Origin of the sequence: Megasphaera stantonii (genome assembly GCF_025567065.1) — a bacterium.
GTDB classification, from domain to species: Bacteria; Bacillota; Negativicutes; order Veillonellales; family Megasphaeraceae; genus Megasphaera; species Megasphaera stantonii.
This window is the reverse complement of sequence record NZ_JAOQKD010000003.1, coordinates 1-57,671: the sequence shown is the minus strand read 5'-3', so window position 1 is coordinate 57,671 and position 57,671 is coordinate 1. Positions and strand designations below refer to the sequence as shown.

The window sequence follows — 57,671 nt, the reverse complement described above, 5'->3', positions numbered from 1 at the left end:
TGACATCCTTCCCAATGTACGTATAATGAAACGTAAGACTGCGCCGACGCAACAACCATTGCATTGGCGGGAACTGCACGCTGTTGGCAGGAAGGAGCGGAACGTATGATAGAATCAATTGACCGGGCGCTGGCAATCCTTCAACTCTTTTTACAGGAAGAAGCGCCTCTGAGCCTTACGCAGATCAGCAAGAAGATGGGAATGCACAAGAGCACCGTGAGCCGGACCCTGGATACGCTGGAGGGGCGGGACTTCGTGCGCCGCGACGGCGAAACGGGTCTGTATTGGCTGGGCCTTCAGGTGTACTCCCTGGGCATGCTGTTCCGCGAAAAGGAATCCTTTCAAAAGGTCGCCTACCCCTATGCGAAGGCCCTGGCGCTTCAATGCAAGGAAAGCGTCCACATGACGACCTTCGTCCAGTCCGACGCGCCGTATCCGCAGCACGTCATCCTGGAAAAGATCAAATCGCCGCAGACCGTCGACATGGCTCCGCCTATCGGCGCGATCCGGCCCAGTTACTGCGCGGCGTCGGGAAAATGCCTGCTGGCCTTTTCCGAATCATACTGCCGCCGGTACGCAGGATGCAAGCTGAAGAAGTTTACGGAGTATACGATTACCGACTGGGACGAGCTGCTGAAGGAGCTGGAAGCCATTCGGCGCAACGGCTACGCCATTGAGCGGGAAGAAGTCGAACTGGGCATGACCTGCATTGCCGCGCCTATTTTTTCAAATCACGAAATCATAGCCGCCATCAGCGTGTCTGGCCCGGTATCCCGCGTGACGGAAGACATGCAGGAGCAGATTATTCAGGCCGTCAAGAAGACGGCCGCTGAGATTACCCAGGCCCTGCACTAATATGTGTTATGTGAATTATTTGCTATACGATGTATGCCATAAAAGAATACGCAATATGTATTGGACGAAATGAAATTTTATGGTAGAATGGGGTGTGGATAAGGGGGCAGCCGCGCCAGTGTGTCTGTTTTGAGCCGTATGAAAATCTTTTTATTCTTACGGCGGCAAAGCGGTGTGGGAGCATATTGACGGCGACTGCTCAAGAGTTGAGGCGAAAGAGACATGAACAGCATGATACATGAAGCAGCGGAGCCGGCAGTTCGCGTCAGGCATCCGTATAAGACAAGAGAAGGCGGGGCGACGGTGACGGTATTTGTGCCGTATAACTGCCGCAATCACTGCCCGTTCTGCATTAATAAAGAAGAATATTCCGATATGACGGGGTTTTCGGCGGAAAAAATCTGTGAAAGCATTGCCCGCATGGACGCTATCACGCCGTACTGCGATTTTGTGTTTACCGGGGGCGAGCCCTTCGCAGACCTGGATTCGCTGCAGCATATGCTCGACTGCATTCCCCGTACGCACAAGGTGTATATCAATACGACGCTGCCCGTGTCGGACTTTCAGACCGAAGACGATATCATCGCCTTTACGCAGCGCAATAAGGACAAGATTACCTGCATCAACGTGTCGCGCCACATGCAGCACTATGTCGTAGAATCGAACGACGAATTGCTGGGGCGCCTGGCCGTGCCGTTCCGAATCAACTGCGTGCTGTATAAAAACTATCCGGCCCGCGATTTAATCCCCTATTTGGAACGATTCCATGCCATTCCCGGCGCGTCAATCCAATTCCGTTTCGACTATACGGAAACGACGCCGGAAAACCTGTACGACGAAAAGAACGATAAGATCCTTCACGATTTGAAGTACATCGCCCGCTATACGGGGCTGGACGGCTGCCGTATGCGCTGCGGCTTCCATTTCGATTACAAGGGGATGGAGCTGACCTATCACAAGACCCTTCCGTACAGCACCATTGTGGAACGGGATGAAAAAGACGGCGTGACCTACGATATCCTGTACGATATCCTGATCAAGCAGAACGGCGACATCCACTCCGATTGGGACGGCACGATGATGGACGTAGACGCGTACCGCCGCGTCGTGTTCGAGCCGTACGATTTGAAGTGGCTCTATCGGGAAGAACGGCGGCGCGCGCCGTTTCTGAAATCAGCCTGCGCGGCTATATAATTTCATAAAAAACTGGGAGATCCGGCAGAGGCGAATCGCTTTGCCGGACTTTTTTTGCATGGGCATTTTGGTTTTATGCGTGCAGAAAATATGATACAATAATTGAAAATGTAACTTCAGGGTGCACAGTAGAAGGGAGGAGTCGCCGTGGCGCTGACTGTCTTGTTTGGCAAGGGCCGAAGCGGAAAAACGGAATATTGCTTTTCGCAGATGAAGGCCGAAGCGGCCCAGGGCCGCCGCACGCTGCTCATCGTGCCCGATCAGGCGTCGTATAACGCGGAGCGGCGGTTTGCCGAGTCGCTGCCGGAAAAGGGCTTTATGGGGACGCAGATCGTCGGGTTTTCGCGGCTGGCCTACCGCGTGTTTCAGGAAAAGGGCAAGGACTGCGCCTTCGTATCGGAATTGGCGCAGAAGCTCATCTTGCAGCGGCTGCTGCGGCGGCACGCAGACGAGTTTACGGTGCTGCAGACGGCGGCGCGGCAGGATAATTTCGTAGAAACGGCCGGCCGGTTTATCGGCGAGTGCCGTTCCTTCTGCATTGGCCCTGACATGCTGCGCCATGCCGCGTCCCTGCTGGGCAGCCAGACCTTGAGCCGCAAGCTCATGGATATTGCGCTGCTGTATCATGGATATACGGCCTATTTAGAGGAACGGTTCGGCAGCGCCGACGATACGATGACCGTACTGGCAAGGGAAATTCCTTCGTATTCCTTTTTGCAGGGCGCTCACGTATGGGTTGACGGATTCCAGTGGTTTACGCCGCGGCAGCTGGAAGTGCTGCAGGCCATCGAACAGACGGCGGCGCAGGTGACGATTACCCTGACGATGGACCCGGACCGCGTCGAGGCGCAGCGTCGGGAAACAGCCCTGTTCCATCGGCCCTATGCCGTGTATCGGGAGCTGCGCCGCATATTCCCGCACCTGGAGGTACGGCGCGTCGCCGGGACTGACGAAGGGGGCCTGGCTGTATTTTTGAATGAATTTTTCCGTCCCGTGCCGCCGGCCCAGGCTGAGGCCGTAAAGGGATTGACCCTGACGGAATGCGGAAACAGGATACTGGAGCTCGACGCGGCGGCCCGCCGCATTCAGGCCTTGTGCCGCCGGGGATACCGCTACCGCGACTTTCTTATTTTAGCGCGGACCGGCGAGGCGTATTATCATATTGCCGAAGAGATATTCGCCAAATACGGCATTCCTTTTTTCAGCGATTACCGGCGCCCTATGACGTCCCATCCTGCGGCGGAGGCTATTTCCTCCCTGCTGGACGTGTTTACGTCCCGATGGGCTCACGAGCCGTTGTTTCAGCTGCTGAAGACGGACTTGTTCCCTATCAGCCGGCGCGATGCCGACGATTTGGAAAACTATTGCCTGGCTTACGGCATCCGGGGCTATCACTGGCTGGCCGGCGAAGACTGGCAGTACGGAAGAAGCCGCTATATCGAGGAAGGCCATGGTGTAGACGAAGGCGAAGAAGAAACGATACGGCATGTCAATGGCATCCGCCGCACCGTATGGGACGCCCTGCGGCCGTGCTGGGAAGAGGCGCAGGAAGATCATTCCCTGGCAGATTGGTGCACGCTGCTGTACCGATGGCTGTACGACCTGGGCGTTCCCCAGTCGCTGCAGCAGTGGAAACGCGATGACGAAGGGGCCGGACGGGCTGCCGAAGGAAAGGAACACGAGCAGGTCTGGAAGCGCATCGTCGCCTTCCTTCATGAAATCGTCCGCGTGTGCGGCGACGACGTCGTGCCGCTGCAGGAGTTTTCCCAGATCGTAAAGGACGGGCTGGAGCAGCTGAAATTCAGCTTGATTCCGCCGACGCTGGACCACGTTACGTTTACGTCGGTCGAACGGGGATACACCATGCAGGCCCGCGTCGTCTTCCTCTGCGGCCTGAACGACGGCGTGTTCCCCCAGCGCACGAGCGAAGAAGGCATGCTGAACGACGCCGAACGGCGGAAGCTGGAGGCCCTGGGCGTCCGGCTCGGCCCGGACAGCCGGTTCCGTTCGTTCCAGGAAAAATTCCTCTTTTATCTGGCTGCCGGCCGGGCCGGAGAGCAGCTGCACTTGTCGTATATTCTGGCCGGCGACGACGGCGGGGCGATGGAGCCTTCGTCGTGGATTCGGCAGATAGAAGAAAAGGGCTACGTCGATGCTGTCGGCCATGAAACGGGGATGATCGAAGGGGGACGTGAGGCCGAGTTCATTACGTCCCTGCCGGCGTCCCTGTCGTGGCTGCCTGTCATGCTGCGTCCTGCGGCAGAGGGCAAAGAGACGGACGACGTTTGGTGGGCCTTGTACGACTGGGCCTGCAGCCACGGCTGGAAAGAGCGGGCGGCGCAGGCCGTGCAGGGATTGTTTCACCGCAATCAGCCTCTGCGGCTGCCGGCGACGCTCGTCAAGCGGCTGTACGCGCCCGACGGCGTCCTGCGGGGCTCCGTCACGAAATTCGAACAGTACCGCAGCTGTCCCTTCGCCTATTTTGCCCGCTACGGCCTGCTGCTGGAAGAACGGCAAATGTATCACTTTTCCGCCCCCGATCTGGGCATGCTCGTCCACGGTGCGCTGCGCATCTTAGGCGAGGACCTGCTTCGCGAACACAAGCAGTGGCGCGACCTCCGAGCGGAAGATATTCCGGCTGCATGCCGCCAGGCTACGGAACGGCTCGCCCCGTATATACAGCACGACATCCTCATGTCCAACGCCTATTTCGCGCAGATCAAGGAACGACTCATCCAAACCCTGGCTCGGACAGTGCGGCGTCTTTGCCAGTTCAGCGAGTCGTCCCAGTTTCATATGGAAGGGCTGGAAAAGGCCTTCGGCCGCAAGGGCAGCCCGTGGGAGGCCCTGCGCTTTACCTTGCCCGACGGCTTGGAAGTCATCGTCACCGGGCAGATCGACCGCGTCGATTCCATGCGGGACGGCGACGCCAAGTACGTCGTCGTCATCGACTACAAATCGGGGCGGAAGCAGCTCGATTTGAGCCAGGTATTTGTCGGCCTGGAGCTGCAGCTCCTGACGTACATGTACGTAGCGCTTCTGAACATGGGCGAAGACGCCGTGCCGGCGGCTATCTTGTACTGCTACGTCCGTAACGACAAGACGTCCCTGGACCACGTAGCCGACGAAGAGGAGAAGAAGACCTTATACGATAAAAAAAGCCGCCTCAGCGGATATTATCTCGACGACAGCCAGGTCATGACTGCCTTGGATACGTCGATGGAAGGCTATTCGGAATTTTTAAATTTGCGGTTAAAAAAGGACGGCACCCTGAGCAACGTATCCCATACGATGTACGATGAAGCGGGATGGCAGAAGCTGCTGACGCTGGCCGTTATGCGGATTCGCGAAATCGCCGTCCGTATAGACAGCGGCGACATCGCCGTGCGGCCTATTTTATTGGGGCAGGCCAGCCCGTGCCGCTATTGCCCCTATCACGCCGTCTGCCGGTTTGACGCGCAGCTGCCCGACAACGGCTACGACGTCGTGACGATACGGAAAGAGGATTTGCTGGAAAAACTGGACGAAGGAGGGAGCGAACATGGCGTGGACATCGGAACAACAGGCGGCCATTGACAGCCGGGGGCAGACGCTGCTGCTGTCTGCCGCGGCCGGATCAGGCAAGACGGCCGTTCTCGTAGAGCGCATTATCCGCCGTCTTCTCGACAAGGACAATCCTGTCGACATTACGGAGCTGCTGGTCGTGACGTTTACGAAGGCGGCGGCGGCGGAAATGCGGGAACGCGTAGGCGCGGCCCTGGCCCAGGTATTGGCCGATACGGGCGACGCGGCTGTAGAGCGGCAGCTGGCGCTGCTGCCGTCGGCCCACATATCGACGCTTCATTCCTTCTGCCAAGACGTCATACGCAAGTATTTCTATACCATCGATATAGACCCGCGCGTGACGATTGCCGGCGAGGAAGAGCTGCGCCTGCTGCGCAAGGGCGTGCTGGAAGCCGTGTTTTTATCGTATTATGAAGACGAAGAGAAAGCGCCCTTTCTCTATCCGCTGGCAGATATGTTCGGCAATGACCGGGGAGACGACGCGCTCATGGATACGGTCAGCCGCATGTACGACTATTCGCGCAGCATGCCCTGGCCCCGGAAATGGCTGGACGATGCGGCCGAAGCCTATGACGTGCCTGACGGCGCGTCTATCGACGAAATGGCTTGGTGCGAGCCCGTCAAAAAGCTGGTGCGGAGCAGCGTAGAGGAACAGATCGGACGGTACGAAGGCCTCTTGGACGAGATGAAGGCCCGTCCGGCCTTTGCCGGCCCGTACGCCGATTTCGCCGCCGAAGCCGATTCACTGCGGCGCGTGCTGGAGCGCACCGCCTGGGACGATATGCGGAAAGCCGTCATGGCCGTAGAATTTCCCCGCTTAAAGGGGCTGCGCAAGCTGTCTGACGAAGATAAGGTTTTCTGGGAACAGTGCAAGGCCGTGCGCAGCGACGTGAAAAAGGAAATTGCCGAAGGCCTTCAGACGCCTTATTTTTCCGTTGCATCCGACGTCTGGCTGGACGGCGTGAGAGCGATGGCGCCGGTCATGAAAGGGCTGGTGCGGCTGACGGCTGATTTCGCCGAGGCCTATGGGGCGGCGAAAAGGGAAAAGGGCTGGATCGATTTCAGCGATTTGGAACATTTCTGCCTGCAGATTCTCCTGTCGCCGCAGTCGGAGCCGGATCATCCCGTGCCTTCGGCGGCAGCGGAAGAACTGCGCCAGACCTATAAGGAAGTGCTCATCGACGAATATCAGGATACGAACGGCGTGCAGGAGCTGATTACGACCCTGATTTCCCGCGGCGACAACCGCTTCATGGTCGGCGATATCAAGCAGAGCATCTATCGCTTTCGCCTGGCAGACCCGACGCTGTTTCTGGAAAAATACAGATCCTTCAGCCGAGATGGCGACGCTGTGCAGCGCTGTATCGACTTGGGAAAAAACTTCCGCAGCGCCCCGAATATTCTCGACGCCGTCAACGAGGTGTTTGCCAGGACGATGACTGAGGAAGCCGCCGGCATGGACTATGGCGAACGGGAACGGCTCTATGCCGGACGGACCGCCCCGGAAGACGAACGCTGGGTCGGCGGCTCTGTCGAGGTGCATATCGTCGATACGGCGCGGGACGACGCGCCGGCAGACGAAGAGACGCCGGAACGGGACATGACGGCCTTTGAGCAGGAATGCCAGGTTATCGCCGAGTCGATTCTCCAGCTGAAAGAACAGGGAAAGATGGCCGCCCGTAAGGACGGCACGCTGGAGCCCCTGGCCTATCGCCATATCGTCGTGCTCCTGCGGTCCATGGCCGGGAAGGCGGACGTACTGCTCCGCGTCCTGCAGGCCCATGGCATCCCGGCCTATGCGGAGCAGAACGGCGGCTATTTTGCGGCCATAGAGGTGCAGACCGTCTTGTCGCTTCTGCGCTGCATCGACAATCCTGAACAGGATTTGCCCATGGCGGCGGTCCTGCGCTCTCCTATCGCGGCGATGGACGAGCCGTCGCTGGCTGAGCTGCGCTTGGCCGGAGCGCAGTCCTTGTGGCAGAACCTGCCGGCATACGCCGCGTCCTTGGATGATGGAGAGAAAAAAGAACGATTGCTGGGCTTCTGCGCCAAACTGCAGGCCTGGCGGACGTACAGCCGCCGGCACGGCGTGGCGGAAACGCTGCAGGAATTGTATCGGGATACGGGCTATTATGATTACGTCGGAGGAATGCCCGGCGGCGCTGTCCGTCAGGCTAATCTGCAGGCCCTGTACGACAGGGCGCGGCAGTATGAGGCTTCGGGCTTCCGCGGGATATTCCGCTACCTGCGCCTCATCGACAAGATGAAGGAAGACGGGCTGGACCTGGCTCCGGCCAAGGTGCTGAGCGAGCGGGAAGACGTAGTGCGCGTCATGAGCATCCACAAGAGCAAGGGACTGGAATTTCCCGTCGTCATTGCCGCCGATATGGGCAAGGCCTTCAACCGCCAGGACATGCATTCCCTCATCTTGTTTCACAATACCCTGGGAATCGGCCTGAAGCAGTACGACGCCCAGTGGCGCATGGCCTATCCGACGCTTTTATGGAACGGCATCTGCGCGCAGATCGGCTGGGAAAGCACGGCGGAGGAAGAACGGGTTCTCTACGTAGCCATGACGAGGGCCAGGGATAAATTAATCCTTACGGGCCATACGTCTCACTTGGAGCGGGACTGGCAGCGCTGGCGCGGCCAGGTCAATCCGGCCCGGGCCCGTTCGTATTTTGACTGGGTGCTTCCCGGCGTCGCGTCGCGGCCGGAAAGCGAGGCCTGGCTCCTGGGCGGTGCGCCGTCGTGGCAGAGCGGGCTGTGGCAGGTAACGATTCATAGCCGTATCGGCGCGGCTGCGGCCGATGCAGGGGAACCGGCGGAAGAACCGCGCCTGGCCCGGCTGAAGGAGGGGCTGCCGACGGGAACGGCGGCGCCCCTGTGGATGGAACAAGCCCTGACGTGGACTTACGGCTACCCGGCGGCGACGGAGACGGCGGCTAAATTTTCCGTATCAGAAATCAAGCGGCAGTACAATCTCCGTTACGCCGAAGCGGTGGAGGAAGAACAGCCGCCGGCTTCCCCATTGGCCGGCATCGCCGAGGACGAAGATGCCTTCGGCCCGACGCCGCCCTGGCTTGTGGAACAAGACGGCAGCGCCGGCGGCGCATGGCGAGGAACGGTTATGCATAAGGTCATGCAGTATATTCAGCTGACGCCGGATATGACCGACGGGGATATACGGCGGCAGATGGCGTCGTGGCAGGCTGACGGGCTGTTTTCCGAAGAAGAGCTGCGGCTCGTCTTCGTGCCGTCTGTGCAGCGCTTCTGCAGTTCCCCTCTGGGGCGGCGCATGGCCTTGTCTTCCGACGTGCGGCGCGAATATCCTTTCAGCGTGCTCCTGCCCGGCGGCGGGTATTTGCCGGCCCTGGAAGAGGGGGAACGAATCCTCGTGCAGGGGGTCGTCGACTGCCTGTTTTGGCAGGACGGCCAATGGGTCCTCGTCGACTATAAGACGGACCGCCTGCCCGATGAAGAGGCCTTTCGGCGGCGCTACGCCGTGCAGCTGGCATTGTACCGCCAGGCTGCCTTGCAGGTCCTCGGCGCTCCCGTCGGCAGCGCGTACATATACAGCTTTTATTTAGATAGAGAAATTGCCTTTCCATTTTAAATTTTATCCATATAGGTAAGAGTACAAGGAGGTATAGTATGGGAGTTTTTGATGTAGTCGGCCCGGTCATGATCGGTCCGTCCAGTTCTCACACCGCCGGCGCGGCCCGTATCGGCCTCATGGCCCGGGAAATCCTGAAAGATGAGCCTGTAGAAGCTGTGATTACCTTATACGGCTCTTTTGCCAAGACATATAAGGGCCACGGCACGGATAAGGCTCTGGTCGCCGGATTACTAGGCTTTTCAGCCGACGACGTCCGCCTGCGCACGTCCTTTGACCTGGCAGCCCAGCAGGGGATGAACGTCGTATTTCAGCGCTCGGAAGCGGAGGTAGACCATCCCAACACGGTGCGCATCGCCATGACGGGCAAGACGGGAAAGAAGATGGAAGTGCTGGGCGTGTCCCTCGGCGGCGGCAAAATGGAAATCCGCGAGATCAACGGCGCCGGCGTCCTGCTCAGCGGCGAAGAGCATACGCTGATTACGGTGCATCGCGATAAGCCCGGCGTCATCGCCCAGGCCACGACGATTTTGGCTATCGGTCACATCAACGTATCGAACATGCGCGTATTCCGCAGCGCTAAAAATGCGTCGGCCGTTATGATTGTCTGCACGGACAGCCCGGTTCCGCAGGAAATGGTCAGCATGATTCAGAATATTTCCGGAATTGAAAGCGTCGTCACGCTGCTGCCGTTATAGGAGGATAGGATATGTACCAGTACGAATATAAAACCCTTCACGAACTGATGGATGCGGCGACAACACACAACCTGTCTTTGTCGGAAGTCGTCGTGCGCCACGAAATGGAAACGTCGGAACAGACGGAAGAAGCCGTACGCAGCCGCATGGAAGGCCGGCTGGCCGTATTTAAGGAATCTATCGACGCCGGCTTGAGCGATACGGAAAAATCCGTAAGCGGCCTCGTCGGCGGCGATGCCGACAAGCTCCTGAAAGCGGCGCCGAAGCTGCTGGGGCCGCTGGCGAAGAAAGCAGCCGTCTACGCCCTGGCAGTCAGCGAAGCCAACGCCAAGATGTTTAAAATCGTCGCCTGCCCGACGGCAGGGTCCTGCGGCATCGTGCCGGCCGTCATGACAGCCGTAGCCGAAGAGCTGGACGTCGATACGGAAACGAGCGTCAACGCCCTGTTTACGGCTGCCGGCGTCGGCGCCGTCGTATCGCGCAACGCCTCCGTGGCCGGCGCTGTCGGCGGCTGTCAGGCCGAATGCGGTACGGCTGCCGCTATGGCTGCCGCCGCAGCCGCTGAAATGGCCGGCGGGACGAACGACCAGATACTGCAGGCCTTCGCCCTCTGCATGAAAAATACGCTGGGGCTGGCCTGCGATCCCGTAGCCGGGCTGGTCGAAGTTCCCTGCGTCAAGCGCAACGCCTGCTACGCTATCCTGGCGATTACGGCGGCCGAAATGGCCTTGGCCGGCGTGCGCAGCGTCATTCCGCCTGACGAAGTCATCGAAGCGATGAACGAAATCGGCCGGATGATGCCCGTCGCGCTGAAGGAAACGTCCGACGGCGGCTTGGCTAAGACGGCGACAGGCAAGGCCATTGCCGAACGCTTGGAACGGTCCATGGCCGAATAACGGCATAGAGATATAAAAAAAATCGTCCTCGCGGCGATAGGTTCATTCCTCACCGGGTATTCCGGCAAGGAGAATGCCATCGCGCAGGGACGATTTTTTTTATTCTTGCCCGTTCAGGATGCGGCGCAGCCTGGGACGGAGGACGGGAAAGGGGATGACCGGTTCGGGAACGGCCGGATGGTCGCTGAGAAACTTTTCCATCCAGGCGACGTGGTACCAGCGGCTGAATTTGTAGCCGCAGCTGTGAAAGATCCCGACCATGGCGTATCCCATATGAGCGTGGAACTGGACGCTGTTTCGCGTTACGTATTCGTCGTCGGCGTCGGGACAGGTGATGCAGGCGTTCAAATTGACGATGTGCTGCGCCTTCGAGACGGCTTCGAGCGCTTCATACAGCTTTCGGCCGATTCCTTGGCGGCGACAGTCCCGGCGTATGTACAGCGACGTTTCGGCGGACCAGTCGTAGGCGGCGCGGCCGGAAAAGGGCCCGGTGTAGGCGTAGCCTGCAGGGCATCCCTGATGCTCGGCGACGAGATAGGGATATTTAGTCAGCGTCGCGGCGATTCTGCCCGTAAATTCTTCCAGGCTGGGAACGGCGTATTCGAAGGTAATGGCGGTATGCTGCACATAAGGAGCGTAAATCGCCAGAAGGGCTGCGCCGTCTTCAGGCGAAGCCGCGCGGATGATGATGTCGTCTTGGTTCATGAAGGCCTCCCGTGTTGTTGAAGGGGTATCTAAATATAAGACGAGCTGCCGCAGCAGCCAAAGGCGTACGTGCAGCAGCTCGTCAGAGGGGGAATGAGCGTGGGTATACTTATTTTTGAGCCATTGCGGCGCGAACGGCGCCGCCGCTTTTTTCATATACGTTTACGCGGCTTTGGGCGAAGGCCGGATGGCCTTCCAGGCGGCGGTAAATCGTACGGCACAAGCCTGCTGAAATCGGCGTATCTTTAGGCTGGTTCATAAAAGCGATAAGCAATTCAGATTCGAATTGACTCAGCTCCACACATCGTGTTTTCATAGCGTCATCCCTTTGCGTAAATAAATTTTGTTAGCCTGCGGCGTATGTATTCATTGTCATTTTACTATATTTCCTGCCCTTTTACAAGGGATTTATGGGCTGGGCACAGCGTATTGTTATGCCCTTTCCTATTTTATGGAGCAGTAAAACGTGGTACAATAGGGACGTCATACGCTAAACTAAGGAAGTGGTTTTTATGATGCAGCATATACTGGCCGTGGCTGTCGGCGGCGGCATCGGAGCCGCTCTGCGGTATGCCGTCACGCTCCTTGCCAACGCGCACGGCGGCGTCGCCTTCCCTTATGGGACTGTTTTGGTCAATATCATAGGCTCTTTTCTCATCGGCCTGCTCATGATGTATTTTCAGGCCCAGGCCGACTTGCCGCCGTCGGTGAAGCTCTTTGCCGTCACAGGCGTCCTCGGCGGCTTTACGACCTTTTCTACCTTTAATATGGAATTGCTGACCTTTATCCGGGCCGGCGAGATGGGTTTTGCCCTGCTGTACGGCGGCCTGAATGTTGTCGGCGCGTTTTTATTCTGCTGGCTGGGTCTGGCGGCGGGGACGGCGCTGTGGTAAGGGCGCCGGATTTATTTCCCGTTGCGGACGGTAAGCTCTAAAATATCGGGCCGCGCATAGTGGCCGACGCCGTCGAACTCCATGTGGCTCATCGGCACGGCGTCCATGTCGAGGTCGGCGTAGATGATGGCCTCCTGATTCCATACGGGCTCGGTGACGCAGTGGCCGTAGGGGTCGATAATACAGCTGCCGCCGATGCACGTTTCGTCTTTCAGCCTGGCGATTTCGTCTTTCGCCAACAGCGTGTCAGGATACATGGCCTTCGTAAAGTACTGGTCGGCGTTGATGACGTAGCAGTGGCCTTCGATGGCGATGTGCCGGATCGTGTCCTGCCATTCGGGATTGTCGTTGGTATTAGGAGCAAGATACAGGGAGACTCCCTGCTGATACAAGGCGACGCGGGCCAGGGGCATGTAATTTTCCCAGCAGATAAGGGCGCCCATGGGGCCCCACGGCGTGTCCGTGATGGGAAAATACGTGTCAGGGTCGTGCGAATCGGCCCAAATATACCGTTCTGCTCCTGTCGGCTTTATCTTGCGGTGCTTTGCGGCAAGCTTGCCGTCGGGAGAAAAGACGAGGTTTGTGCAGTACAGGGAATAGTTTGTGCTGTCCCGCTCCGTAATGCCGATGCTGACATAGGCGCCGGCTTCTTTGGCGGCCTTGCCGATGCGGTCGGTGTCGGCGCTGGGGACGACGACGGAATTATCGTAGTATATCTTCCAGTCCTTGCGGCCGTCTTCGGACCGGCTGCCGACGGTGAAGCCGAAGGTCAGCCCGTAGGGATAGCAGGGGACGAGGGATTCGGGAAAGACGATGAGTTCGGCGCCGTGCGTTCCTGCTTCGGCGATTTGGCTTACGACCTTATCGAGGGTCGCGTCCTTGTCAAACATGACCGGCGACGCCTGCACGACGGCGACGCGCAGATTTTTTTTCAGTATTTTCATAGGTGTGGCCTCCTTTGCATGAATATAATCTGATTGTATCAATAAAACGGCGGTTTGCGAAGAGGGGCCTTCGAGTTTGACGCGATTGCCTCGTTCCTATGTGGATATTATACATAGGATATAGCCGCCATTTATGCTATAATATGACTGAACTGGTGAGGAGGGATACAGTGCGCATAGATATACAACAACGACCTTCGCGATTTTTCGCCATGAACGACGCCGGCCCCATGCCGCTTCGTCACGGCGAGTACGGCGAACAGGTGCAGGACTACTTTCATAAGCTGTTTCCCCACCGCGAATGGAAGGTTTTTTCCGACACGACGGCCAGCCCGATTCCCATCAGCGTGGAAATGCTGTACCCGACCGTAGAGGAGCCCTTTTATCTCCTGCATACGATAGGGATGAGCGCCGTTCCCATGCATTACCCCGCCGGCAGGCTGGAAATGGGCCACGAGGTGTACGGCGAGCTGTGCATGATTTTGCCGGCAGACTGGCCCTTCGGCAAGGGGAAGGACGTCGCCCTGACCGACGCCGCGGCCTGGCCGATTTGGATGCTCATGGAGCTGGGGCGCTTTCCCCACGTGCATCAAATCTGGATATCCTATGGGTTTATCCTGCCCAATACGGAGACGTGCGAGCCCTTTTCGCCGATGACGGACTTGTCCGGCGTCATCATCGTCCAGTTTGAAGGCGAGCTGGGGGCCCTGACTATGGCCGACGGCACGACGGTCGAGCTGCTCATGCCGATCCTGGCCTATAAGGAAGAGCTGGATCTGTGCGATGAAATCGGCGTCGACGCCGTCATAGATGAAATTCTGGAAAGCAACAGGGGTTCCTTTGCCCTGGATGTCCGCCGCGCCAATGTGGCTGCCGGCGGCACATATGAATAAAAAGACAAGATAAAGCGAATATATATAAACAAGAAAGGAGATGCACCCAGTTTGGTTACAAGTGATACGATTGCAGTACCGCAGAGCCCGGAAGAGGCGTACCAGGTATACCGCGACGCCGCTTCCGCCGTATTTTTGGCTGGAGCCCAGGGCTTAAAATACAAGAAAGACCATTACGGCCTCATCGTCGACTTATCGAAGGCCGGGCTGCGGTATATCCGCGACGCCGGCGACGAAGTGGCCATCGGAGCCATGACGACACTGGCCGACTTGGAGAAATCGCCGGTCGTGCAGGCCATCGCCGGCGGCGCCATATGCCGGTGTATTCGGGATATCAAGAATTCCGACGAGAAGAAAGCGACGATTGGCGGAGTCGTCGCCGTGAAGGCGCCCTTTTCCGTCGTGCTGCCCGTGCTGTTGTCGCTGCGCGTCGACGTCGTCCTGGAAGGAAAGGGGCGCATGAACCTCGCCGACTACATTCCCTGCCCGCCGATGCGGGAGATGGTTTCGCAGGTCGTCATTGCAAAGGAAGAGGTATACACGGCCTTTGCGGCCTATCGCAAGCTGCCGACGGACGAACCGTACCTGACGGGAGCCGTAGCGGCCCTGGATGACGAATGGCGCGTCGTCGTAGGCGGCCGGCCCGGCGTCGCCGCCATTGCCGAAACAGCCAGCGCGGAGCTGACGGAAAAGGGAATGGCCGTACGGGAAAACGTGGCCCATCTGGCCAGCGAGGAATTGGACTTTGCCAATTACGGCACCTGCTCCGAGCAGGAACGGCGGAGCCTGACTGTCGACATGGTCCGCAAGCTGATTAAGGAAGCGTGGAAAGGCCGCAGCGCCCAGCTGCAGAAGGCCGGAAAAAGATAAAGAGCATCATCAAAAGGAGGAGATTCGTCTATGTATCAAGATAATCGGTGGCTGCGCATGCTGAAGCCGGGCATTACGGCAATCGTCGGGGCCGGCGGCAAGACGACTGTATTGGAACGGCTGGGGAAATACGGGCACAACAGCAAGCTGCCCATTATGATCAGCAGCACCGTCCCCATGGACAGCGCTTACATCGATAACGTAGAGCCCTTCGACGTCATCTGCACGTCCGACGTCGAAAAAGGAGAAGCATTCTGCGCAGCCCGCATTGCCGACGGCCGCGTGCCGGCCTGGTTTTGGGGCCTCGATGGCAACGACTGCTACACAGGCCTGCCGACAAAGGTCATCGAGCAGCTCAAGGTACGGCATCCGGCTTGGTATATCCTCATTGAAGGAGACGGAGCCAAGGGCAAATGGCTGAAAGCGCCTCTCCCCGACGACGTGCCCGTTCCGGTAAACTGCGATACGATTATCGGCGTGCTGAACCTGCAAATGCTGGGAAACTCGCTTCTGCCGGAAAAGGTAGAAGGCATTGAAACGGCGACGATGATCATGGGCCGGTCTCAGGGCGCCGTCATTACGCCGGCCATGCTGGCAAAGCTCATCAAGCATCCCCGCGGCATGTTCCGCGGCATGCCCTGCGCCCGCATTTTATTCTGCACGGGGTATAATGCCGTGCAGCACCGCATGACGGAAGCCTTGCTGGACGAAATGGAAGATTTCGGACTGGTCGCCAGCGTATTGGCCGACGGCTACAGGGAAGCCTGCACTATTCGCCAGTACGTTTCCTATGAACCTAGATAGAAAGAAAGCGTTTACGGTATATGATAGCAAAATTGAAATTAGCCTTGGGCTGCGTGCTCATCGTCGTCCTGGCTTCGGCCGGCCTTACGATGCACGTCATGAGTCATTCCTTCGACCGGGTACGGTCCGTCGTCATGCCCTTTGAACGACAGGCCAAGGAGGTATATGTGGGCGACGAATTTTCCCTGCCGCCGGCGGACAACGACCTGCCCGTATACGACCGGTATACGACGCGGGAGCGCCGGGCCAAAGGGCTGCCGCAGACGTACGGCGCGAAGCGTTCTTACTTTTACGGCGACCACGTCGCCTACCTGACCTTTGACGACGGGCCGAGCCAGGCAAATACGGAGAAAATACTGGATATCTTAGAGCGTGAAAACATACGGGCGACGTTCTTCCTGACCGGGCGGAACGTAAGCCGCTATCCCGATGTAGTGCGCCGCATATATCAGTCGGGCCATGGCATAGGCGTCCATTCGTATAGCCACGACTACAAAAAATTATACAGCTCTCCCCAGGCCTATATAGACGAGCTGCTGAAGACGGAAGAGATGATTTACCATATCATCGGCGTCAGACCGGTCATTTCCCGGGCGCCGGGCGGTACGGCCGGCCACTTCACGAAGGAATACTGGCAGGCGATTCAGGATATAGGCTACGTCGACGTCGGCTGGAACGCCTTGACGGGCGATGCCGACGGCACGGGCAAAACGGCGGCGAAGGCCGTGGAAAACCTGCGGAGCCAGCTGGTGGCCAGACCGTATTTAAATACGCATCTCATCATATTAATGCACGATGCTGCCGGTCATGAAGAGACGGTCAAGGCCCTGCCGCCCATCATCGCCATGCTGAAGCAGCAGGGGTATGCGTTCCGCGTCGTTACGCCGTCGACGCCGCCAGCCTGGTAGGGTGTAAATTAAATTTTTCTTGACAAGAACCTTCGTTTAGGTATACAATGGCACCAACAAATTTTAATTATTACACAAAGGAGACCATCTAAATGAAGGTTTTGTCATCTTTGCCTATGACAATTGCATCTGTCTTTACGTACTTTAGCTGGAGCTTTTTTAGCGCCGGCTATTTCGGCTACGGAGAATACAATAGAGACAATGCAGACATGGGCATAGGGAAGACGGCGGAACCCGTTTTCAGCGGCGTATAGCATCATACAGATGGATTCGAGCAGGCTCATGGCAGCCTGCTTTTTTTGTGGAGAAGTGGAGGACTTATCATGCTGAATCAAATTTCATTGTTTGCCGAAAATAAGAAGGGCGCCCTGCGCTGCATCACGTCGGTCCTGGCTCAGGCCCACATCAATATTTATACGATGCTGGCCAACGACAGCGCCGAATTCGGCATCATCCGCCTCATCGTGACGGACCCGGACAAGGCCCTGAAGGCCCTGCAGGATGCAGGCTACCAGTGCCGCCTGGACAAGGTGCTGGCCATTGACATGTCCGATGCGCCGGGCACGCTGGACGGCATTTTGTCGAACTTGCAGGAAGCGAACGTATCGATCGACTACTTATATATTTCGTACAACCGCCAGACGTCGACGCCCGTAGCCGTATTCAAGACCAGCGAGCCCGAAACGGAAACGTTTCTGCGCGGCAAGGGCTATATCCTTCTCAATTCCATTTAACAGGCATGAAAAAACATCCCCGCAGCTCCTCTGACACGAGGAATTGCGGGGATGTTTTTGTCTGACGTTATACGAGGTCGGCCAGCTCGAGGATGAGCCGTTCCGTCTTTTCCCAGCCCAGGCAGGGATCGGTAATGGATTTTCCGTACGTCCCTTCGCTGATTTTCTGGCTGCCGTCTTCGATGTAGCTTTCGATCATGAGGCCCTTGACGAGGGTGCGGATGTCGGGGCACATATGGCGGCTGTGCATGACGTCCTTGGCAATGCGGATTTGTTCCAGATATTTTTTGCCGGAATTGGCGTGGTTGGTGTCGATGACGACGGCCGGGTTTGCCAGCTTCCGCTCGGCGTACGCTTCCAGCAGGTTGTGCAGGTCTTCATAATGGTAATTCGGCAGGCTGTTTCCGAAGTTGTCGACGTAGCCGCGCAGGATGGCGTGGGCCAGGGGGTTGCCTTTCGTGCGGACTTCCCAGCCGCGGAACAGGAATTCCTGGGAGTGCTGGGCGGCGGCGATGGAGTTGAGCATGACCGATATATCGCCGGAAGGCGGGTTTTTCATACCGACGGGAATACCGACGCCGCTGGCGATCATGCGGTGGAGCTGGTCTTCGACAGAGCGGGCTCCGACGGCGGCGTAGGACAGGAGATCAGACAAGTAGCGGTAGATTTCCGGGTAGAGGATTTCTTCCGCGCAGGTGAATCCCGTTTCGCGGACGATGCGGGCGTTCATTTCGCGGATGGCAATGATGCCGGCCAGCATGTCTTCCTTGCCTTCCGGGTCGGGCTGATGGAGCATGCCCTTGTAGCCTACGCCGATGGTGCGCGGCTTGTTGGTGTATACGCGGGGAATGATGAAGATGGTGTCGGCGACTTTTTCCTGCACGGCGGCCAGGCGATGGGCGTAGTCGACGACGGCGTCTTCGTTGTCGGCCGAGCAGGGCCCGATGATGAGCAAGAAGCGGTCGTCTTCGCCGGTCAGGATGCGGCGGATCGTCTCGTCGCGCTGCGCTTTGATGCTGCGGATGCGGTCGTCAATGGGGAACTGTTCCATAAGCTCCTGCGGCGACGGCAGTTTTCTGATGAATTCAATTTGCATTGCCATGATATTCCCTCCTGTAAGCAGTTTCGGCCGGTCGGCCTTTTTGCGATTAATACTCGAATTATAGCATATTATATCATAGACTTAGCTTTTGTAAATATTTTCAGGGCAAAAGGACAATTTTACAGCCTGCTAGGTGAAAAACATTAGGCCGCTCGTCTTGACAAGAGGCTTTTTCGGAGTATATAATAGCATTATTATACAGCATATTGCAAAAGGGAGCGGCATCGCCATGAAGAATCTATCCTTCGTGAACCATGCAATTGAATACGTCTTTACATACTTTAGCTGGGGCTATTTTTATTTTAGCGCTGGCTATTTTTGCTGCGACGAATTGAATAGGCATGACATCCGCATGAGAAGAAACTTCGGCAAATCGTATCGCTTAGCGGCAGGGGGAATATAAGCTACCTGCATATACCTTTTGACACTGCATTTGGGACAGGCTCATGTGAGCCTGTTTTTTTTATGATGAAATGGGGGTCTTTTATTTATGATTATCGTATTGAAACAACATGCTCCGCAGGAATTCGTCGATATGCTGATGAGTTCCATCAAGGCCAAAGGCGTTCAGATCGACGTCAGCAAGGGGGCGCGCAAAACCATATTGGGATTAGTCGGCAATACGTCGGTTATCGATAGAGAGCAAATTGCAGGATATGAATACGTAGACAAGGTCATCCGCGTAGAAGAGCCGTACAAGCGGGCCAGCCGTACCTTCCATCCGGCCGATACGGTCATCGACGTCGGCGGTGTACAGATTGGCGGGAAGAAGCTGGCTATCATCGCCGGCCCCTGCTCCGTAGAAACGCCGGAGCAGATCGAAGGCGTAGCCCAAGCCATCAAGGCCGCCGGCGCGACGATGCTGCGCGGTGGCGCCTTCAAGCCCCGCACGTCGCCTTACTCGTTTCAGGGCCTCCAGGACAAGGGGCTGGACATGCTCTGCCAGGCCGGGAAGAAAGCGCACCTGCCCGTCGTAACGGAAATCATGTCGGCCGATAAAATCGACCTGTTCCTGGAAGACAACGTCGACATCATCCAGATCGGCGCCCGCAACATGCAGAATTTCGAGCTGCTCAAGGCCGTCGGCAAGACGCGCAAGCCCGTCCTCCTCAAGCGCGGCCTCAGCGCGACCATCGAAGAATGGCTTATGTCGGCGGAATACATCATGGCCGGCGGCAACCGCAACGTCATCCTCTGCGAACGGGGCATCCGCACCTTTGAAACGTACACCCGCAACACGCTGGACCTCAGCGCCGTGCTGGCCGTCAAGCATAAGAGCCACCTGCCTATCGTCGTAGACCCGAGCCACGCGACGGGCAAGCGGTGGATGGTTGAAGCGCTGTCCAAGGCGGCCATTGCCGCCGGAGCGGACGGCGTCATGATCGAAGTGCATAATAATCCGGACAAGGCCTTGTGCGACGGGGCCCAGTCCATTACGCCGGATATGTTTGCCCGGCTCATGGATTCGCTGCGCCAGCTGGCGCCTATCGTTGGCCGGGAATTATAACGGCAGACCGAGGGGGATATGATGGAACAGGGAGACTGCAATTTTGCAACGGAACAGACAATCGGAATTATCGGCTTAGGCCTCATCGGCGGCTCCTACGCTAAGGGACTGCGCCGCCTGGGCGCGGCGAAAATTCTCGCCGTCGACGTCGACGAGAAGGCGCTGCAGGCGGCCCTCGCCGACGGCGTGATCGACGAAGGCCATCGGGCCGGCGGGGAGTTTCTAGTTCAGGCCGACATGCTCATCTTCTGCATGGCCGCCGACGCCATGCTGGAGTTTATCCGCAGCAACGCCGCTCATTTCAAGGACGGAGCGGTCCTGACGGACGTGACGGGCATCAAGGGCGACATGGCCCGGACCATCGAAGGGATGCTGCCGGACGGCGTCGATTTCATATCGGGACATCCCATGGCCGGCCGGGAAGGCAAGGGCTACGGCATGTCGCAGGCGGAAATCTTTGACGGCGCGAATTACATCATCGTGCCGAGCCCGGCCAATAAGGCGGAGCACATCGGCAAGGTGCGGGCCATGGCCTATGCCTTAGGCTGCGCCCACGTCATCACCGTATCGCCGGAGGAGCACGACAAGCTCATCGCCTACACGAGCAGCCTGCCTCATGTGCTGGCTACGGCCTTAGTCAACAGCGAGGCCATGAGCCCTATGACCAAGTTTTTCGTGGCCGGCAGTTTCCGCGACGGAACGCGGGTCGCCGATATCAACGCGCCGCTGTGGACAAAATTGTTTTTATCCAATAAAGAAAATCTCTTGTACGAAATCGACCGCTTCGGCGACGCCCTGCAGACCTTTGCCGACATGCTCCGCCGGGAAGACACGCCGGCTATTACGCAGTATTTGCAGCAAGCCGCCATGCGGAGAAGGGAACTAGTTCATGAAAAGCATACACATTGATTTAGGAAAAGATTCCTACGATATTCATATTGAAAACGGCCTGCTGGACCGGGCCGGGGAGTACGTCCGCAATTTGACGAAATCGCAGACCCTCGCCGTCATCAGCGACACGACGGTCGACGGCTTGTACGGCGACCGGCTGGAGCAGGCCCTGCGCAAGGAGCATTACAACGTGCGCCGCATCGTCTTTCCCGCCGGGGAAAAATATAAATGCGCCGAGACCCTCCTGCAGCTGTACCAGGAATTATCCGATGCAGGCATTACGCGCAGCGACTATATTATCGCCTTCGGCGGCGGCGTCGTCGGCGACCTGGGCGGCTTTGCCGCGGCTACATTCCTGCGGGGCGTGCCCTTTATCCAGATTCCGACGACGATTATCGCCCAGGTAGACAGCAGCGTCGGCGGCAAGGTCGGCATCGACCTGCCCAGCGGTAAAAACCAGGCCGGCAGCTTCTACCAGCCCAAAGGCGTCCTCATCGACCCGGAACTGCTCCGGACGCTGCCCCTGCGGTTTATCCACGACGGTATGGGCGAAGTGATCAAATACGGCTGTATTCACGACGAAGAGCTGTTCGCTTTGCTGGAAGCCTTAGACGACGAGACGATATCCGGTCATTGGGAAGATATCATCGGCCGCTGCTGTGAGGCCAAAGGGCGCATTGTTGAACGAGATGTGCTGGATTTGGGCGAACGGATGCTTTTGAATTTCGGTCATACGATCGGTCACGCTATCGAGCGGTGCTATGGCTACGGCTATTATACACATGGCGAAGGCGTTGCCGCTGGCATGGCTATGCTGACTGGCGTGACGGAACACATGGGCTTGACGGAAGCGGGAACGACTGAACGGCTCTGCAAGGTGCTGCGCCGCTATGGCCTGCCGACGGACGTGCAGGCCTCGGCAGATGATTTGCTCCGTTATATCGGCAACGACAAAAAGAAACGGGGCAACCGCATGACGCTGATTATCCTTAAAGCTATCGGCCAAAGTGAGCTTCTTCCGGTAATGGCCGACGAACTGCCGAAATATATACGCAAGGGAGAGTAGCCTCATGAATATACGTATTACGCCGACGCGCCTTCACGGTTCTGTCGTCGTCCCGTCGTCGAAAAGTATTGGACATCGCGATCTCATATGTGCCGCCTTGGCTCAGGGAGAGAGCGTCGTAGAAAATATTTCCGTCTCGCAGGATATTGAGGCGACGTGCCGGCTGCTGCAGGCCTTCGGCGCTTCGATTGAAGAAATCCCGTCGGCCTACGAAGGGCGGACGGCGTATCGCGTAAAAGGCGGGCTGACGAAACAAGGGGAGGCGCTGACTGTCGATTGCGGCGAATCTGGCTCCACCCTGCGCTTTTTGATTCCCATCGGCTTATACAGCGGCAATACCGTCGTCTATACGGGGCGGGGACAGCTTGTCAAACGGCCCTTGGAGCCGTACTACCGCATATTCGACGAACACGGTGTGTCTTACGAGCCGACGGAAGGCGGTCTTCCCCTGACGGTGGAAGGCTGTCTTCAACCAGGACGATACGCCCTGGCCGGCGACGTAAGTTCCCAGTTTTTTACAGGACTGCTGGTTATGCTGCCCCTTCTGGACGGAGACTCGGTGCTGGAGAGTACGACGCCCTTGGAATCGCTGAGTTATGTTACCATGACATTGGACTGCATGGCTCGTCACGGCGTTGACGTTCAATGGGATGGAGGCCGCCTGTTTCATATTCCTGGAAATCAGCAGTATATGGCCGGGACCTACGCCGTCGAAGGCGATTATTCGCAGGCGGCGTTTTGGCTTGCAGCCGGGACGCTGGGACACCCTGTGGAATGCTTGGGCCTGCGCCATTCGTCGTCTCAGGGCGACGAAGTCATCGTCTCCATTTTGCAGCGCATGGGCGCTGTCATAGGGCAGACGGATTCTATCGCGGCGCATCCGTCGCAGTTGACGGGTCAGGTCATCGACGTGGAAGATTGTCCCGATTTAGTGCCGATTTTGGCTGTGGCTGCCTCCTGCGGGCAGGGGACGACGCACATTATCCATGGAGCCCGCGTGCGGCTGAAAGAGTGTGACCGCCTTCACGCCATTGCGACGGAGCTCAATAAAATTGGCGGCTGCGTAGAAGAAGAGCCGGACGGCCTCATCATTTGCGGTGTAGGAGCCCTTACCGGCGGCCGGGTCAGCGGCTGGAACGACCACCGCATCGCCATGGCTCTGGCCATTGCGTCGCAGCGCTGCAGCGGCGAGCTGATCATCGAAGGAGCCGAATGCGTGCGCAAATCCTATCCTGATTTCTGGCAGGATTTTGCCAAGCTCGGCGGGATATACAGAGTGGAGGAATAAGGCATGAACAATACATTCGGGCGGTCCGCCGCCCTGACCATATTCGGCGAATCCCACGGCGTATCTATCGGGGCCGTCCTCGACGGCCTGCCGGCAGGAGAAGCTATCGACTGGGATGCTGTGCGGACGGAAATAGCCCGCCGCGCGCCGGGGCGAAACGCTATGTCGACGGCTCGTTCCGAAGCCGACGCCTTTGAAGTGCAGAGCGGTTTTTTCAACGGCTATACGACGGGGACGCCCCTGTGCGCCGTCATCCGCAACGGCGACCACCGCTCCAAGGACTACGACCAGCTGCGCCATATCATGCGGCCCGGTCATGCCGATTACAGCGGCAAAATCCGTTACGGCGGATATAACGACTTCCGCGGCGGAGGGCATTTTTCCGGCCGCCTGACGGCGCCGTTGGTCTTTGCCGGCGCAGTGGCCTCACAGATATTGAAGCGGCGCGGCGTCGCCGTCGGCGCCCATATCCTGCAAATCGGCTCGGTCCGCGACGCGGCCTTTAATCCCCTAGGCGAGGACGAAGCGCTCTTTGCCTCGCTGAAACAAGAAACCCTGCCCGTATTGGACAAGACGAAGCAATCTGAAATGGAAGGGGAAATCATGGCGGCTAAGGGCGACCTCGACTCGGTAGGCGGTATCATCGAATGCATGATTACGGGCCTGCCTGCCGGATTGGGAAATCCTTTCTTCGATTCCGTCGAAAGCGCCCTGAGCCATATGATATTTTCCGTGCCGGCCGTCAAGGGCGTCGAATTCGGCGACGGCTTTGCCTTGGCTTCCATGCGCGGCTCCGGGGCCAACGACGCCTTCTATTACGACGGGGCTGCCGTCAAGACGAAGACCAACCGCAACGGCGGCATCAACGGCGGCATTACCAACGGCATGCCTGTCCTGTTCCGCGCGGCCATCAAGCCTACGCCGTCCATCAGCCGCCTGCAGGAGACGATAGATACGGATACGCAGGAAAACTGCACATTGGAAATCAAAGGGCGGCACGACCCCTGCATCGTCCAGCGCGCCGTGCCCGTCGTCGAGGCGGCGGCAAGCTGGGCGATATTGGACGTATGGCTTTCTACAGAAAAAAGGATGTGAAAATATATGGCGACAGACGAGTATTCCATTCCTGTCGGATGCTTCGGAACTCCCGGTTCATACAGCTATCGGGCGATGATGGGACATTTTGACGGGAAGCCTATAACGCCGACATACTACGGGCAATTCGCTGACTTAGTGCAGGCCGTGGCCGACGGCACGGTGCGCTACGGCGTCCTGCCTATTGAAAACTCATCTACAGGAGGTATCACAGAAGTATACGATTTGATACACAAGTATGACTGCCGTATTGTAGGCGAACGATATTTGAAGGTAGAGCATCATCTCCTGGCGTATAGAGACACGAAATTAGAAGATATACGGACGGTATATTCCCATCCGCAGGGATTGGCCCAGTGCCGGAAGTATTTGACAAAGCATGCTGACTGGACGGTGTGTCCTTACTACAGCACGTCGCAGAGCGCCCAATTTGTACAGAAGGAACGGCGTCATGATATTGCCGCCATTGCCAACAGTACGGCTGCCGATATGTACGGCCTGACTATTTTAGAGCGCGATGTCAACGACAATCCGACGAATTTTACCCGATTTTTTGTGATAGCCCCCCATTCGGAAGAGTCGGGGCTGGCGGATAAGATTACCCTTGTCCTGACTGTTCATCATGCGCCGGGTACGTTGTATCACGTGTTGGGGCATTTCTTCTACAACGATATGAATATGACCCATCTGGAGTCGCGGCCTATTGAAGGTCGGCCATTTGAATATTTTTTTCACATCGATGTTATGGGCAGCATGAAAGATCCTGGCGTTGTCCGAACCTTGCAGGCTCTGGAAAGAACGTGCAAATATTTTAAAATATTGGGAAACTATCCGTCAGACAAGGAGGGAATTGGCCATGAAACTCGGGCTCATTGGTGAGAAGCTGGGACACAGCCAGTCACCGGCGATTCATAGGCTTATTTTCAAAGCCCTTGGCATAGATGGAGACTATGATTTGATTGAAGTAGAACGAGGCGAAGTGGCAAAGGCTCTGCAAGATCTGAAACGGCGCGGCTATACCGGCGTCAACGTGACGATTCCCTATAAACGGGATGTCATGCCGTGTCTGGATGATATTGCCAGGGAAGCCCATGTCATTGGCGCTGTCAATACAATATATATGACCAGCCAGGGCGATTTTGGCTATAATACGGATTATCATGGCTTTGGCCGCTCGCTGGATCATGCCGGCATCGATGTACAGGGAAAAAAATGCGTCGTTCTCGGTACAGGCGGCGCGGCCCGGGCCATCTTGAAGTGCTTGGCTGATAAGGAGGCGGCGTCTCTGACTATCGTATCGCGGAGGATACAAGACGATACGGAATTTGAAACATTTGCGGCAGGGCTGCATGCTGAACTTATTAGTTATAATGAATTGGAAGAACACCGTGGCGATATATTGGTAAACTGTACGCCTGTCGGTATGTATCCGAATGTAGAGGAGTCGCCGGTTCCGGAATCGGTTGTCGTCGGATACCAAGCCGTCGTCGATTTGATTTACAATCCGAAGACGACGAAGCTCCTGGCCTGGGGAGCAAAGCATGGCGCAGTGACGCTGAATGGCATGTATATGCTTGTCGCTCAGGCTGTAGGTGCTGAAGAAATATGGCAGGAACGGCGTATTGATTCAGCTGTCATTGAAGAGATAGCAAAGGAGATGGAAAAGCAATATGAAAAATGATAAAAACATCGTTATCATCGGCATGCCCGGCAGCGGCAAGACAACCTTCGGAAAAGCCTTGGCAAGCCGGCTGGGACGGGAATTCATCGACGCCGACGATTTTGTCGTTGCGCTGGAAGGAAAGACCATTCCGGATATGTTTGCTATCAGCGAGGACTACTTCCGCGACGCTGAGACGAGAGCCGCTGAAGCCTTGGCTGCAAAGCGCGGTCTGGTTATTGCCTGCGGCGGCGGCGTCATTAAGCGTCCTGTAAATATACAGATATTTAAGCAGTCGGGAGTCGTAGTTTTTATCGACCGCTCGCCAGACGACATCGTCACCGACGTCGATGTAGCCAGCCGTCCGCTTCTCAAAGAGGGGAAGCAGAAGGTTTATGATTTGTACGATGAACGCATTGCTTTATACCGCAATGCGGCTGACTATACTATTGCAAATGATAAAGAACTTTCTTTTGTATTGAATGAGTTAGAAGAGCTGATAAAGGCAATATAAATAGAAGAAGATGCAGTGTTTTATAGGAGTGGATTCAGATACTGTTGTTTTTTATATTGACAGATATAAATTTGTTTTCGCAGTATCGGAAATCTAGATAGGGGAGCCATAAACGGACCAGGCAGCGTCGTTTACAGACGGCGCTGCCTGGTTTTTGTTTCATATAATGCTGTGTTGGAATAAAGGGGGGATGATTACGGCGTTTTTTTCACAATGCATAGGTACATTGTCTGGTCGATTCTATTTAAAATATCTATACTGACATAGATATTTTTTAATAATTCGGCAAAAGAAATATTTGTTTTTAGTCAATTTTGCTGTGCGCTATGACAAAATCGCAAAAGTGCTGAACGACAGGAGGCAGGTAAATTTGCTTATTTGTTATCATGTAGAATTTGCGCTCATACTGCGGATGGGAAATAGGCAGGATTTTTACGTCGAGCTGCAGGAGCAGATTCATAAAGGGAACGACGGCAATTCCAAAGTTTTTAGCGACCATGCCGCCAATGACTTCATCTTCCGATATTTCATAGGCAATGCGGGGCGTGACGCCGGCTTTTTCCAGCATCGTATCGACGATGAGGCGCAGCCCTGATTTTTTATTGAAGACAATGTACGGATAGTCAGCCGTGTCTTTCAGGTCGATGGTAGAATGGCCGGCTAAAGGATGGTTTTTAGGGACGATGAGGACGAGGTCCTGCTTTTCGATAGCCGTGCAGTGAAATGCTGTGTCGGCTGCCGGCTTGGAGGCGAAGACGACATCGAGTTTATGGGCCAGCAGATCCTGCAGCAGCTGCGGAGATAAGTCGACTTCAAAGGTGAATTCGACATTATCTGACGGGTGGGCCGCACGATAGTGGGAAATGATATCGGGAATGTATTCAATGCCGAGCGTTCTCAGAAAGCCGACGCGAATCAGCCCCTCTCCTTTGGCGACACGGGACAGCATTTGGATGCCGTTATCCAGTACGTTAAGCGTATTCTCGGCAACGGTCAAAAATTGCCGGCCGCAGCAGGTCAGCTCGGTGTTGCGGCTTTTCTTTTCAAATAGCTGTACTCCCAATTCTTTTTCCAGCGTTGAAATAGCATGGCTCAGGCTGGGTTGAGTAATGCAGAGCTGCTCGGCTGCTTTTGTATAATGCTTTTCGTGGGCCAATTTTACGAAGTATCTAAGTTGCGATAAATTCATAGCGTATTCCTCCTTAGCTGTAGTATATCATAGTACATAGATGTAATCTATGGAAAAATAAAAATGATTGATTTGTTAATAGGGAACTGACATGTTACTATGTTCACAGAGTTAGTGATGCATGTGATGCATATAGCATCTGTGCAGTATATATAGTTCTAATTTTCACGAAAATCATATAAGGAGATGTATATACGATGTCAAAAAAATTCCCTATTACGATTAGTTCCTGGTCATTAGGAGACCAATGCACCTTTGAAGAACGCGTGCGCGCTGCCAAAGAAGCCGGCTTTGAAGGAATCGGCCTTCGTGCTGAAACGTATGTCGACGCGTTAGCTGAAGGGCTTCACGATGAAGATATTTTGGCAATTTTGAAAAAATATGATATGAAAGTCACGGAAGTAGAATACATTGTACAATGGGCCGAAAATCATCGTTCGTATGAGCAGAAGTATAAAGAACAAATTTGCTTCCACATGTGCGAATTGTTCGGCGTACAGCATATCAACTGCGGTCTTATGGAGAATTATTCTGTGGAGCATACAGCGCAGAAATTGAAAGAATTATGCCAGCGTGCCGGCAAATGGGTCATCGGTGTAGAACCTATGCCGTACAGCGGTCTTCCCGATGTCAAAAAAGCTTGGGATGTAGTAAAACTGTCTGGTTGTGATAATGCCAAGCTTATCCTTGATACATGGCACTGGGTACGGGCTAACCAGTCGTATGATCCGTCTATCCTTGCCGATGTACCTGCTGATAAGGTCGTGTCCATTCAGATTAATGATGTCCTGGCCCGTCCATATGCAGCGGCTATTCTTCGCGATGAGTCCATGCATGACCGCGTAGCGCCCGGCACGGGATATGGCGACACGGCAGGTTTTGTCAAGATGATCAAGGATAAGGGCATTAAACCGGCCGTCATCGGCGTTGAAGTCATCAGCGATGATATTTTAGCAAAAGGCGTTGCCGAAACGGCTGTTCATGATTATGACCATACAAAAACCGTATTGGAATCGGTTTGGCCTGAAGCTCTCCAATAATGAATAAAACAATATATTCTAAAATGAAAGGTGATATAACATGGAAACAAGAATTTCTGGACATACTCGTTTATTTGCATTGATCGGTTCTCCTGTAGGGCATTCCGGCTCGCCGGCTATGTACAATTATTCCTTCGCACGTCTGGGTATTGATGCGGCATACCTGGCCTTTGATATTCCCGTCGATAAGGTCGGCGAAGGCGTTGCTGCTCTCAAAATGCTGAACGTCGGCGGTTTTAACGTCACCATGCCCTGCAAGCGGGAAGTGCTGAATTATGTTGACGAAATCACGCCGGCTGCGAAATTGATTGGAGCCAGCAATACTGTCGTCATTACAGAAGAAGGCAAGCTCGTTGCTTATAATACGGACGGTATCGGATTTGTCAAAAATCTGCAGGAACACGGCGTCGGCGTACAGGGGAAAAAAATTGTCTTATTGGGTGCCGGCGGTGCTGCGACGGCTATTGCCGTACAGACAGCATTGGATGGAGCTGCTGATTTGAAGATTTTTAATATTAAAGATGAATTTTATGCCAATGCCGAAGATATTGCCGCTAAGTTGAGTGAAGCCGTACCGGCCTGCCATGTCGAAGTCGATGATTTGGCCAATGCTGAAGCTTTGAAGACTGCCATTGCAGATGCGGATATTCTCGTCAATGCGACGAAAATGGGCATGAAGCCCCTCGATGATGACAGCTTGATTCATCCTGAGTATCTCCGTCCCGATTTGGTTGTAGCCGATACGGTATACAATCCTCGAGAAACTATCTTAATCAAAGAAGCACAGAAGGCAGGATGTAAAGCTGCTATCGGCGGTATCGGCATGCTGCTGTGGCAGGGCGTGGCGGCGTTTAAATTGTATACGGGCCAGGATATGCCTTACAAAGAAGTAGAAGAAAAATTTTTTGCTGAATAAATGGTAAGGAGAGGGTACAACTATGAAGTATAAAGCCATATTTTCGCCGCTTACAATCGGCAGCGTGACGATTCCCAACCGCTTCGCTGTTCCGCCCATGGGCAATAATTTTGCCAATACGGACGGCTCCTTGAGCAGTAAATCCGTTGCATATTACGGTGCCCGTGCCAAAGGCGGCTACGGCCTTATTACGATAGAATCGACGGTTGTATACAAAGAAGCTAAGGGCGGACCCCGCAAGCCCTGCCTGTATTCCGACGATACCATAGATAGTTTCCGCGCTGTCGCTGACGAATGTCATAAATACGGCGCAAAAGTTTCGATCCAGCTGCAGCATGCTGGTCCGGAAGGCAATTCTAAGCTGACAGGGTATCCGCTGAAGGCTGCCAGTGCTATTGCGCCGTCGAGCGGCCGGGAAATCCCCCAGGCTATTTCCCGAGAAGAAATTTACAAACTCATCGAATGCTACGGCGACGCGGCAGCCCGCGCTCAGCGCGCCGGCATCGATATGGTCGAGGTGCATTGTGCTCACGGCTATTTAGTCAGCACTTTTATTTCCTCGCGGACGAACATTCGCCTTGACGAATTCGGCGGCTGCTTTGAAAATCGCATGCGGCTCATTTCTCTGATCATTGAAAATATTCGCAAGAAGACAAACGGCACATTGCCTATTTTGTGTCGGATTAACGGCAGCGATGATGTCGAAGGCGGCCAGACCGTGCAGGACGCAGCTGCAGTGGCAGTGTATTTAGCAGAGGAATGCGGTGTCGATGCGCTCCACGTCAGCCGCGCCGTCCATCTCCACGATGAATTTATGTGGGCTCCCGGTGCGGTACATGGCGGCTTTAGTGCCGAATTGGTTACGGAAATCAAACGGGCTGTCGAAGTACCTGTTATTACAGTGGGCAGATATACGGAGCCGCAGTATGCAGAACTCCTGGTACGGGAAGGCCGCGCGGATATCGTAGCCTTTGGCCGTCAGAGCATTGCTGATCCGGATATGCCGAATAAAGTGAAACACGGTGCTTCCGATTTTATTACTCCGTGTATTGGCTGTCTGTTGGGCTGCGTGCCGAAAATGTTTAAGGGCGAACCGATTACGTGTGCTGTCAATCCGATTGTGGGCCGGGAAGGTGAGCTGACGAAAGCTGCAGTGCCGAAGAAGGTCGTCGTTGTTGGAGGCGGTCCCGGCGGTTTATATGCCGCTAAGGTTTGCGCTCTTCGCGGTCATGACGTTACCTTGCTGGAAAAGAACGGCACGTTGGGCGGTAATTTCTACATTGCGGCATTCCCGGCCGATAAGGGCGACTTGACGAGCGCTATCCGCAGCTTTATTGTCAGCTGTGAAGACGCTGGCGTAAAAATCCGGATGAATACGGAAGCGACGGCAGAGCTTATCAAGGAGATGGCTCCCGATGCCGTCATCTTGGCTACTGGGTCTAAGCCGCTTATCCTGCCGATTTCCGGACTTGCCGACTGCGGCTATGTAACGGCTCAGGATATGCTGGAAGGCAAGGTTCATGTCGGTAAAAAAGCTCTTGTCGTAGGCGGGGGCATGGTTGGATGTGAGGCTGCTGAATTCCTTGCGGAACGCAATCATGACGTTACTGTAATTGAGATGAAGGATACCATCGCCGGTGATGTAAGCGCTGAAAACCGTTTATTTATTTTCCAGGATTTCGAACGGCATGATGTGCAGCTCCTTCCTGGTGCGAAAGTTGAACAGTTCTTTGCTGACGGCGTTTCTTATACGACTGCTGATGGTACGGAAGGTGAAATCCGCAGATTTGACACGATTGTTCTGGCCATGGGTTCACGAAGCTACAATCCCTTGGAAGAAGAACTTTCCGCTGTTATCCCGCAGGTCTTCGTCATCGGCGAAGCTGTCAAGGCCCCGGGCAATGCTATGCTGGCTACAGGCGAAGCGTTCGATGCCGCATTAGCTATTTAACGTATTTTGCTGTATATATACGCAGGTCTCAGAGGCAGCTTTTCGGTAAAAGAAAAGCTGCCCGGATAGACCGGAGGTACCTTATGGAAATTATACAAAATCATAAACGACTATATCCGACGGCTATCGTCTTATACCTTAACTATCTGGTTCTTGGTGTTGCCGCATCTATTTTGGGACAGTACAAACAGGAATTTGCCGCGCAGTGGGGCGCGGCGACTTTGGCGAATGGCGCCTTTGATGCCAGCGGCGTCGTCTGGGTGTCGGCTTCATTGGGGTTAGGATGCCTGATTGGCAGTTTCGTATCAGGCCCCTTATCAGATAAGATAGGGCGGCGCATCGTGTCGGCTGTCGGCAGTATTTGTTATGCAGTTTTCTTTTTGGGCATGGTATTTTCGACTAATTTGCAGGCTGCATACGTATTCGGTCTCATTGGCGGGATTGCTAATGCTTTTTCTAACGGCGGCGTAATGCCGGCAGTTATGGAAATCTTCGTCGGCAAGACGGCTGTCGCCAGCATTTTGACGAAGCTTTTCGTTGCCATCGGTCAGTTTATTTTACCGCTGCTGATTTTGTTCGTCGCCTCGAATCACATGCCGTATACGACGTTGTTTTATGTATTCCCTGTCTTATGTGCTGTGTTGACGATATTGACCTTTGTCATGCCTTTTCCAGCAATGACTGCAGCGGACAAAAGTTCGAAAGACCAGCCCTCATTCTGGCAGGAAATAAAGGCGATTCATTTCACGCCATCCAGCATTGCCCTCATCATCATGGGCTTTACGACGACAGCGACATTTCAGATATGGGTTAACTGCAATCAGGAATTTGGACGATGGGTAGGCATGGAGAATCCGGCGATTATCCAGTCTTATTATTCTGTTGGCATTGTCGCTGCTGTATTACTCACGGCCGCTGTCGTTGATAAGTATATCAAGTCTATTCGCCTATTGCTGCTGTATCCGGCTATTGCCTTGACGATGCTCATTGTTTTGCTTTTTGTCCATCATCCGCTTATTGCTATTATCGGCGGATTTGTACTTGGATATTCGGCAGCCGGCGGCGTACTGCAGCTGGTAACGGCTGTTGTCAGCGACTTATTTCCCCATTTGAAAGGAACGATTATCAGTGTCGTCATGGTCATGTCCAGCATAGGGACATGGGTCGGCGTATCTGCTGCCGGCTCTATTGCCTCTATGGGCGGAAATAACGGGCCGGAATACGTGATCCTCTTTAATAGTGCTGTCACGTTGATGAGTGTACTATTGGCCTTGTTTGTCAATATTTCCAGCAAACGGCACGCATAATATAATAGTAGGAGCTGCCTTCAGCTCCTACTATTATTCTTGTTTTAATTTTCTGGCAATATGGTTGTATATGTGCAAGGATGTACAGCGTAACTTTCTTTTTGCTTAAGAATGTGAAAAATATAACAAATAAAGACGGCCCCGAGATAGAGAAAGGAGCAGTATAATGAATAGATGGGAACATGTGGAAAAATCTATTCCCCGAAAGACGAATAAACGCTGGTTTATGTTGTCGCTTATTTTTGTTCTTACGGCTATTAATTATTTGGACCGGACTAATATGGCTGTTGCCGCTTCCAGTATGAGTGCTGAGCTTGGTTTCAATGCTGTAACAATGGGCATGCTGTTGTCGGCGTTTGCTTGGGCGTATGCGTTTATGCAGGTTCCTGGCGGATATATACTGGAAAGACTTGGACCGCGTATTACATATGCATTGTCCTTGTTTTTCTGGTCCTTGTTTACGATGATTATGGGCTTGGGCAGCAGTTTTACCGCGCTGTTTATCATACGGATGCTCATTGGCGCTGCGGAAGCACCGGCGTTTCCGACGAATAATCGCGTCGTATCTGCATGGTTTCCTGATAGAGAACGGGCTACGGCGACATCGATCTATACTGCTGCCGAGTTTATTGGATTGGCATTTTTGACGCCAGTGCTGTTTTGGATTCTGCAGGCTTTCGGCTGGCGGGAAATTTTTTATGTGACAGGCTGTGTCGGCATTATTATCAGTTTATTTTGGTATCTTTTATATCGTGACCCTAAAGATTGCAAGGGCGTCAATGAAGCCGAACTAGCTTATATCCGTGAAGGCGGAGGGCAGGCTGAAAAGGCTGGCACGGCACAGAAGGTTACAGCAGCGCAGATCCTTGAGCTATTTAAACATCGCCAGTTATTGGGCATTTATTTAGGGCAATTTGCTAATACGAGTACAATGTATTTCTTCCTGACCTGGTTTCCTATGTATTTGGTTATGGCTAAGCAGCTTCCTATGATTCAGGCCGGGTTTTATGCCGTTATTCCTTATGCCGGAGCGCTGTGCGGCGTATTGTTGGGCGGACGTTGGTCTGATTATATGTTGCGCAACGGTTCTTCCTTGTCGAAAGCACGCAAAACGCCTATTGTTTGCGGTCTCATCTGTTCCATGTCGATTATGGCCGCAAATTACGCCGATTCCCTTACAGTGATTATCGCTATTATGGCCGTTTCTTTTTTTGGACAAGGTATGGCGGCTATTCTTTGGAGTACTGTCGGCGATATAGCTCCTGTCGAATCCATGGGCATTGCCGGCGGTGTTTTCAGCTTTGTCGGCAATTTGGCAGGCATTATTACGCCTATTGTCATTGGCTTTATCGTACATGTGACAGACTCATTTATCGGGGCTATGGTATTTATCAGCGCCGTGGCGGCTGTTGGTGTCTTTTCTCTCCTTTGTATTGTCGGCGATATTCACCGTATTGATGCATCAGAGCCTTCATGATTTACTGCCGTGCAGGGTATGCAATATGGAGTGCAGAGCTGTGATATCTAATTGTCCTGGTGCAGAGGCTTTTTTAGCCGACCCGAAGGTCAGGGCCGAGCCGAAAAGTTCGCCGCTGATACGGCTGATGACGCCTAATTTGCCCATGGACATGGTGATGATCGGTTCGTCCGGATATTGGGCTTTGACGGCTTCCGTAGCCGATAAGAGGGTGAGCACATCTTTAGCCGAATTCGGCATGCAGGCCAATTTGGCTACGTCGGCGCCCAATTGCTTCATGCCGATGAGGCGGCCCGTGATTTCGTCGAAAGACGGCGTTTTTTCGAAGTCGTGGTTGCTCATGACGACGGTGACGCCATGTTCCTTGGCGACGGCTAGGGTCTGGCGGATGCTGTCCCGATTGCGGAAGTATTCCACGTCGACGGCGTCGATTTTGCCGCTGGCGACGGCGTACTGGATTAATTCAAAGTAATAGGCTTCCGGGACGGCCGTTTCGCCGCCTTCTTCCTTCGTGCGAAAGGTGAACAAGAGAGCGCTGTCTGGGAGCTCCCTGCGGACGGCTGCCAGGGCTTCGCCGACGGCGGGAAGGGTGGTGTCTGCTAAGAAGTCGATGCGGAGTTCGACGACGTCGTACGGTTTATCTTGCAGGTAACGGCATTCCTGTATCAATTCTTCGACAGTGCGTCCGACGATGGGGACGCAGATTTTGGGCATGCCGTTGTCGAGGGCTGCGTTGCCAATAGTGATCATTATATCCTCCTTCGCGTATATCGCGTGAATGGGTTTGATGTTATTGTAGCGCATTGGCGGCGTATGGGCAATGAAAAAAGCATCTCTCGGCGGAAACTGCCGGGAGATGCTTTGGGAAACAGAAATGGCAAGCTCTGTAGGTGTGGAGAGTACGATTACCGCAGGATAGAGCCGGAAATAATCATCTGCTGTACCTGGTTTGTGCCTTCGTAGATCTGGGTGATCTTAGCGTCGCGCATGTACCGTTCTACCGGGTATTCGCGGGTGAAGCCGTAGCCGCCGAAGACCTGTACGGCGTCCGTCGTGACCTGCATAGCGATGTCGGAAGCGTATTTCTTCGCGATAGCCGCATCCATGGAGTAGGACTTCACGTCGGGCTGGCCCATCTTCCAGGCGGCTTTGTATACGGCAAGGCGAGCCGTTTCGATCTTGAGCTTCATGTCAGCGAGCATGAAGGCGATGGCCTGCTTCGTAGCGATGGGCTTGCCGAACTGAACGCGTTCTTTTGCGTATTTAACAGCTTCGTTGTACGCGCCTTCTGCAATGCCCAGAGCCTGTGCGCCGACGCCTACGCGGCCGCCGTCGAGGGTCATCATAGCGATCTTGAAGCCTTCTCCTTCCTTACCGAGGAGGTTGGCTGCCGGAACTTTGACGTTCTGGAATACGAGTTCACGCTGTACGGAAGCGCGGATACCCATTTTAACTTCTTCTTTGCCGTAGGTGAAGCCTTCCATGCCCTTTTCGACGATGAACGCGCTCATGCCTTTCGCGCCTTTGGATTTATCCGTAGCTGCGAATACGATGGTTACGTCAGCTTCGCCGCCGTTGGTGTTGAAGACCTTGGAGCCGTTGAGGACGTAGTAGTCGCCTTCTTTAACGGCCGTTGTGGAGCCATTGAGGGCGTCCGTGCCGGCGTTGGGTTCGGTCAAGCCGAAAGCGCCGAGCTTCGTACCTTCTGCCAGGGGTTTCAAATATTTTTCTTTCTGTTCCGCCGTGCCGAACTTCCAGATAGGCCAGGAGCAGAGCATGGTGTGAACTTCGAAGCTCAGGGCGATGGAGGGGTCGACTTTTGCGACTTCTTCGCAGGCAACGGCCAGGCTGAGGAAGTCGGCGCCAACGCCGCCGTTTTCTTCTTCCCAGGGAATGCCGAGGAGGCCGAGGGTGCCCATTTCATCGAGGATAGCGCGGTCGAAGACTTCTTTTTCGTCGCGTTCCTTGACCGTCGGGGCCAATTTCTTTTCAGCGAAATCTTTCGCGAGGTTTGCAATGTCTTGCTGCATTTCTGTGAGCTTAAAATCCATGAGTTGTAATTCCTCCTAAATATAAAATAAGTAAATATATGTAAACGCCAAGGCCGGCTCCTTGAAGGCGCGTAAGCCTTGGCGTTATACAACGATGTGAAAGAATTAGAGCATTTCAGAGAATGCCTGAATACGGGTACGCATCTGTTCCAAAGACGGCGATTCCAAATCGACGTCGAGAACAGTATAGCGAAGTCCTGCTTCTTCAAATTCGACTTTGTAGATAGGATAATCGAATTCTTCGGGGTCGCAGAAGCGCATCAAGCAGACGACAACAGCGTCGGCGTCGTATTTTTTCGCCATGTCGATGAGCATTTGTCCACGCGGTTTGTCCGGGTTCATGGCCAGGGGGCAGCCGTCAAAGTCCTGCCACCATTTGGCGAGCTGTTCCAACGGGTCGATGCCAGCCGGGACATCGTTGCGGTACTGGCGCGATTCCTGGGCCAAATCGTCGGCGACGACGGCCATGTTGAATTCGCTGAAGATGTCTAGGAATTCGTCCGGTTCAGCCATGATGCCCGACAGAATAATCTTCTTGCCCTTCCAGGGCTGTACCGGTTCGGCCTTTACGGCGTCGATGAGCTGACGGACTAAGGCCGTGTGTTCGGCTTTATCCATGAACCAGCGGGCTTTGATGACGTCATGGCGTTTTACCGGCGTAAAGATTTGCGGATACTGGGCGGCGACTTCGCAGAATTCGCGCATGACGCGGCGGTTTTCGTTGTAGACTTTGATTGCTTCCTGGAGAGCCATGTCGCTGATGGTTACGCCCAGGATGCGTTCCAATTCGCTGCGGACGTGTTCGTATTCGCCTTTGAGGAAATCGACGGCGGCGTCGATTTTACGGTTCTGCGGATGCGTAAATACGATGACCGGCGCTTTGCCGTGCCATTTCTGGCTCATGCAGCGGAGCGTGTCGCAGGGAACGGAGAAGATAACCGCGTCGAGACAGTCGTACGTTCCGTTGAGCTGCAATTCCATGTCGGCCTGCATGAGGGAGCAGGCGAAAGGCGGCAAATACGTGCGGGCTGCGGAAATCTGCGGTTTCTGTGCCCCGAAGAGTCCGACAGGGAGATAGCCTGCGGCGTATACGATTTCTTCCGGTGCATAGTAGGGCATAATGCCGACGAGGCCTTTGCCGGTGTTCTTTTTATATTCTAATACCGTTTTTTTCGGATGGTTTGCTACGTCTTGAAATTTGCTGATCAGTTCATCAATATGGCTCATTAGTGATTGCCTCCTTCGTTGGCTTTCTTTTCGTTCATCATTTCGCATAATGCTTCTACGCGTGTGTCAAACTGCGCTTCCGAGAAGTTGCGGGGGTCCGTCTGGTCGCCGTCGAAAATGACGTAGGGGACGCCGAGGTTCTTCTGGATGCGTTTGCCGCCTTCGTCGTTTAAGAGGCTCATGTTCTTGCAGGAGCGGTTCTGGTGCATGATGAGGCCGTCGCATTTGCCGTCGCGTACTACGCTTTCCAAGACTTCGCCGCGGCGTTCGAGACAGCAGTTGATGTACGTACGCGTATAGGCTTCGGCCATAGATTCGAGGTTGCCCGGTTCATACGAAACGTCCCACATGCCGGGATATGCCGAGCCGGTCATCAACGCGCCCTGATTCTTCAAGGCTTTGAACGTATGACCCAACGCGATCCATACGGCGATGCCTTCCCAGGTTACGCGGGTCTTTTCGTTTTCGCCAAAAGCGTATTTTTTAGCGGCTAATTTAGCGTCTAATTCTTTGATGAGCTTGTTGAAGGTGATTTCAGAGTAATTTAAGGAACGAGCCGCCACGGCCAGGCCCATGTAGTTGAACAGGTCGAAGCCGTTTAAGGGAGACGGTTTATACGTCAAATACGTGGCAATTTTGTTCCAGGCTGCGATAGAACGCTGTGTCTGTTTCTGTACTTCGAAGAATTTGTCATAGTCGAAGGGACGGCCGCATAATTCTTCGAGCTGTTTGATGGCGTGCTTGAATTCGCCGACGATATACTGTTTGGCATGTTTGGTAACGGGATATTCGTGGTTAAACGGAACGTCGATGGTAATTAAGGGAATGTTCAGTTCCTTGGCCATGTTTTCATACCATTTGAGCAAGGTGTTGCAGATGTTGTTGCAGGTCAGAATGACGTCCGGCAAGGGGATCGGCGAAGCGGGGGAGTTTTTCAGGGCTTCCGGCGTTTCACCTGTCAGGGCCTGCTGCTTGAGGAGCTCCATGTAGCCCATGTTGACGCGGCAGTACGAACAGATATCCTGGTTGTAGCCTTTGTTTTCAGCGACTTCCAGCATAGCCGGCGCGCCGTGACGGGCGCCGATGCCGGCAGCATGGGTTTCAGGATATACGATAGCAATGTCCATAGCGGTGCAGAATTCGGGAGGTGCTACGGAAGCGGACCAGCAGACGAGGCGGCCTTCTTTTTTTGCGATGCGGGCGTCTTCGTCTACTTTCGGCAGAAAATAGCCGAGAGCGTCTTTAGCGCTCATGCTTTCAATATCAATCGTTTTTTCTTCACTCATTGAGATCTCTCCTTTGTTATTTGGTGACTTTATCATAGGCAATCAATGCGGCGCCCAGTGCTCCGACTACCTGGGGGTGCAGGGCTACATTGACGGGAATGCCTAATTCTTTGGATATGGCGTCTACGACGCCGGCGTCGCGGGAACCGCCGCCGGTCATGGTAAGGTCGGGACCGACGCCGACGCGGCGGACCAAGGCGCTGGCCTTGCTGGCGATAGAGCGGTGCACGCCGGCGACGATGTCTTCCTTCGGGACGTTTTTAGACAACAGGGAAATGACTTCCGATTCGGCGAAGACCGTGCAGGTACTGCTGACCGGGGCCGGATGCTTCGATTTAAAGTACCAGTCGCCCATGTCGGACATAGGAATTTCCAATACCTTGGACATGACGTCGAGGAAGCGGCCCGTGCCGGCGGCGCATTTATCGTTCATGGCGAACTGCATGACCAGGCCTTGGGAATTTAACTTGATGGCTTTAACATCCTGTCCGCCAATGTCCAGAATCGTCGTTGTGCCGGGACATTCGAAGAGGGCTCCCTTGGCGTGGCAGGTGATTTCGCTGACTTCGCCTTTGGCGCAGTCGACGTTGAAGCGCCCATAGCCCGTCGCAATGATATGGGCCATGTCGTCCAGCCCAAGGCCCGTGCCGGAGAAGACGTCTTCCAGAACGCGTTCCGGCCCTGTCGACCCCGTGCCGATTTCCACGACAGCGTGGGATATGATATGTTTTCCATTTTCTAAAATGACGGCTTTGGACGACGACGAGCCGACGTCGATTCCAAGAGTATACATGGGTTTCATCCTTTCTGGCTTGCGTTGTTATTTTTCAAAGGGATTAGGGTTGCTGCGGTTGATCGGGGCGATGGTCTGAACATATTCGACGAGGATGCCCTGATTGGTGCTGGGGCGGCGGAAGTTGACGATGATATCGTCAGTGCCTAATACAGCTTTCTTTTCCAGCATGCAGCCGGGGCATTCTTTTTCCATATGCTGACGGACGGCTTCTACGTCGTCGACTTCAAAGGCGATATGGGCGATGCCGCCTTTACCGTCGTTGAATTTCGTCAGGACGCCTTCGCGGGGGATAATCATTTCCAGCGGCGTGCTGAATTCGCCCTTCTTCGTAAAGATGAGGTCGGCGTGATAGGCATCGACGAAGCCGGCGTAATCGACTTCAAGGCCGTTTGCCTTGATAAAGGCTTCGGCTTTTTCCATCGTCGGGAGGACGATGCCGACGTGGTGAAGGCGCATGGGATGCCATGATGTATTGAGCTTGCCGGCTTCTCCCAAGGATTCAAACGGGTTGACGTCGCGGCCCGTAATAGGAGCCGTCGTCTGAACGTATTCGACGAGAATCCCCTGATTGGTGCTGGGGCGGCGGAAGTTGACGATAATATCGTCGGTGCCTAATACGGCTTTCTTTTCCAGCATGCAGCCGGGACATTCAGCTTCCATTTCCTGGCGGACAGCTTCTACGTCGTCGACTTCGAAGGCAATATGGGCGATGCCTCCTTTGCCGTTATTGAACTTCGTCAGGACACCTTCGCGAGGGATGATCATTTCCAAAGGGCTGCTGAAAGGGCCCTTTTTGGTGAAAATCAAGTCGGCGTGATAGGCGTCGACGAAGCCGGCATAGTCGATTTCCAAGCCGTTGGCTTCGATGAAGTCGTGCGCTTTCTGCAGTGTCGGCAATACGATGCCGACGTGGTGTAATCTCATGGGTTTCATATGTATTATCTCCTTACTATCTTTAAATAATTAATTCTTTAATCCCATCGGACCCTCCTGGAAAATTCGGGCATCCATGATCTTGTAATCTTCGATAATGGGTTTAAAGTCCATGTGGGCGAGGATGTCTTTTTCTACGTCAATGCCGGGAGCGACTTCGATAAGTTTTAACCCTTTTTCGGTCAATTCAAAAACGCATCGTTCTGTGATGTAAAAGACATGCTGACCGCGGCGGGCGGCGTATGCTCCATTGAACGTAATCTGATCTACGGCATCGACAAACTTCTTTGATTTACCTTCTTGTACAATGTGTACCTTGCCATCTTCTACGGCGATTTTTAAGCCGCCGGCCGTAAAGGTACCGCAGAAGAATACGTTTGGCGTCTGCTGGGAAATATCGGGAAAACCGCCGCAGCCGGCGATGTTCGTTCCAAACTTACTGACGTTGATGTTGCCTGTTTTATCGCATTGCGCCAAGCCTAAAAAGGCCATATCCAAACCGCCGCCGTCGTAGAAATCAAATTGGTAGGTGTGATCGATGATGGCTTCGGCGTTTCGCGTTGAGCCGAATTGCGCGCCGCCCTGGGGCACGCCGCCGATGGCTCCGTTTTCCACCGTTAAGGTAATCGTATCGGAGATGCCTTCTTCATCAGCGATGGAAGCGACATATTCCGGTGCGCCTACGCCGAGATTGACGATGGCGTTTTCCTTCAGGAACAAGGCGCCGCGGCGACCGATAATTTTCTTGGCGCTCATAGGAAGCGCTTCGCTGGCTTCGCCTAAGGGGGCGCGACGTTCACCGCACAGCGTCGGATCGTATGCACAGCCAAAAGCCTGTTCATGGTCGGCTTCGTCGGCGACTACGACGTAATCGACGTAAATCCCGGGGATTTTTACGAGGCGCGGGTCCAAGTTGCCGTGTTCGACAATTTGTTTAACCTGAACGACGACGATGCCGCCGCAGTTATGAACTGCCTGGGCTACGGACGTATTTTCCAACGGAGCTACTTCTTCTTCCATCGTAATATTGCCGCATTCGTCGGCATATGTACCGCGCAGGAAGGCGACGTTGATTGGGAATGTCGGGTAGAAAAGCTGTTCCTGTCCTTCGATTTCCAACAGTTTTACAATGTCTTCCTTTGTAACGTCATTGAGCTTGCCGCCGCCTTGACGAGGATCGAGGAAGGTACCGAGACCAATATCGGTAAACACACCGATTTTATGGCCGGCCAAAGCTCGGAACCAATGAACTAACGTGCCTTGAGAGCAGTTATACGCTTCGATTTTGTTTTCTACGGCCAACTTGCCGATTGCCGGTACCGTTTGGTAGTGGCCGATAATAATACGCTTCAGCAACCCTTCGTGAGCGAGATGTTCACCGCCGCGGCCATCGCGTTTTCCCTGCGATGCGGCGTACATATACGTCAGATTTTTAGGAGAGCCTGTTTCTAAAAATCGTTTTTCCAAGGCTTTGGTCAAAGCCTCGGGATGAGCGCAGCTGACGAAGCCGATAGACGTTATGGTATCGTTATCTTTGACCAATTCGGCTGCTTGAGATGATGTGATAACTTTCACTTTTTTCATAACATAAAATTCCCCTTCCCCTTTTTGTCTTAAATCGCATAAAATACAGAACTATTGCTATATTAGAATTCTTATAGAGAACTATTTATTGGAAAATATAATTCTTTATAAGAATTATAAAAAACAAAGTTAGAAAACAATTGATAAAAAAATCACATGTTTAATTACTTGAGAGAATTATACTATGGAAAAATCAATAACGTCAAGGAATAGACAAGGAGAAGTATGGAATCTTTAGTCAATAACGATATGCAATGAAGGGAAGGAAAAGACGAATATAGCGGCGAATAAAGAAATAACGCTGCTTTTTGCCTGTATGAAAGATGGGATAAGGCGTTCGTAACGTTGTTCTGTAGTACGTGAATCTTTTCTATATATTATATTAATTTTGTACAAATATGCTGCGCTGCTGGTGGATATATGTGGTGCGGCAGTATGAGAACGCCCAGTATGCTAGCATTATATTTCTTTCTTTCTTTTTTTGAATGGTCAGAATGAAAAAAGTATATCGATTTGCTTGCGACAGGCTGTGTTTATAATATTTAAGAAGATAAATAGGCGGATATTTTGGAATAGAATCGTGTCGTGCCAAAAGCAAAGAAAAATTTAATTTATAATTCCATGGAATTCCAGAAAAGGCAACAAAATGAATTGAAAGCGTGCTGATAATGATATAATTTCATTTTAAACGCTATTTGTTGTATGACATAATAAAAAATATAGTATGGAATCGGGGCGTGAAATCCTTTTTTCTAATAAATCGTAAAAGTTTTTGTATGTGACCAGAAGATAAGGATTCGGGACAAACCTGTCGGAGAGGAGACACACATATGAATATAGACCATTTTATCTATTTCATCGAAACCGTAAAAAAACAAAGCTTTACAAAAGCAGCCGAATCGTTGTTTATCAGCCAGTCGACGATCAGCAAGGCCATTCGTTCGCTGGAAAGAGCCTATGATACGGAATCAATTGACCGGACGGCGAAAAAGTTTAAATTAACCTCTGCCGGCGAAATCTTTTACCATGGCGCCGTAAAGATCGTGTCGAATTATAAATCGGAAACGGAAGTGCTGTCGGCGCTGCTGAAATCGGCGCGGGGAACCCTGACCTTAGGCGTTCCGCCGGTTACCATTACGGTCGTATATTCTATTCTGCATCAATATCAATCCATGTATCCGGCCATTAATCTTCAGATATCTGAAGTAGGGGCGCAGACGGCCTATTCTATGGTCAAAGCCGGCGCCGTAGATATGGGTATCCTGATTCAGCCCTTTGTCGATGACGACTTCGTACAGATTCCCTTCCTGCAGTCCGAAGCCGTATGCGTCGTGCCGCCGGGACACCGCTTGGCCGAATACGATTCGGTTTCCTTCAAGCAGCTGGCGCAGGAGGATTTCTACATGCTGAATAATACGTTCATGCTTCATGACAGCATTATCAACAACTGCCATAAAGCCGGCTTTTCTCCGAACATCGTCATGGAGAGCGGGCAATGGGATTTGCTTATCGAAGCCATAAACTGCGGCAACGGGATTACCATTCTGCCCAAGCCGGTCATCGATAAGATCTGCGATGGAAAGGTCGTGCAGATTCACTTGACCGACCCGGAATTTCCCTGGATTCCGACGCTGGCCTATCGCAAGGAAAAATTCATTTCCACGCCTATGCAGCTGTTTTTAGACATGATTCAAACGTTTATAAAAAAATAAACTTGTCAATGAGTTTTTGTCCGATTGCATTATTTGCATTCATTGGACAAAAACTCATTATTTTATTGCCATAAAAAGGCAAATATGCAAAACATCAAACGTTTAACCTAGAAAGATGAATGAAAATATGAATTATTGAATGATTTTCATATAAAAAATGAAGACACGTCGTTTTACTTTGCCTCATAGAAAGTGCTATCATGAAAGCATAGAATGCATTCGTTAAATGTAAAGCGTACATTTGTCATGACTTAACTTGTTACTGTTTTCACTTTTTAAAACTTTATATTGGTAAAGGAGATGAGAGACATATGGATTTTAACATTCTCGTTATTCTGCTGAGCTTGATTGGCTTGATGACCTTTGCATACCGTGGCTTCTCCGTTATCATGATGGCTCCAATCATGGCTATCTTGGCGGCTACCTTGACTGGCCTTGACGTTATGCCTTCGTACACCGAATTGTTCATGGGCAAGGCTGTAACGTACATCAAATCGTACTTCCCGGTATTCATGTTAGGTGCTATTTTTGGTAAAGTCATGGAAGAAACTGGATTGGCCCGCGGCTTGGCCAGCGCCATCATCAATGGCTTGGGCAAAGAACCGGCTAAAGCCGTTCTCTCCATCGTATTGGCAGGTTCGATCCTGACCTATGGCGGCGTTCTCTTGTTCGTCGTTGTATTCGCAGTATATCCCTTTGCTGCGGCTCTCTTTAAAGAAGCAAATTATCCGAAACGTTTAATCCCGGTCTGCATTGCCCTCGGCGCGTTTACGGCTACGATGGACGCCTTGCCGGGCACTCCGCAGATTCAGAACGTTATTCCGACGACATATTTCGGCACGAACCTCTATGCCGGTCCTCTTGCCGGCTTCATCGGCTCGGCTATTATTTACGGCTTAGGTATTGTCTACGTAACCCATCGTTTGAAAGCTGCGATTGCCAAGGGCGAAGGCTACGGCAACCACACGACAAACGAACCGGTTATCGATCCGAACGCAAGATTGTTCCCCTGGTATGTTGCCTGCCTGCCGTTGGTAACGGTATTGGTCGTCAACTTCGCCATTACGGAATTGGTTACGTGGAACCCGGCTATTTTGGAACCCTTCCATTCCATGAAGGGCGTTCCCCTTGTAGCTGCTAAGGTTCAGAACGTAGCTAGTATCTGGGCCCTTATCATCGCTCTCGTAAGCGGTATTTTGGTAGCCTTGGTTGTCGGCTGGCGCGAAATCAAGACGGTCGACGGCATGTCCAAGATCCTCAACGCCGGTGCTATCGGCTCCCTGCTCGCTATTATGAACACGGCATCCGAAGTTGGTTATGGTAACGTTATCTCCCAGCTTCCGGGCTTCGCTGAAGTTGCTAACTTCCTCATCGGCATCCATATCGGCGGCACGCCGCTCGTATCTGAAGCTGTCAGCGTAACGGTACTGGCCGGTATTACAGGCTCCGCTTCCGGCGGTTTGGCTATCGCCTTGGAACTGATGGCTCAGGATTGGCTCGCTTGGGGTCAGTCTATCGGTATGGGTCCGGAAATCCTCCACCGCGTCGCCTCCATGGCTTCCGGCGGTTTGGATACCTTGCCTCATAATGGCGCGGTTATCACGCTGCTCGCAGTTTGCGGCCTGACCCATAAAGAATCGTATAAAGATATCTTTGCGATTACGGTATTGAAGACCTTCACTGTATTCGTCATCATCTTTATCTACTCTGTAACAGGGCTCCACTAAACGATTTATATATAGACGTTTGTTGAAGTATAGAATGGGAGGAGATGCTCATCATGGCAAAATTTGTAACGGCTGCTGAAGCGGTTCAGCAGATTAAAGATGGTTCCATGTTAGCAACGAGCGGTTTTGTCGGTGGCTTGCTTGCAGAAGCCGTATTGAAGGAAATCCAGGCTTCGTTTAAAGCCAACGGCACGCCGAAGGATTTGTCTATCGTATATGCGGCTGGTCAGGGCGACAGCGGCGAACGCGGCCTGAACCACCTCGGCGAAGAAGGTTTGATGAAACGCATTATCGGCGGTCATTTCAACTTGTCCCCGCGTCTCGGCGAATTGATCAACAACAATAAGGTAGAAGCCTACAACCTGCCGCAGGGTACGATTTCCCAGTGGTTCCGCGACATCGCGGGCCGCCGTCCCGGCACGATTACCAAAGTAGGTCTCCGTACCTTCGTCGATCCCCGTGTAGAAGGCGGCAAAATCAACGATGTAACGAAGGAAGATATCGTTGAAGTTATTGAATTGGGCGGCGAAGAATGGCTCTGGTATCATCCGCACAAAATTGATGTAGCTATCATCCGCGGCACGACAGCCGACGAAGACGGCAACGTTACGATGGACGGCGAAATCGGCACGGGCGAAGCCTTGGCTATCGCTGAAGCAGCTAAAGCCTGCGGCGGCATCGTTATCGTTCAGGTAAAAGATGTAGCAGCTAAGAATACGCTGGACCCGAGAGACGTTAAGATCCCCGGCGTAATCGTCGACTATGTCGTAAAAGCTGACGAAGCTGACCATATGATGACTTGGGATTATGCGTACAACCCGGCATTCAACGGCGATGTAAAAGTTCCTCTGGATTCGGTAGCTCCGCTGAAACTGAACAACCGCAAGATCATTGCCCGCCGCTGCGCTATGGAACTGATTCCCGACGCAGTTGTAAACCTCGGTATCGGCATGCCTGAAGGCGTTTCCATCGTTGCCGCTGAAGAAGGCATCGACAGCATGGTACTGACGACAGAAGCAGGCACTATCGGCGGCGTACCGGCCGGCGGCCTGAGCTTCGGCGCAGCCACGAACGCCTCGGTTATCCTCGACCAGCCGTACCAGTTTGACTTCTATGACGGCGGCGGCGTAGACCTGGCAATCCTCGGCTTGGCTGAATCGGACGTCAACGGCAACATCAACGTAAGTAAGTTCAACGGCCGTGTAGCAGGCTGCGGCGGCTTCATCAACATCACGCAGAACTCCAAGAAGGTAATCTTCTGCGGCACCTTCACAGCCGGCGGCCTGAAGGAAGAAGTCAAAGACGGCAAACTGGTCATCACGAGCGAAGGCCGGAATAAGAAGTTCCTGAATCAGGTAGAACAGGTAACGTTCAGCGGCGCCTATGCAAATGCCGTAGGACAGCCCGTACTGTACGTCACGGAACGCGCCGTATTCAAGCTGACTCCGGAAGGCTTGGAACTGATCGAAGTGGCACCGGGCATCGACATCGAAAAAGACGTATTGGCATACATGGACTTCAAGCCCATCGTCAAAGACGTCAAGCTGATGGACGCTCGTATCTTTGAAGACAAACCCATGGGTTTGGAACTGTAATATGCAGTTATATACTTCACAAAGAGAGGAGATGAAAAAATGGCACGTGATGTAAAATATGAAGATATTAAGATCGGTGATAAAGCATCCGTATCGAAGACGATTTCCGAATTCGACGTATATGCCTTTGCCGGCGTAACGACAGACTTCAATCCCGTCCACATCAACAAAGAATTCGCTAAGAATTCCATGTTCAAACAGCGCATTGCCCACGGCATGATTTCTGCAGGTTTGATTTCGGCCGTACTGGGCACGGAGCTGCCAGGCGTGAACACGATTTACATGAATCAGTCCCTCAGCTTCCTGGCACCGGTATTCTACGGTGACACGCTGACAGCGACGGTAGAATGCAAGGAAAAAGACGATGCAAAACACCGCATTATCTTCAAGACGACTGTCACCAACCAGGACGGCAAAGTCGTCACCGACGGCGAAGCTCGCGTCATGAAAAAATAAGACGAGCTGCTGTCAAAGGTAGTACCCGGACATAGAATCCAAAGCCGATGATTCACCGCTTACATGTTTCACCGACGGGATGTCCGGTCTGTAGTAAACGAAAACAACCTTTTAAGTGCTTACAAGCTCTTGCCAACTTGTTATGGCTATGGCCGGCAGGTTGGCAAGAGTTTTTTTATACGAAAAAGCCCTCGTGCTCTATGGATAGATTTCATAGAACGCGGGGGCCTTTGGTATTATGCTTATGTCGCCGTATGCTGTAGGCGCTGCAAAATCGTGTGGTAGCAATGGGCTGAGAAGGGAACGGGAATATGCAGTTCGTCAGCCGTTTTTACCAAGTATCCGCTGAAGGTTTCCAGCTCGCTTTGACGGCCCTGCATGATATCGCGGGCCAGGGAGCTGGAGACGTCTTTATCCTTTTGGCGCATGACGCGGTCGTAAATTTCCTCGGGAAGGGTTGGCGAGAGGGCGATGCCCAATGCCTTGCCGACGGCATAGGCCTCATCCAGGAGGATACGGAACTCCTCTTTGCCCTTGGGCTGGGAAAAGACGTAGCCGATCGTCCCTTCGTAATAGGACGTAATGACATTGTAGGCGCAGTTTGTAATGTATTTGTTCCAGATTTCCGCCGTAATATCGTCGGAGAGTCGGCACGTCAGGCCTTCGCAGTTGAGCACGTCGTAGGCGCGCTGCGCCGCTTCCTTATCGTCGGAGCCGATGAACAGACGGGCGAAGGTTCCCGATTGGCGTATAGAAAAATCTGCTTCATAGGCTGACGTAATGTAAATCGTCGTGTCGACGATGGGACATTTCGGCAGGATCTTTTTCGCCGCGGCGCCATGGTCGACGCCGTTTAAAATCAAGACGACGACGGTATGCCGGCCGACACAGGGACGAATTGCCGTCAGCGCGTCGGCAAGGGAGTAATTTTTTACGCAGACAAATATCATGTCTGGTATGCCAGCTGTCGACGGGTCGTCGGTCACGGCGGGAAAGGCCGTATGCTCTCCGAATACGTCGCTGTGGAGGACGAGGCCCTTTTTCAGCAGCGCTTCTTTGCGCGGTCCCCGGGCGATCAGCGTGACGTCGGAGTAGGCGGCGCATAATACAGATGCGACGTAGCCGCCGACGCCGCCGATGCCTGTTACCATCAGTTTCATTTTCCTACCTCCCGTTTCAGCAGCTCTTGATAAAACCGTTTGGACACGGGTGCCGGCACGCCTAGCCGGTCGGCCAGGCGGACGAGATGGCCGCTGAACGTCTCAAGCTCCGTCGGCTTATGAGCCATGGCGTCTCGGGCCATGGAGCTCGTCGCGTCGGCGTTGCGGTAATGCATCATGTCTTCGAAAATCTCTGCCGTCAGTCCGGAAGGGAGCTGTACGCCATCGGCTATGGCTACGGCATAGGCTTCGTCGAGAAGGAACCGAAACTCTGCCAGCCGTTCCGGATGCTCCAGCAGTCCTCGTGTCGTACAGGTGTAATAGGCCGTAATCGTGTTGTAGGCGCAGTTTATGATGTATTTTTTCCATACTTCGCTTTTCATATCCTGGGGAATCGTACATTCCATGGCCTGTTCGTGATGCAGCAAGCGGCAGACCAGGGCTGCGGCGTCGCGGTCGGGGCTGTCTGCGCGCATGCGGACGTAGGGGCTGGCGTGGCAGATGGCGTATTCGCCGTCGTAGGATGATGTGATGTAAATAAGCGAATTTACGACTCGGCCCGCAGGAAGGGCGGCCCGGGTCCGGTCGGCATGGTCGATGCCGTTCATGACGGGGACGACTACGGTGTGCTCGTCGACGCATGGGCGAAGGGCGGCCAGGGCTTTGTCCAGGGAAAAGGTTTTTACGCAGACAAAAATTACATCCTGAATGCCAACGTCGGCCGGGCAGTCTGTCACGGCGGGATGATAGGTTTGTTCTCCTAAGACGGCGCTGTGGACGACCAATCCCCGCTGTTCCAGGGCCTTCTTCCGTTCGCCCCGGGCGATCAGCGTGACGCTGCCGGGATAATAGCGGCAGAGAACGGCGGCAATGTAGCCGCCGACGCCGCCAATGCCTGATACCATTAATTTCATAACGTATTCACCTTCTTAATCAGCGTGTATGTAGTAATAAAAAGGCGGAATGCCTAGAGCCGGGACGTTTTCGTCTCGATAACCGCCTGTATTTCCTGCAGGAAGCCTTCTATCTGAGGCGTCATGACCTTGTTGGCGTGGAGTACCGTCTGGACGTACGAGCTGTCGCAAAAGTCGGTGATCGGCAGGATGACGACGTCGCCCTGCTTGGCTGCCTGCACGACGGTGTACTGGGGCAGGACCGATAAAAAATTGCCCTTGCTGACGAGGCGCGTTGCCGTGTTGGCGCTTTGCAGCGTCAAGAATGGGCGAAGGGTAATATTCTGGGCGGACATGGCGCTCTGAAAGGTGACGATGTAGGGAGCTGTCAATTCCATCAAGATGAACTCCTCGTCTTTTAAATCGCTCAGGGTCAGAGAGTTCTGCCGGCACAGGTGATTGCCGGGATTGGCGATGACGACGATGTCTTCCTTTCGGGAATACCACGTGTGCCACTGTGTTTTCGGCAGGGGCTCGGCAATGAGGCAGGCGAAGTCAAGAACGCCGGTCTGCATCCGATTTTTCAGGGTCGCCGTATCGTCGACGACTAACTCGACTTTGACGTTGGGAAAGTGCTGATGATACCGGAGAAGGGATGATTCGAACAGGATTTCGTACAGCGATTCTACCATGCCGATGCGCAGGGTGCCGCCGAGGGATTCCTTGGATTTCAGGAAATTTTCCATCAGCAAAGCCGTCGCGACGATTTTCTGGGCGTAGGGAATCAGCTCCTCGCCATGCTGAGTCAGCGTGACCTGGCGGCCGATGCGGTTGAATAAGGGCGCGCCGACCTCCCGTTCCAGCTGCTGAATCTGCGCGCTGACGTTGGACTGGGAATAGCCGAGGATTTTCGCCGCCTGCGTGAAGTTTTTTATAGAAACGACTTGAAGAAAGGTATTTAAGTTTCGTATTTCCATAATTTATAATCTCTCCTTCATATGACTAGTATGCAAGATTTTCTTTTCTCCGTCAATGATTTTTATAAAATATTGAAAAGTGGCTTACATCAGGCTTGACAATCAAAAATATTGATTAAAGCGATTAATTCCATTTGTTATACAGATATAGAATTGTACGTTATAATAAAGCCATTGAAGACTATTTTTTATTAGTTGGAGGGATTTTCATGGCAAAAAAAATGATGACCATGGACGGCAATACCGCTGCCGCTTATGTGTCCTACGTGTTTACTGATGTTGCCGCTATTTATCCTATTACGCCTTCTTCCACGATGGCGGAAAAAATGGACGAATGGGCGACTAAGGGCGTTAAGAACATGTTCGGACAAGTTGTCCGCGTTCAGGAAATGCAGGCTGAAGGCGGCGCTGCCGGCGCTGTTCACGGCTCTTTGCAGGCAGGCGCTTTGACGACGACCTACACGGCTTCTCAGGGCTTGCTCCTTATGATTCCGAATATGTACAAAATCGCCGGCGAATTGCTCCCGGGCGTATTCCACGTTGCAGCTCGTGCTCTCGGCACGAACACCTTGTGCATTTTCGGCGACCAGCGCGACGTCATGGCTTGCCGTCAGACCGGCTTTGCTATGCTGGCTGAAGGCAGCGTTCAGGAAGTTATGGACTTGTCGGCTGTCGCTCACTTATCGGCAATTAAAGGCCGCGTTCCGTTCCTCAACTTCTTCGACGGCTTCCGCACGTCTCATGAAATTCAAAAAATCGAAGCCTTCGACTACGACGATTTGGCAAAATTAGTCGACATGGACGCTGTTAAAGAATTCCGCGACCGCGCTACCAACCCGGATCATCCGACGACGAAGGGCACGCTGCAGAACTCGGATATCTACTTCCAGCAGCAGGAAGTACAGAACAAGTACTACGAAGCGCTGCCGGATATCGTTGAAGACTACATGGAAAAAATTTCCGCTCTCACGGGCCGGGAATACCATCCCTTCAGATACTACGGCGCTCCCGACGCAGACCGCATGATTATCGCTATGGGTTCCTTGACGGATGCTATCGAAGAAACGGTAGACTTCCTCAACAAACGCGGTGAAAAAGTCGGCCTCCTGGCAGTTCACCTCTATCGCCCGTTCTCGGAAAAATACTTCTTCAAATATATTCCGGAAACGGTTACGAAGATCGCTGTTCTTGACCGCACGAAAGAACCGGGCTCCGTTGCTGAACCGCTGTACCTCGACGTCAAGGGCGTATATGCCGGCAAGGAAAAACAGCCTCTTATCGTAGGCGGCCGCGCTGGCCTCGGCGGAAAAGACACGACTCCGACCCACATTCTTTCCGTATTCGAAAACTTGAAGCTCGACCAGCCGAAAGATCAGTTCACTATCGGCATCGTCGACGACGTTACCTACACGTCCCTGCCCCTCGGCGAAGACATCGACACGACGCCGGAAGGCACGACGGCCTGCAAGTTCTGGGGCCTTGGCTCCGACGGCACGGTCGGCGCCAACAAGAGCGCTGTTAAGATTATCGGTGACCACACGGATATGCACGCTCAGGCTTACTTTGCCTATGACTCCAAGAAATCCGGCGGTATTACCGTATCTCACCTCCGCTTCGGCAAAAAACCGATCAAATCGACGTACCTCATCAACAAAGCTGCTTTCGTTTCCTGTTCGCAGCAGTCGTACGTACATAAATACAACGTATTGTCCGGCCTGAAGAAAGGCGGCAGCTTCCTCCTGAACACCCTCTGGACTCCGGAAGAACTGGACGCGAACCTGCCGGCTTCGATGAAACGCTACATCGCGCAGAACGATATTCAGTTCTACACGATCGACGCTGTAAACATCGCTCAGAAAATCGGCTTAGGCGGCCGCTTCAACATGATCATGCAGGCTGCGTTCTTCAAGATCGCCGACATCATTCCTATTGACGATGCTGTTAAATACCTGAAAGACGCTGTCGTTTCCTCGTACGGCAAAAAAGGCCAGAAAGTCGTCGACATGAACAACGCCGCTATCGACAATGGCGTAACAGGCATCGTAAAAATCGACGTTCCGGCCAGCTGGGCTGACGCTGCCGATGAAGCTGCTCCTGTCAAAGACGTTCCCGAATTCGTTACGAAGATTTTGGAACCGGTCAACGCACAGGAAGGCGACTCCTTGCCGGTCAGCACGTTCATCGGCCTGGAAGACGGCGCATTCCCGCAGGGCACGGCTGCTTATGAAAAACGCGGCGTTGCTATCAACGTACCGGAATGGGATGCAGAAAAATGTATCCAGTGCAACCAGTGTTCCTTCGTCTGCCCGCACGCAGCTATTCGTCCGGTTCTCTTGACGGATGAAGAAGTCGCCGCTGCTCCGGCCGGCCTCAAGACGAAACCGGCTGTCGGCGTTCCCGGCATGCACTTCACCATGGCTGTCAGCGTCCTCGACTGCTTAGGCTGCGGCAGCTGCGCTCAGGTTTGCCCGGCTAAGGAAAAAGCCCTGGAAATGAAACCCTTCGGTTCTCAGGAAGAAAAAGCTCCCCTCTGGGATTATGCCGTCAATCTCCCTGCTAAGAAGAACCCCATGAATAAATTCACCGTTAAAGGCAGCCAGTTCGAACAGCCGCTGCTCGAATTCTCCGGCGCCTGCGCAGGCTGCGGCGAAACGCCGTATGCAAAACTCATTACGCAGCTCTTCGGCGACCGCATGATGGTTGCTAACGCTACGGGCTGCTCCTCCGTATGGTCCGGCAGCGTACCGTCCATGCCGTACACGACGAACGAAGCAGGCCACGGCCCGGGCTGGGCGAACTCCTTGTTCGAAGACAACGCCGAATTCGGCTTGGGCATGTTCTTGGCTACGCAGCAGGTTCGCGAAAAAATGGCTATGGATATTCAGGAAGCCATCGACAACCCGAATACGCCGGCCGACGCGAAAGCCGTATTCCAGGAATGGCTCGACAATAAGGACGTAAGCGAAGGCACGCGCGAACGGGCTGACAAAGTTGTCGCCGTCGTAGAAGCAGCTAAGGACGTATGCCCGATCTGCAAACGCATCTATGAACGCCGCGACAATTTGGTAAAACGCAGCCAGTGGATCTTAGGCGGCGACGGCTGGGCTTATGACATCGGCTTCGGCGGCTTGGACCACGTATTGGCTCAGGGCGAAAACGTCAACGTCTTCGTATTCGATACGGAAGTTTACTCCAACACGGGCGGTCAGTCCTCCAAAGCTACGCCGACCTCGGCTATCGCTAAGTTCGCAGCTGGCGGCAAGAAGACGAGAAAGAAAGACTTGGGCCGCATCGCTATGACCTATGGCTATGTATACGTCGCTCAGGTTGCCTTGGGCGCCGACAAGAACCAGTGCCTGAAAGCGATTCAGGAAGCTGAAGCTTATGACGGCCCGAGCTTGATCATCGGCTATGCACCGTGCATCAACCACGGCATCAAAGCCGGTATGGCCAACAGCCAGATCGAAGCTAAGAAAGCCGTTGAAGCTGGCTACTGGCACCTGTATCGCTACAACCCGGCTCTGAAAGCTGAAGGCAAGAATCCGTTCATCCTCGATTCTAAAGAACCGGTCAGCGACATTAAAGACTTCCTCATGGGCGAAGTCCGCTATGCATCGCTGAAGACTGTATTCCCTGAAAAGGCCGACGAATTCTTCGAAAAGACGGCGGAAGACATGAAAGACCGTCTCGAAGCATACAAGACCTTGGCTGGAAAATAAGCCGATACGCTAGTGTATAACTCTATTTGCTCATAGAATCACATACAGCAGAACACGCCTTATCCTTCGGGATAGGGCGTGTTTTGTTTGTTGCTGTATAGACATGATGAAGGGGCTTGCTGCACGTGTGACGTGCGGCAAGCCCCTTGCATCTCTGGAAGAATGTGTCTTTACTGCTTCGGCAATGTGGCCAGGCGATGAGTGTTGACGAACATGTCTTTGATATTTTTGAATTGAATCGTGTCAATGCTGATTTCCTTTGCTTCCCCTTGGGGAGAGTAGACCTGCAGCAATTCCGCTTTTAGATCGTACGTGTTATCGCGCTTATTGCCGTGAAGCGTCGCCGAATATTCGTTGATCTGACGGATGACCTGATTCTGCTGGAAAGTCATGGCATCCAAGGTGCTGTTGTACTTTTCTACATACAGCGTGCAGGAAATATTTTCGATGCTGTTGGGGAAGTCCCGGGTCTGCATACTCTTTATGGAATCCATGTCGACGTATACGACGCCGTCGGGCTGAGTGCTTACGACGCGGTACCGGTCGGGATTATTCAGCAATGTCGTCGAATCCATCGCGCCGACGGCGGCGCAGCCCATCAGGAGCGTCCCGGCCATTGCGACGGCAGTTAAGATTTTTTTCATAGCATATCACTATCCTTTCTAAAATCCTTGTGAGTGCATTATAACATAAAGTCTGCCTTAGGAATAGAGATGCGGCGAAACTGTAACAAAACAGTGACATGACGAAGGCCGCGCCTGGGATTTTATTATATTTTCAGCTCTAATCTCTTTACAAAGGGCTCGTGTATTTGATATACTTAATAAGTACTACAACATGCGGGTGTAATTCAGTGGTAGAATACGAGCTTCCCAAGCTTGGTACGAGGGTTCGATCCCCTTCATCCGCTCCATACAGATACTGACTGGCCTCACGGGTATTTGCCGTGAGGCCATATTTTATGCCCAAAAGGCCATAAGGATTCTCCCTGTTTCATACTTACTGGTGTTCCTCCTTGATACAATAACAGCCCTGTCGGATATCCGGCAGGGCCTATTTGCATGGGCAGTTATATTTTGTGTGCAGATACTGCGCAAGCAAGTGTTACAGGAAATCACTGCGCAGAGGTCTTTTTCGAGTTCATCAGTGTCGTTCTTGAATGGTGTTTTTATACAGAAAATCTTCCTATTTTCAGCATATTAGCTGACATATTGCATATACATGTAAGAATTATAGCTTAATATATAATTTTATGCTGTATATGTATCATTTCTAGGCGAATATAAAGCATATCTAGGAGAACTGTAAAAACAAAAAACGTGCCATAATAATATGTGTATAAGGAATAAAATGTAAAAAATCACGATACTTCTATGCAAATTCTTTATACAGTATCCCCAATTTCTTTTTTACTGGGACACTCGTCTGTCTCCTTCGTTTTCTATAATAAAGGCAGAAACAGCACATCAGACACTATCAGACGAAAGGAGGAACGATTCATGGAAGGCTCGAAACAGGAACGAATGCTGGAAATCTTTTTCCGGGGATTGCGCGGCGAAGATATATCCATACAAAAGCTAGCTGTGCAGTACGGTGTATCTACCAAGAGCATCAGTCGCACGATAAACGACATCAAGGCTTTTCTGGCCGATCACCGGGAGCTCGTCGGCAATACGGAATTACAGTATTCCCACCGCGACAAATGTTACCGCCTGCGGATGGATGAATTTCTGACCAATCAGGAATTATTCGCGCTGATAGAAGTCGTCATCGGAGCCAGAGCCTTTTCCAAAGAAGAACTCCTTCTCCTGACATCGAAGCTCAAAGCCTTCACGACGACGGACGACAGGGCCAAGCTAAGCGAACTTATCCGCAAGGAGCTGTACCATTACACGGCGGTCAAGCACGACTGCGAAAGCGTGCAGGATATGCTCTGGCAGCTCGTGCGCTGCATTACGGAAAAGCGGGAAATTACCGTCGAATACTTCCGTTCCGATCGGGCCCATACAGTGCATCGCCTGCGTCCGGCGTCGGTCATGTTTACGGATTTCTATTTTTACCTCATTGCCTTCGGTACCGACGGCGATACGGAAAAGCCCCTGTATTTCCGCGTAGACCGCATCAAGCACCTGACCGTTCACCGTCGGAAATTTACGACAGACGACGCGCCGGCCTTCGACGAAGGATTGCTCCGCCAACGCAGCCTGTTCATGTGGCCGGGGAAGTTACGCACCATCCGGTTTGCTTACACCGGCGTATCGGTGCAGGCCGTCCTCGATAAGCTGCCGACGGCGCGGGTCATCGACCGCATAGGTCGGACGCATATCGTCGAAGCCGAAGTATACGGCGAGGGCATCGTCATGTGGCTCCTCAGCCAGGGCCCATGGATCAAAGTGCTGGAACCGCAGGACTTTGTGGAAACGGTGAAAGAAAAACTGACGGAAACATTGTCACAGTATACTGAGACGACTGTATAAATTATGGTGAAATCTGAAAAAAGGAAGGTATTCCCATGGATCAAAAAGACATGCTCTACAAGCTGATCGGAGCACGAATACGATACTATAGAACCCTCAACGGCCTCAACCAAAGAGAACTAGCCAAACGGGTTCACCTCAGCGAAAGTGCCATCGGCAGGATAGAGCGGGGAGATTACAATGAAAGCATTTCCCTGTCTACGTTGGTAGATATTGCCAATGGCTTAAAAATCGACGTGCAGCGGCTGCTGACGATGGATGAGGACGAGGAACGGCTGCTGGGATGGAAATAAGATGTTACAGCGACAAGTATTGTCGTTGCAGGATAGTATAATGTAGTTATGACTATGGAATAGTTCAATAAGTTAATATAAAATTTGTTTTAAGGAAAATGTTATGGTTAATTGTAAAATGAATTTGAACAGGTAATCAAAAAAACAAAAATCCATAGTGAAGCTTCATGTTAAAATGGTTTTGCGAGAAATCATCAACAAAGGAGCA

Annotated in this window: 48 protein-coding genes and 1 tRNA gene; 33 read left to right on the top strand and 16 right to left on the bottom strand. The window is 53.3% G+C overall.

From position 1 onward, the window contains the following. The first annotated feature begins 105 nt into the window (after positions 1 to 105). From OCV58_RS03110 to sdaAA, 6 genes are all read left to right on the top strand, one after another. Positions 106 to 855 carry an IclR family transcriptional regulator gene (locus tag OCV58_RS03110; protein WP_087478548.1) on the top strand — a complete coding sequence of 250 codons (750 nt, stop codon included), beginning with the start codon at positions 106 to 108 and terminating at the stop codon, positions 853 to 855. Between the two features lie 222 nt (positions 856 to 1,077). Then, on the top strand, positions 1,078 to 2,049 hold the full coding sequence (locus OCV58_RS03105) for a 4Fe-4S cluster-binding domain-containing protein (protein ID WP_267312768.1): 972 nt from the start codon (positions 1,078 to 1,080) through the stop codon (positions 2,047 to 2,049). Between the two features lie 147 nt (positions 2,050 to 2,196). Further along, the gene (locus OCV58_RS03100; RefSeq protein ID WP_154876920.1) at positions 2,197 to 5,625 is read left to right on the top strand and encodes a PD-(D/E)XK nuclease family protein; all 3,429 of its coding nucleotides are present in this window, start codon (positions 2,197 to 2,199) and stop codon (positions 5,623 to 5,625) included. Beyond that, positions 5,591 to 9,229 (top strand): helicase-exonuclease AddAB subunit AddA, encoded by a 3,639-nt coding sequence (addA, locus tag OCV58_RS03095; protein ID WP_154876919.1) that lies wholly within the window; start codon positions 5,591 to 5,593, stop codon positions 9,227 to 9,229. Before OCV58_RS03100 ends, addA begins: the two co-directional genes overlap by 35 nt. 38 nt (positions 9,230 to 9,267) lie before the next feature. Then, positions 9,268 to 9,927: an L-serine ammonia-lyase, iron-sulfur-dependent subunit beta gene (gene sdaAB / locus OCV58_RS03090; protein ID WP_087478545.1), complete on the top strand. Its 660-nt coding sequence runs from the start codon at positions 9,268 to 9,270 to the stop codon at positions 9,925 to 9,927. 11 nt (positions 9,928 to 9,938) lie between these two features. Continuing rightward, on the top strand, positions 9,939 to 10,823 hold the full coding sequence (gene sdaAA, locus OCV58_RS03085; protein ID WP_087478544.1) for an L-serine ammonia-lyase, iron-sulfur-dependent, subunit alpha: 885 nt from the start codon (positions 9,939 to 9,941) through the stop codon (positions 10,821 to 10,823). Positions 10,824 to 10,922: 99 nt separating this feature from the next. On the opposite strand, the gene OCV58_RS03080 is transcribed toward sdaAA, so the two are convergent. Continuing rightward, a complete protein-coding gene (locus OCV58_RS03080) occupies positions 10,923 to 11,528 on the bottom strand; it encodes a GNAT family N-acetyltransferase (protein ID WP_198947438.1) in 606 nt (201 codons plus the stop codon). 109 nt (positions 11,529 to 11,637) lie between these two features. Beyond that, on the bottom strand, positions 11,638 to 11,844 hold the full coding sequence (locus OCV58_RS03075; RefSeq protein ID WP_143747176.1) for a hypothetical protein: 207 nt from the start codon (positions 11,842 to 11,844) through the stop codon (positions 11,638 to 11,640). A gap of 196 nt (positions 11,845 to 12,040) precedes the next feature. Between OCV58_RS03075 and crcB the strand changes: the two genes are divergently transcribed. Further along, a complete protein-coding gene (crcB, locus tag OCV58_RS03070; RefSeq protein ID WP_232818767.1) occupies positions 12,041 to 12,421 on the top strand; it encodes a fluoride efflux transporter CrcB in 381 nt (126 codons plus the stop codon). 11 nt (positions 12,422 to 12,432) lie between these two features. Here the strand turns inward: crcB and OCV58_RS03065 are convergent, their stop codons facing one another. Further along, the gene (locus tag OCV58_RS03065) at positions 12,433 to 13,365 is read right to left on the bottom strand and encodes a carbon-nitrogen hydrolase family protein (protein WP_154876918.1); all 933 of its coding nucleotides are present in this window, start codon (positions 13,363 to 13,365) and stop codon (positions 12,433 to 12,435) included. A gap of 170 nt (positions 13,366 to 13,535) precedes the next feature. Here OCV58_RS03065 and OCV58_RS03060 point away from each other — a divergent pair, with 170 nt between their 5' ends. The 5 genes from OCV58_RS03060 (at position 13,536) to OCV58_RS03040 (ending at position 17,574) form a co-directional block, all read left to right on the top strand. Then, positions 13,536 to 14,258 (top strand): suppressor of fused domain protein, encoded by a 723-nt coding sequence (locus OCV58_RS03060; RefSeq protein ID WP_232818766.1) that lies wholly within the window; start codon positions 13,536 to 13,538, stop codon positions 14,256 to 14,258. A gap of 51 nt (positions 14,259 to 14,309) precedes the next feature. Beyond that, on the top strand, positions 14,310 to 15,128 hold the full coding sequence (locus tag OCV58_RS03055) for an FAD binding domain-containing protein (RefSeq protein ID WP_154876917.1): 819 nt from the start codon (positions 14,310 to 14,312) through the stop codon (positions 15,126 to 15,128). A gap of 30 nt (positions 15,129 to 15,158) precedes the next feature. Further along, positions 15,159 to 15,932 carry a selenium cofactor biosynthesis protein YqeC gene (yqeC, locus tag OCV58_RS03050; protein ID WP_087478540.1) on the top strand — a complete coding sequence of 258 codons (774 nt, stop codon included), beginning with the start codon at positions 15,159 to 15,161 and terminating at the stop codon, positions 15,930 to 15,932. 20 nt (positions 15,933 to 15,952) lie between these two features. Beyond that, a complete protein-coding gene (locus OCV58_RS03045) occupies positions 15,953 to 16,840 on the top strand; it encodes a polysaccharide deacetylase family protein (RefSeq protein WP_154876916.1) in 888 nt (295 codons plus the stop codon). Positions 16,841 to 17,163: 323 nt separating this feature from the next. Continuing rightward, on the top strand, positions 17,164 to 17,574 hold the full coding sequence (locus tag OCV58_RS03040) for an ACT domain-containing protein (protein ID WP_107195785.1): 411 nt from the start codon (positions 17,164 to 17,166) through the stop codon (positions 17,572 to 17,574). A gap of 67 nt (positions 17,575 to 17,641) precedes the next feature. On the opposite strand, the gene OCV58_RS03035 is transcribed toward OCV58_RS03040, so the two are convergent. Further along, positions 17,642 to 18,676: a 3-deoxy-7-phosphoheptulonate synthase gene (locus OCV58_RS03035; protein WP_087478537.1), complete on the bottom strand. Its 1,035-nt coding sequence runs from the start codon at positions 18,674 to 18,676 to the stop codon at positions 17,642 to 17,644. Between the two features lie 490 nt (positions 18,677 to 19,166). Here OCV58_RS03035 and aroF point away from each other — a divergent pair, with 490 nt between their 5' ends. The 8 genes from aroF to OCV58_RS02995 are packed head-to-tail and all read left to right on the top strand — an operon-like array spanning position 19,167 to position 26,697. Continuing rightward, a complete protein-coding gene (gene aroF / locus OCV58_RS03030) occupies positions 19,167 to 20,183 on the top strand; it encodes a 3-deoxy-7-phosphoheptulonate synthase (protein ID WP_154876915.1) in 1,017 nt (338 codons plus the stop codon). An 18-nt stretch (positions 20,184 to 20,201) separates the two neighbouring features. Then, entirely contained in the window at positions 20,202 to 21,092 is an 891-nt protein-coding gene (locus tag OCV58_RS03025) for a prephenate dehydrogenase (protein ID WP_267312767.1), read from the top strand. Further along, the gene (gene aroB / locus OCV58_RS03020) at positions 21,073 to 22,140 is read left to right on the top strand and encodes a 3-dehydroquinate synthase (RefSeq protein WP_154876914.1); all 1,068 of its coding nucleotides are present in this window, start codon (positions 21,073 to 21,075) and stop codon (positions 22,138 to 22,140) included. The genes OCV58_RS03025 and aroB overlap by 20 nt, the downstream gene beginning before the upstream one ends. A 4-nt stretch (positions 22,141 to 22,144) precedes the next feature. Further along, the gene (gene aroA, locus OCV58_RS03015) at positions 22,145 to 23,428 is read left to right on the top strand and encodes a 3-phosphoshikimate 1-carboxyvinyltransferase (protein ID WP_154876913.1); all 1,284 of its coding nucleotides are present in this window, start codon (positions 22,145 to 22,147) and stop codon (positions 23,426 to 23,428) included. Positions 23,429 to 23,431: 3 nt separating this feature from the next. Further along, a complete protein-coding gene (gene aroC, locus OCV58_RS03010) occupies positions 23,432 to 24,523 on the top strand; it encodes a chorismate synthase (RefSeq protein ID WP_154876912.1) in 1,092 nt (363 codons plus the stop codon). 6 nt (positions 24,524 to 24,529) lie between these two features. Continuing rightward, the gene (pheA, locus tag OCV58_RS03005) at positions 24,530 to 25,402 is read left to right on the top strand and encodes a prephenate dehydratase (protein ID WP_267312766.1); all 873 of its coding nucleotides are present in this window, start codon (positions 24,530 to 24,532) and stop codon (positions 25,400 to 25,402) included. Next, on the top strand, positions 25,380 to 26,204 hold the full coding sequence (aroE, locus tag OCV58_RS03000; RefSeq protein WP_107195779.1) for a shikimate dehydrogenase: 825 nt from the start codon (positions 25,380 to 25,382) through the stop codon (positions 26,202 to 26,204). Before pheA ends, aroE (OCV58_RS03000) begins: the two co-directional genes overlap by 23 nt. After that, a complete protein-coding gene (locus tag OCV58_RS02995; RefSeq protein WP_107195778.1) occupies positions 26,194 to 26,697 on the top strand; it encodes a shikimate kinase in 504 nt (167 codons plus the stop codon). Before aroE (OCV58_RS03000) ends, OCV58_RS02995 begins: the two co-directional genes overlap by 11 nt. A gap of 304 nt (positions 26,698 to 27,001) precedes the next feature. On the opposite strand, the gene OCV58_RS02990 is transcribed toward OCV58_RS02995, so the two are convergent. Continuing rightward, positions 27,002 to 27,886, bottom strand: a complete 885-nt coding sequence (locus OCV58_RS02990) for a LysR family transcriptional regulator (protein WP_107195777.1) — start codon at positions 27,884 to 27,886, stop codon at positions 27,002 to 27,004. Positions 27,887 to 28,083: 197 nt separating this feature from the next. Here OCV58_RS02990 and OCV58_RS02985 point away from each other — a divergent pair, with 197 nt between their 5' ends. The 5 genes from OCV58_RS02985 to OCV58_RS02965 all read left to right on the top strand — a co-directional run bounded on the left by OCV58_RS02985 (position 28,084) and on the right by OCV58_RS02965 (position 34,577). Beyond that, positions 28,084 to 28,926: a sugar phosphate isomerase/epimerase family protein gene (locus OCV58_RS02985; RefSeq protein ID WP_107195776.1), complete on the top strand. Its 843-nt coding sequence runs from the start codon at positions 28,084 to 28,086 to the stop codon at positions 28,924 to 28,926. Between the two features lie 40 nt (positions 28,927 to 28,966). Continuing rightward, a complete protein-coding gene (aroE, locus tag OCV58_RS02980; RefSeq protein ID WP_107195775.1) occupies positions 28,967 to 29,842 on the top strand; it encodes a shikimate dehydrogenase in 876 nt (291 codons plus the stop codon). Positions 29,843 to 29,864: 22 nt separating this feature from the next. After that, the gene (locus OCV58_RS02975) at positions 29,865 to 31,793 is read left to right on the top strand and encodes an oxidoreductase (protein WP_154876911.1); all 1,929 of its coding nucleotides are present in this window, start codon (positions 29,865 to 29,867) and stop codon (positions 31,791 to 31,793) included. An 83-nt stretch (positions 31,794 to 31,876) separates the two neighbouring features. Next, entirely contained in the window at positions 31,877 to 33,100 is a 1,224-nt protein-coding gene (locus OCV58_RS02970) for an MFS transporter (protein ID WP_107195773.1), read from the top strand. 166 nt (positions 33,101 to 33,266) lie between these two features. Beyond that, the gene (locus tag OCV58_RS02965) at positions 33,267 to 34,577 is read left to right on the top strand and encodes an MFS transporter (RefSeq protein ID WP_154876910.1); all 1,311 of its coding nucleotides are present in this window, start codon (positions 33,267 to 33,269) and stop codon (positions 34,575 to 34,577) included. Here the strand turns inward: OCV58_RS02965 and aroD are convergent. The 7 genes from aroD to OCV58_RS02930 form a co-directional block, all read right to left on the bottom strand. Further along, positions 34,572 to 35,327 carry a type I 3-dehydroquinate dehydratase gene (gene aroD, locus OCV58_RS02960; protein ID WP_154876909.1) on the bottom strand — a complete coding sequence of 252 codons (756 nt, stop codon included), beginning with the start codon at positions 35,325 to 35,327 and terminating at the stop codon, positions 34,572 to 34,574. The genes OCV58_RS02965 and aroD overlap by 6 nt on opposite strands. A gap of 155 nt (positions 35,328 to 35,482) precedes the next feature. Then, complete coding sequence (locus OCV58_RS02955) at positions 35,483 to 36,628, bottom strand: acyl-CoA dehydrogenase (RefSeq protein WP_087478521.1); 1,146 nt, start codon at positions 36,626 to 36,628, stop codon at positions 35,483 to 35,485. Positions 36,629 to 36,733: 105 nt separating this feature from the next. Then, complete coding sequence (locus OCV58_RS02950; RefSeq protein WP_154876908.1) at positions 36,734 to 37,855, bottom strand: 2-hydroxyacyl-CoA dehydratase subunit D; 1,122 nt, start codon at positions 37,853 to 37,855, stop codon at positions 36,734 to 36,736. Next, positions 37,855 to 39,141: a 2-hydroxyacyl-CoA dehydratase subunit D gene (locus OCV58_RS02945; RefSeq protein ID WP_087478519.1), complete on the bottom strand. Its 1,287-nt coding sequence runs from the start codon at positions 39,139 to 39,141 to the stop codon at positions 37,855 to 37,857. The genes OCV58_RS02950 and OCV58_RS02945 overlap by 1 nt, the downstream gene beginning before the upstream one ends. 16 nt (positions 39,142 to 39,157) lie before the next feature. Beyond that, on the bottom strand, positions 39,158 to 39,934 hold the full coding sequence (locus OCV58_RS02940) for an acyl-CoA dehydratase activase (protein ID WP_154876907.1): 777 nt from the start codon (positions 39,932 to 39,934) through the stop codon (positions 39,158 to 39,160). Between the two features lie 27 nt (positions 39,935 to 39,961). Next, positions 39,962 to 40,870, bottom strand: coding sequence for a VOC family protein (locus OCV58_RS02935; protein WP_154876906.1), 909 nt, complete (start codon positions 40,868 to 40,870; stop codon positions 39,962 to 39,964). Between the two features lie 30 nt (positions 40,871 to 40,900). Then, positions 40,901 to 42,454 (bottom strand): acyl CoA:acetate/3-ketoacid CoA transferase, encoded by a 1,554-nt coding sequence (locus OCV58_RS02930; protein WP_087478516.1) that lies wholly within the window; start codon positions 42,452 to 42,454, stop codon positions 40,901 to 40,903. Between the two features lie 830 nt (positions 42,455 to 43,284). Between OCV58_RS02930 and OCV58_RS02925 the strand changes: the two genes are divergently transcribed. The 4 genes from OCV58_RS02925 to OCV58_RS02910 all read left to right on the top strand — a co-directional run bounded on the left by OCV58_RS02925 (position 43,285) and on the right by OCV58_RS02910 (position 47,944). After that, positions 43,285 to 44,166: a LysR family transcriptional regulator gene (locus tag OCV58_RS02925; protein ID WP_154876905.1), complete on the top strand. Its 882-nt coding sequence runs from the start codon at positions 43,285 to 43,287 to the stop codon at positions 44,164 to 44,166. A 311-nt stretch (positions 44,167 to 44,477) separates the two neighbouring features. Further along, complete coding sequence (locus OCV58_RS02920; protein WP_095630423.1) at positions 44,478 to 45,893, top strand: GntP family permease; 1,416 nt, start codon at positions 44,478 to 44,480, stop codon at positions 45,891 to 45,893. Positions 45,894 to 45,946: 53 nt separating this feature from the next. Continuing rightward, positions 45,947 to 47,488 carry an acyl CoA:acetate/3-ketoacid CoA transferase gene (locus OCV58_RS02915; RefSeq protein WP_154876904.1) on the top strand — a complete coding sequence of 514 codons (1,542 nt, stop codon included), beginning with the start codon at positions 45,947 to 45,949 and terminating at the stop codon, positions 47,486 to 47,488. Positions 47,489 to 47,527: 39 nt separating this feature from the next. Continuing rightward, entirely contained in the window at positions 47,528 to 47,944 is a 417-nt protein-coding gene (locus OCV58_RS02910; RefSeq protein ID WP_087478693.1) for a MaoC family dehydratase, read from the top strand. A 242-nt stretch (positions 47,945 to 48,186) separates the two neighbouring features. On the opposite strand, the gene OCV58_RS02905 is transcribed toward OCV58_RS02910, so the two are convergent. Genes OCV58_RS02905 through OCV58_RS02895 form a run of 3 tightly spaced genes read right to left on the bottom strand, consistent with a single transcriptional unit; the run spans position 48,187 to position 50,974 of the window. Next, positions 48,187 to 49,104, bottom strand: a complete 918-nt coding sequence (locus tag OCV58_RS02905) for a ketopantoate reductase family protein (protein WP_154876903.1) — start codon at positions 49,102 to 49,104, stop codon at positions 48,187 to 48,189. Beyond that, positions 49,101 to 50,018, bottom strand: a complete 918-nt coding sequence (locus OCV58_RS02900; RefSeq protein WP_154876902.1) for a ketopantoate reductase family protein — start codon at positions 50,016 to 50,018, stop codon at positions 49,101 to 49,103. Before OCV58_RS02900 ends, OCV58_RS02905 begins: the two co-directional genes overlap by 4 nt. A gap of 53 nt (positions 50,019 to 50,071) precedes the next feature. Beyond that, entirely contained in the window at positions 50,072 to 50,974 is a 903-nt protein-coding gene (locus OCV58_RS02895) for a LysR family transcriptional regulator (RefSeq protein ID WP_154876901.1), read from the bottom strand. Between the two features lie 209 nt (positions 50,975 to 51,183). Here OCV58_RS02895 and nifJ point away from each other — a divergent pair, with 209 nt between their 5' ends. Next, entirely contained in the window at positions 51,184 to 54,693 is a 3,510-nt protein-coding gene (nifJ, locus tag OCV58_RS02890) for a pyruvate:ferredoxin (flavodoxin) oxidoreductase (protein ID WP_154876900.1), read from the top strand. 170 nt (positions 54,694 to 54,863) lie between these two features. Here the strand turns inward: nifJ and OCV58_RS02885 are convergent, their stop codons facing one another. Further along, positions 54,864 to 55,337 carry a hypothetical protein gene (locus OCV58_RS02885; protein ID WP_154876899.1) on the bottom strand — a complete coding sequence of 158 codons (474 nt, stop codon included), beginning with the start codon at positions 55,335 to 55,337 and terminating at the stop codon, positions 54,864 to 54,866. Positions 55,338 to 55,532: 195 nt separating this feature from the next. Between OCV58_RS02885 and OCV58_RS02880 the strand changes: the two genes are divergently transcribed. The 3 genes from OCV58_RS02880 to OCV58_RS02870 all read left to right on the top strand — a co-directional run bounded on the left by OCV58_RS02880 (position 55,533) and on the right by OCV58_RS02870 (position 57,463). Beyond that, positions 55,533 to 55,606: transfer RNA gene (locus tag OCV58_RS02880), tRNA-Gly, on the top strand. 586 nt (positions 55,607 to 56,192) lie between these two features. Next, positions 56,193 to 57,170, top strand: a complete 978-nt coding sequence (locus tag OCV58_RS02875) for a helix-turn-helix transcriptional regulator (protein WP_267312765.1) — start codon at positions 56,193 to 56,195, stop codon at positions 57,168 to 57,170. 35 nt (positions 57,171 to 57,205) lie between these two features. Further along, on the top strand, positions 57,206 to 57,463 hold the full coding sequence (locus OCV58_RS02870) for a helix-turn-helix domain-containing protein (RefSeq protein WP_154876897.1): 258 nt from the start codon (positions 57,206 to 57,208) through the stop codon (positions 57,461 to 57,463). Positions 57,464 to 57,671 lie beyond the last annotated feature (208 nt).

What these genes read in the sequence shown, in the direction of transcription:
- OCV58_RS03110 (WP_087478548.1), top strand. Translation starts at nt 106, where the DNA reads ATGATAGAATCAATTGACCGGGCGCTGGCAATCCTTCAACTCTTTTTA.
- OCV58_RS03105 (WP_267312768.1), top strand. Translation starts at nt 1,078, where the DNA reads ATGAACAGCATGATACATGAAGCAGCGGAGCCGGCAGTTCGCGTCAGG.
- addA (WP_154876919.1), top strand. Translation starts at nt 5,591, where the DNA reads ATGGCGTGGACATCGGAACAACAGGCGGCCATTGACAGCCGGGGGCAG.
- sdaAB (WP_087478545.1), top strand. Translation starts at nt 9,268, where the DNA reads ATGGGAGTTTTTGATGTAGTCGGCCCGGTCATGATCGGTCCGTCCAGT.
- sdaAA (WP_087478544.1), top strand. Translation starts at nt 9,939, where the DNA reads ATGTACCAGTACGAATATAAAACCCTTCACGAACTGATGGATGCGGCG.
- OCV58_RS03080 (WP_198947438.1), bottom strand. Translation starts at nt 11,528, where the DNA reads ATGAACCAAGACGACATCATCATCCGCGCGGCTTCGCCTGAAGACGGC.
- OCV58_RS03075 (WP_143747176.1), bottom strand. Translation starts at nt 11,844, where the DNA reads ATGAAAACACGATGTGTGGAGCTGAGTCAATTCGAATCTGAATTGCTT.
- crcB (WP_232818767.1), top strand. Translation starts at nt 12,041, where the DNA reads ATGATGCAGCATATACTGGCCGTGGCTGTCGGCGGCGGCATCGGAGCC.
- OCV58_RS03065 (WP_154876918.1), bottom strand. Translation starts at nt 13,365, where the DNA reads ATGAAAATACTGAAAAAAAATCTGCGCGTCGCCGTCGTGCAGGCGTCG.
- yqeC (WP_087478540.1), top strand. Translation starts at nt 15,159, where the DNA reads ATGTATCAAGATAATCGGTGGCTGCGCATGCTGAAGCCGGGCATTACG.
- OCV58_RS03045 (WP_154876916.1), top strand. Translation starts at nt 15,953, where the DNA reads ATGATAGCAAAATTGAAATTAGCCTTGGGCTGCGTGCTCATCGTCGTC.
- OCV58_RS03040 (WP_107195785.1), top strand. Translation starts at nt 17,164, where the DNA reads ATGCTGAATCAAATTTCATTGTTTGCCGAAAATAAGAAGGGCGCCCTG.
- OCV58_RS03035 (WP_087478537.1), bottom strand. Translation starts at nt 18,676, where the DNA reads ATGGCAATGCAAATTGAATTCATCAGAAAACTGCCGTCGCCGCAGGAG.
- aroF (WP_154876915.1), top strand. Translation starts at nt 19,167, where the DNA reads ATGATTATCGTATTGAAACAACATGCTCCGCAGGAATTCGTCGATATG.
- OCV58_RS03025 (WP_267312767.1), top strand. Translation starts at nt 20,202, where the DNA reads ATGATGGAACAGGGAGACTGCAATTTTGCAACGGAACAGACAATCGGA.
- aroB (WP_154876914.1), top strand. Translation starts at nt 21,073, where the DNA reads ATGAAAAGCATACACATTGATTTAGGAAAAGATTCCTACGATATTCAT.
- aroA (WP_154876913.1), top strand. Translation starts at nt 22,145, where the DNA reads ATGAATATACGTATTACGCCGACGCGCCTTCACGGTTCTGTCGTCGTC.
- aroC (WP_154876912.1), top strand. Translation starts at nt 23,432, where the DNA reads ATGAACAATACATTCGGGCGGTCCGCCGCCCTGACCATATTCGGCGAA.
- pheA (WP_267312766.1), top strand. Translation starts at nt 24,530, where the DNA reads ATGGCGACAGACGAGTATTCCATTCCTGTCGGATGCTTCGGAACTCCC.
- aroE (WP_107195779.1), top strand. Translation starts at nt 25,380, where the DNA reads ATGAAACTCGGGCTCATTGGTGAGAAGCTGGGACACAGCCAGTCACCG.
- OCV58_RS02995 (WP_107195778.1), top strand. Translation starts at nt 26,194, where the DNA reads ATGAAAAATGATAAAAACATCGTTATCATCGGCATGCCCGGCAGCGGC.
- OCV58_RS02990 (WP_107195777.1), bottom strand. Translation starts at nt 27,886, where the DNA reads ATGAATTTATCGCAACTTAGATACTTCGTAAAATTGGCCCACGAAAAG.
- OCV58_RS02985 (WP_107195776.1), top strand. Translation starts at nt 28,084, where the DNA reads ATGTCAAAAAAATTCCCTATTACGATTAGTTCCTGGTCATTAGGAGAC.
- aroE (WP_107195775.1), top strand. Translation starts at nt 28,967, where the DNA reads ATGGAAACAAGAATTTCTGGACATACTCGTTTATTTGCATTGATCGGT.
- OCV58_RS02975 (WP_154876911.1), top strand. Translation starts at nt 29,865, where the DNA reads ATGAAGTATAAAGCCATATTTTCGCCGCTTACAATCGGCAGCGTGACG.
- OCV58_RS02970 (WP_107195773.1), top strand. Translation starts at nt 31,877, where the DNA reads ATGGAAATTATACAAAATCATAAACGACTATATCCGACGGCTATCGTC.
- OCV58_RS02965 (WP_154876910.1), top strand. Translation starts at nt 33,267, where the DNA reads ATGAATAGATGGGAACATGTGGAAAAATCTATTCCCCGAAAGACGAAT.
- aroD (WP_154876909.1), bottom strand. Translation starts at nt 35,327, where the DNA reads ATGATCACTATTGGCAACGCAGCCCTCGACAACGGCATGCCCAAAATC.
- OCV58_RS02955 (WP_087478521.1), bottom strand. Translation starts at nt 36,628, where the DNA reads ATGGATTTTAAGCTCACAGAAATGCAGCAAGACATTGCAAACCTCGCG.
- OCV58_RS02950 (WP_154876908.1), bottom strand. Translation starts at nt 37,855, where the DNA reads ATGAGCCATATTGATGAACTGATCAGCAAATTTCAAGACGTAGCAAAC.
- OCV58_RS02945 (WP_087478519.1), bottom strand. Translation starts at nt 39,141, where the DNA reads ATGAGTGAAGAAAAAACGATTGATATTGAAAGCATGAGCGCTAAAGAC.
- OCV58_RS02940 (WP_154876907.1), bottom strand. Translation starts at nt 39,934, where the DNA reads ATGTATACTCTTGGAATCGACGTCGGCTCGTCGTCGTCCAAAGCCGTC.
- OCV58_RS02935 (WP_154876906.1), bottom strand. Translation starts at nt 40,870, where the DNA reads ATGAAACCCATGAGATTACACCACGTCGGCATCGTATTGCCGACACTG.
- OCV58_RS02930 (WP_087478516.1), bottom strand. Translation starts at nt 42,454, where the DNA reads ATGAAAAAAGTGAAAGTTATCACATCATCTCAAGCAGCCGAATTGGTC.
- OCV58_RS02925 (WP_154876905.1), top strand. Translation starts at nt 43,285, where the DNA reads ATGAATATAGACCATTTTATCTATTTCATCGAAACCGTAAAAAAACAA.
- OCV58_RS02920 (WP_095630423.1), top strand. Translation starts at nt 44,478, where the DNA reads ATGGATTTTAACATTCTCGTTATTCTGCTGAGCTTGATTGGCTTGATG.
- OCV58_RS02915 (WP_154876904.1), top strand. Translation starts at nt 45,947, where the DNA reads ATGGCAAAATTTGTAACGGCTGCTGAAGCGGTTCAGCAGATTAAAGAT.
- OCV58_RS02910 (WP_087478693.1), top strand. Translation starts at nt 47,528, where the DNA reads ATGGCACGTGATGTAAAATATGAAGATATTAAGATCGGTGATAAAGCA.
- OCV58_RS02905 (WP_154876903.1), bottom strand. Translation starts at nt 49,104, where the DNA reads ATGAAACTGATGGTAACAGGCATCGGCGGCGTCGGCGGCTACGTCGCA.
- OCV58_RS02900 (WP_154876902.1), bottom strand. Translation starts at nt 50,018, where the DNA reads ATGAAATTAATGGTATCAGGCATTGGCGGCGTCGGCGGCTACATTGCC.
- OCV58_RS02895 (WP_154876901.1), bottom strand. Translation starts at nt 50,974, where the DNA reads ATGGAAATACGAAACTTAAATACCTTTCTTCAAGTCGTTTCTATAAAA.
- nifJ (WP_154876900.1), top strand. Translation starts at nt 51,184, where the DNA reads ATGGCAAAAAAAATGATGACCATGGACGGCAATACCGCTGCCGCTTAT.
- OCV58_RS02885 (WP_154876899.1), bottom strand. Translation starts at nt 55,337, where the DNA reads ATGAAAAAAATCTTAACTGCCGTCGCAATGGCCGGGACGCTCCTGATG.
- OCV58_RS02875 (WP_267312765.1), top strand. Translation starts at nt 56,193, where the DNA reads ATGGAAGGCTCGAAACAGGAACGAATGCTGGAAATCTTTTTCCGGGGA.
- OCV58_RS02870 (WP_154876897.1), top strand. Translation starts at nt 57,206, where the DNA reads ATGGATCAAAAAGACATGCTCTACAAGCTGATCGGAGCACGAATACGA.